This is a genomic window from Pseudoalteromonas sp. GB56, assembly GCF_054923835.1.
On record NZ_JBPCHK010000001.1, the window covers coordinates 2,828,085 to 2,885,755 of the forward strand.

52 protein-coding genes, 1 tRNA gene and 3 pseudogenes (2 of these 56 cut by a window edge) are annotated in these 57,671 nt (G+C 45.5%); 23 read left to right on the top strand and 33 right to left on the bottom strand.

The genetic code is table 11. The annotated features are described in order from the left end of the window. The 10 genes and pseudogenes from ACH19P_RS13140 to ACH19P_RS13185 all read right to left on the bottom strand — a co-directional run. A protein-coding gene (locus ACH19P_RS13140; protein WP_462159357.1) for an FAD:protein FMN transferase crosses the window boundary here: on the bottom strand, positions 1 to 449 show its 5' portion. Its footprint begins 535 nt before the window's first position; 449 of the gene's 984 nt are visible here — the first part of the coding sequence; its start codon is at positions 447 to 449; its stop codon lies off the left edge, out of view. 152 nt (positions 450 to 601) lie between these two features. Beyond that, positions 602 to 1,828 carry an NADH:ubiquinone reductase (Na(+)-transporting) subunit F gene (gene nqrF / locus ACH19P_RS13145; protein WP_462158987.1) on the bottom strand — a complete coding sequence of 409 codons (1,227 nt, stop codon included), beginning with the start codon at positions 1,826 to 1,828 and terminating at the stop codon, positions 602 to 604. 17 nt (positions 1,829 to 1,845) lie between these two features. After that, positions 1,846 to 2,454 (bottom strand): NADH:ubiquinone reductase (Na(+)-transporting) subunit E, encoded by a 609-nt coding sequence (gene nqrE / locus ACH19P_RS13150; protein WP_462158989.1) that lies wholly within the window; start codon positions 2,452 to 2,454, stop codon positions 1,846 to 1,848. Positions 2,455 to 2,464: 10 nt separating this feature from the next. Further along, positions 2,465 to 3,095 (bottom strand): annotated as a pseudogene (locus ACH19P_RS13155) (NADH:ubiquinone reductase (Na(+)-transporting) subunit D). Beyond that, positions 3,095 to 3,862 (bottom strand): Na(+)-translocating NADH-quinone reductase subunit C, encoded by a 768-nt coding sequence (locus tag ACH19P_RS13160; RefSeq protein WP_462158990.1) that lies wholly within the window; start codon positions 3,860 to 3,862, stop codon positions 3,095 to 3,097. The pseudogene ACH19P_RS13155 and the gene ACH19P_RS13160 overlap by 1 nt, the downstream one beginning before the upstream one ends. After that, on the bottom strand, positions 3,855 to 5,054 hold the full coding sequence (locus tag ACH19P_RS13165) for an NADH:ubiquinone reductase (Na(+)-transporting) subunit B (protein WP_462158991.1): 1,200 nt from the start codon (positions 5,052 to 5,054) through the stop codon (positions 3,855 to 3,857). Before ACH19P_RS13165 ends, ACH19P_RS13160 begins: the two co-directional genes overlap by 8 nt. 1 nt (position 5,055) lies before the next feature. Next, a complete protein-coding gene (locus tag ACH19P_RS13170) occupies positions 5,056 to 6,399 on the bottom strand; it encodes a Na(+)-translocating NADH-quinone reductase subunit A (protein WP_462158992.1) in 1,344 nt (447 codons plus the stop codon). Positions 6,400 to 6,827: 428 nt separating this feature from the next. Further along, positions 6,828 to 8,018, bottom strand: a complete 1,191-nt coding sequence (gene fabV, locus ACH19P_RS13175; RefSeq protein ID WP_462158993.1) for an enoyl-ACP reductase FabV — start codon at positions 8,016 to 8,018, stop codon at positions 6,828 to 6,830. A gap of 106 nt (positions 8,019 to 8,124) precedes the next feature. Beyond that, the gene (locus ACH19P_RS13180) at positions 8,125 to 8,439 is read right to left on the bottom strand and encodes a BolA family protein (RefSeq protein ID WP_462158994.1); all 315 of its coding nucleotides are present in this window, start codon (positions 8,437 to 8,439) and stop codon (positions 8,125 to 8,127) included. A gap of 33 nt (positions 8,440 to 8,472) precedes the next feature. Then, a complete protein-coding gene (locus ACH19P_RS13185; RefSeq protein WP_462158995.1) occupies positions 8,473 to 9,093 on the bottom strand; it encodes an alpha-ketoglutarate-dependent dioxygenase AlkB family protein in 621 nt (206 codons plus the stop codon). Between the two features lie 41 nt (positions 9,094 to 9,134). On the opposite strand from ACH19P_RS13185, the gene ACH19P_RS13190 reads away from it, so the two are divergent. From ACH19P_RS13190 to ACH19P_RS13205, 4 genes are read left to right on the top strand one after another with little or no spacing between them, the layout of a single operon-like run. After that, positions 9,135 to 10,262: a methyltransferase gene (locus ACH19P_RS13190; protein WP_462158996.1), complete on the top strand. Its 1,128-nt coding sequence runs from the start codon at positions 9,135 to 9,137 to the stop codon at positions 10,260 to 10,262. Between the two features lie 16 nt (positions 10,263 to 10,278). Continuing rightward, positions 10,279 to 10,845, top strand: coding sequence for a YajG family lipoprotein (locus ACH19P_RS13195; RefSeq protein WP_462158998.1), 567 nt, complete (start codon positions 10,279 to 10,281; stop codon positions 10,843 to 10,845). Continuing rightward, a complete protein-coding gene (locus ACH19P_RS13200; RefSeq protein WP_462159358.1) occupies positions 10,845 to 11,471 on the top strand; it encodes a peptidylprolyl isomerase in 627 nt (208 codons plus the stop codon). Before ACH19P_RS13195 ends, ACH19P_RS13200 begins: the two co-directional genes overlap by 1 nt. Before the next feature lie 53 nt (positions 11,472 to 11,524). After that, positions 11,525 to 12,928 carry an AmpG family muropeptide MFS transporter gene (locus ACH19P_RS13205; RefSeq protein ID WP_462158999.1) on the top strand — a complete coding sequence of 468 codons (1,404 nt, stop codon included), beginning with the start codon at positions 11,525 to 11,527 and terminating at the stop codon, positions 12,926 to 12,928. A gap of 40 nt (positions 12,929 to 12,968) precedes the next feature. Here ACH19P_RS13205 and ACH19P_RS13210 read toward each other — a convergent pair whose 3' ends face one another. Then, positions 12,969 to 13,202: a helix-turn-helix domain-containing protein gene (locus ACH19P_RS13210; protein ID WP_347390631.1), complete on the bottom strand. Its 234-nt coding sequence runs from the start codon at positions 13,200 to 13,202 to the stop codon at positions 12,969 to 12,971. 303 nt (positions 13,203 to 13,505) lie between these two features. Between ACH19P_RS13210 and ACH19P_RS13215 the strand changes: the two genes are divergently transcribed. Then, positions 13,506 to 13,685 (top strand): hypothetical protein, encoded by a 180-nt coding sequence (locus tag ACH19P_RS13215; RefSeq protein ID WP_462159000.1) that lies wholly within the window; start codon positions 13,506 to 13,508, stop codon positions 13,683 to 13,685. Between the two features lie 57 nt (positions 13,686 to 13,742). On the opposite strand, the gene erpA is transcribed toward ACH19P_RS13215, so the two are convergent. Further along, complete coding sequence (gene erpA / locus ACH19P_RS13220; RefSeq protein WP_347390629.1) at positions 13,743 to 14,081, bottom strand: iron-sulfur cluster insertion protein ErpA; 339 nt, start codon at positions 14,079 to 14,081, stop codon at positions 13,743 to 13,745. Positions 14,082 to 14,351: 270 nt separating this feature from the next. Between erpA and ACH19P_RS13225 the strand changes: the two genes are divergently transcribed. The 4 genes from ACH19P_RS13225 (at position 14,352) to hemL (ending at position 18,941) form a co-directional block, all read left to right on the top strand. Beyond that, the gene (locus tag ACH19P_RS13225; RefSeq protein WP_462159002.1) at positions 14,352 to 16,034 is read left to right on the top strand and encodes a chloride channel protein; all 1,683 of its coding nucleotides are present in this window, start codon (positions 14,352 to 14,354) and stop codon (positions 16,032 to 16,034) included. A gap of 12 nt (positions 16,035 to 16,046) precedes the next feature. Continuing rightward, a complete protein-coding gene (locus ACH19P_RS13230) occupies positions 16,047 to 16,481 on the top strand; it encodes a CopD family protein (RefSeq protein WP_462159003.1) in 435 nt (144 codons plus the stop codon). Between the two features lie 137 nt (positions 16,482 to 16,618). Next, a complete protein-coding gene (locus ACH19P_RS13235; RefSeq protein WP_462159004.1) occupies positions 16,619 to 17,635 on the top strand; it encodes an aspartate carbamoyltransferase in 1,017 nt (338 codons plus the stop codon). Positions 17,636 to 17,660: 25 nt separating this feature from the next. Beyond that, entirely contained in the window at positions 17,661 to 18,941 is a 1,281-nt protein-coding gene (hemL, locus tag ACH19P_RS13240; protein ID WP_462159005.1) for a glutamate-1-semialdehyde 2,1-aminomutase, read from the top strand. A 63-nt stretch (positions 18,942 to 19,004) separates the two neighbouring features. On the opposite strand, the gene mrcB is transcribed toward hemL, so the two are convergent. From mrcB to ACH19P_RS13265, 5 genes are all read right to left on the bottom strand, one after another. Next, positions 19,005 to 21,299 (bottom strand): penicillin-binding protein 1B, encoded by a 2,295-nt coding sequence (gene mrcB, locus ACH19P_RS13245; RefSeq protein WP_462159007.1) that lies wholly within the window; start codon positions 21,297 to 21,299, stop codon positions 19,005 to 19,007. 136 nt (positions 21,300 to 21,435) lie between these two features. Further along, a complete protein-coding gene (locus ACH19P_RS13250; protein WP_462159008.1) occupies positions 21,436 to 21,594 on the bottom strand; it encodes a YqaE/Pmp3 family membrane protein in 159 nt (52 codons plus the stop codon). 100 nt (positions 21,595 to 21,694) lie between these two features. Continuing rightward, positions 21,695 to 22,924 (bottom strand): ammonium transporter, encoded by a 1,230-nt coding sequence (locus ACH19P_RS13255; protein ID WP_462159009.1) that lies wholly within the window; start codon positions 22,922 to 22,924, stop codon positions 21,695 to 21,697. An 11-nt stretch (positions 22,925 to 22,935) separates the two neighbouring features. Further along, positions 22,936 to 23,274, bottom strand: a complete 339-nt coding sequence (locus ACH19P_RS13260) for a P-II family nitrogen regulator (RefSeq protein WP_347390622.1) — start codon at positions 23,272 to 23,274, stop codon at positions 22,936 to 22,938. Between the two features lie 165 nt (positions 23,275 to 23,439). Continuing rightward, positions 23,440 to 24,702 carry a response regulator gene (locus ACH19P_RS13265; RefSeq protein ID WP_462159010.1) on the bottom strand — a complete coding sequence of 421 codons (1,263 nt, stop codon included), beginning with the start codon at positions 24,700 to 24,702 and terminating at the stop codon, positions 23,440 to 23,442. Positions 24,703 to 24,841: 139 nt separating this feature from the next. Between ACH19P_RS13265 and ACH19P_RS13270 the strand changes: the two genes are divergently transcribed. The 6 genes and pseudogenes from ACH19P_RS13270 (at position 24,842) to serA (ending at position 30,669) form a co-directional block, all read left to right on the top strand. After that, a complete protein-coding gene (locus ACH19P_RS13270; RefSeq protein WP_462159011.1) occupies positions 24,842 to 25,720 on the top strand; it encodes a dTDP-4-dehydrorhamnose reductase family protein in 879 nt (292 codons plus the stop codon). A gap of 71 nt (positions 25,721 to 25,791) precedes the next feature. Further along, positions 25,792 to 27,330 carry a S10 family peptidase gene (locus tag ACH19P_RS13275; protein ID WP_462159012.1) on the top strand — a complete coding sequence of 513 codons (1,539 nt, stop codon included), beginning with the start codon at positions 25,792 to 25,794 and terminating at the stop codon, positions 27,328 to 27,330. 176 nt (positions 27,331 to 27,506) lie between these two features. Then, positions 27,507 to 28,052: a hypothetical protein gene (locus tag ACH19P_RS13280; RefSeq protein ID WP_462159013.1), complete on the top strand. Its 546-nt coding sequence runs from the start codon at positions 27,507 to 27,509 to the stop codon at positions 28,050 to 28,052. Positions 28,053 to 28,122: 70 nt separating this feature from the next. Beyond that, positions 28,123 to 28,721 (top strand): annotated as a pseudogene (locus tag ACH19P_RS13285) (5-formyltetrahydrofolate cyclo-ligase). A gap of 51 nt (positions 28,722 to 28,772) precedes the next feature. Then, a complete protein-coding gene (rpiA, locus tag ACH19P_RS13290) occupies positions 28,773 to 29,426 on the top strand; it encodes a ribose-5-phosphate isomerase RpiA (RefSeq protein WP_462159014.1) in 654 nt (217 codons plus the stop codon). 13 nt (positions 29,427 to 29,439) lie between these two features. Continuing rightward, entirely contained in the window at positions 29,440 to 30,669 is a 1,230-nt protein-coding gene (gene serA / locus ACH19P_RS13295; protein WP_462159015.1) for a phosphoglycerate dehydrogenase, read from the top strand. A gap of 74 nt (positions 30,670 to 30,743) precedes the next feature. On the opposite strand, the gene yghU is transcribed toward serA, so the two are convergent. The 3 genes from yghU to radA form a co-directional block, all read right to left on the bottom strand. Further along, entirely contained in the window at positions 30,744 to 31,583 is an 840-nt protein-coding gene (gene yghU, locus ACH19P_RS13300; RefSeq protein ID WP_462159016.1) for a glutathione-dependent disulfide-bond oxidoreductase, read from the bottom strand. A 160-nt stretch (positions 31,584 to 31,743) separates the two neighbouring features. Beyond that, complete coding sequence (locus ACH19P_RS13305; protein WP_462159017.1) at positions 31,744 to 32,661, bottom strand: hypothetical protein; 918 nt, start codon at positions 32,659 to 32,661, stop codon at positions 31,744 to 31,746. A 55-nt stretch (positions 32,662 to 32,716) separates the two neighbouring features. Next, positions 32,717 to 34,087 (bottom strand): DNA repair protein RadA, encoded by a 1,371-nt coding sequence (gene radA, locus ACH19P_RS13310; RefSeq protein WP_462159018.1) that lies wholly within the window; start codon positions 34,085 to 34,087, stop codon positions 32,717 to 32,719. A gap of 113 nt (positions 34,088 to 34,200) precedes the next feature. Here radA and ACH19P_RS13315 point away from each other — a divergent pair, with 113 nt between their 5' ends. Beyond that, positions 34,201 to 36,666, top strand: coding sequence for a PilZ domain-containing protein (locus tag ACH19P_RS13315; RefSeq protein ID WP_462159019.1), 2,466 nt, complete (start codon positions 34,201 to 34,203; stop codon positions 36,664 to 36,666). 11 nt (positions 36,667 to 36,677) lie between these two features. Here ACH19P_RS13315 and serB read toward each other — a convergent pair whose 3' ends face one another. Continuing rightward, on the bottom strand, positions 36,678 to 37,691 hold the full coding sequence (serB, locus tag ACH19P_RS13320; RefSeq protein ID WP_462159020.1) for a phosphoserine phosphatase SerB: 1,014 nt from the start codon (positions 37,689 to 37,691) through the stop codon (positions 36,678 to 36,680). Between the two features lie 89 nt (positions 37,692 to 37,780). Between serB and ACH19P_RS13325 the strand changes: the two genes are divergently transcribed. Next, positions 37,781 to 38,428 (top strand): AhpA/YtjB family protein, encoded by a 648-nt coding sequence (locus ACH19P_RS13325; protein ID WP_462159021.1) that lies wholly within the window; start codon positions 37,781 to 37,783, stop codon positions 38,426 to 38,428. Here ACH19P_RS13325 and ACH19P_RS13330 read toward each other — a convergent pair. From ACH19P_RS13330 to prfC, 4 genes and pseudogenes are all read right to left on the bottom strand, one after another. Further along, positions 38,371 to 39,138, bottom strand: a complete 768-nt coding sequence (locus tag ACH19P_RS13330) for a TatD family hydrolase (RefSeq protein ID WP_462159359.1) — start codon at positions 39,136 to 39,138, stop codon at positions 38,371 to 38,373. The genes ACH19P_RS13325 and ACH19P_RS13330 overlap by 58 nt on opposite strands. Then, positions 39,138 to 39,774, bottom strand: a pseudogene (gene pdxH, locus ACH19P_RS13335) (pyridoxamine 5'-phosphate oxidase). The gene ACH19P_RS13330 and the pseudogene pdxH overlap by 1 nt, the downstream one beginning before the upstream one ends. A gap of 195 nt (positions 39,775 to 39,969) precedes the next feature. Beyond that, on the bottom strand, positions 39,970 to 41,712 hold the full coding sequence (argS, locus tag ACH19P_RS13340) for an arginine--tRNA ligase (RefSeq protein ID WP_462159022.1): 1,743 nt from the start codon (positions 41,710 to 41,712) through the stop codon (positions 39,970 to 39,972). Positions 41,713 to 41,778: 66 nt separating this feature from the next. Then, complete coding sequence (gene prfC / locus ACH19P_RS13345; RefSeq protein ID WP_462159024.1) at positions 41,779 to 43,365, bottom strand: peptide chain release factor 3; 1,587 nt, start codon at positions 43,363 to 43,365, stop codon at positions 41,779 to 41,781. 246 nt (positions 43,366 to 43,611) lie between these two features. Between prfC and ACH19P_RS13350 the strand changes: the two genes are divergently transcribed. The 4 genes from ACH19P_RS13350 to ACH19P_RS13365 all read left to right on the top strand — a co-directional run bounded on the left by ACH19P_RS13350 (position 43,612) and on the right by ACH19P_RS13365 (position 48,830). Continuing rightward, positions 43,612 to 46,278: an ATP-binding protein gene (locus ACH19P_RS13350; protein WP_462159025.1), complete on the top strand. Its 2,667-nt coding sequence runs from the start codon at positions 43,612 to 43,614 to the stop codon at positions 46,276 to 46,278. A 71-nt stretch (positions 46,279 to 46,349) separates the two neighbouring features. After that, positions 46,350 to 46,820 (top strand): SPFH domain-containing protein, encoded by a 471-nt coding sequence (locus ACH19P_RS13355; RefSeq protein WP_462159026.1) that lies wholly within the window; start codon positions 46,350 to 46,352, stop codon positions 46,818 to 46,820. A 134-nt stretch (positions 46,821 to 46,954) separates the two neighbouring features. Continuing rightward, a complete protein-coding gene (locus ACH19P_RS13360) occupies positions 46,955 to 47,440 on the top strand; it encodes an N-acetyltransferase family protein (protein ID WP_462159360.1) in 486 nt (161 codons plus the stop codon). 661 nt (positions 47,441 to 48,101) lie between these two features. Continuing rightward, positions 48,102 to 48,830 (top strand): GGDEF domain-containing protein, encoded by a 729-nt coding sequence (locus tag ACH19P_RS13365; RefSeq protein WP_462159027.1) that lies wholly within the window; start codon positions 48,102 to 48,104, stop codon positions 48,828 to 48,830. Between the two features lie 32 nt (positions 48,831 to 48,862). On the opposite strand, the gene rimI is transcribed toward ACH19P_RS13365, so the two are convergent. From rimI to ACH19P_RS13380, 3 genes are all read right to left on the bottom strand, one after another. After that, positions 48,863 to 49,312: a ribosomal protein S18-alanine N-acetyltransferase gene (rimI, locus tag ACH19P_RS13370; RefSeq protein ID WP_462159028.1), complete on the bottom strand. Its 450-nt coding sequence runs from the start codon at positions 49,310 to 49,312 to the stop codon at positions 48,863 to 48,865. Beyond that, positions 49,305 to 49,619, bottom strand: coding sequence for a hypothetical protein (locus ACH19P_RS13375; protein WP_462159029.1), 315 nt, complete (start codon positions 49,617 to 49,619; stop codon positions 49,305 to 49,307). Before ACH19P_RS13375 ends, rimI begins: the two co-directional genes overlap by 8 nt. Positions 49,620 to 49,686: 67 nt before the next feature. Then, positions 49,687 to 49,763 (bottom strand) — tRNA-Trp (locus ACH19P_RS13380). 344 nt (positions 49,764 to 50,107) lie between these two features. Between ACH19P_RS13380 and ACH19P_RS13385 the strand changes: the two genes are divergently transcribed. Beyond that, complete coding sequence (locus ACH19P_RS13385) at positions 50,108 to 51,040, top strand: hypothetical protein (RefSeq protein WP_462159030.1); 933 nt, start codon at positions 50,108 to 50,110, stop codon at positions 51,038 to 51,040. Positions 51,041 to 51,101: 61 nt separating this feature from the next. Here ACH19P_RS13385 and guaA read toward each other — a convergent pair whose 3' ends face one another. Beyond that, positions 51,102 to 52,679, bottom strand: coding sequence for a glutamine-hydrolyzing GMP synthase (gene guaA / locus ACH19P_RS13390; protein ID WP_462159031.1), 1,578 nt, complete (start codon positions 52,677 to 52,679; stop codon positions 51,102 to 51,104). Between the two features lie 110 nt (positions 52,680 to 52,789). Next, positions 52,790 to 54,259 (bottom strand): IMP dehydrogenase, encoded by a 1,470-nt coding sequence (gene guaB / locus ACH19P_RS13395; protein ID WP_462159032.1) that lies wholly within the window; start codon positions 54,257 to 54,259, stop codon positions 52,790 to 52,792. A gap of 134 nt (positions 54,260 to 54,393) precedes the next feature. Between guaB and xseA the strand changes: the two genes are divergently transcribed. Then, positions 54,394 to 55,752 (top strand): exodeoxyribonuclease VII large subunit, encoded by a 1,359-nt coding sequence (gene xseA / locus ACH19P_RS13400; protein ID WP_462159033.1) that lies wholly within the window; start codon positions 54,394 to 54,396, stop codon positions 55,750 to 55,752. Here the strand turns inward: xseA and ACH19P_RS13405 are convergent. The 3 genes from ACH19P_RS13405 to ACH19P_RS13415 form a co-directional block, all read right to left on the bottom strand. Next, positions 55,715 to 56,398 (bottom strand): hypothetical protein, encoded by a 684-nt coding sequence (locus tag ACH19P_RS13405; RefSeq protein ID WP_462159035.1) that lies wholly within the window; start codon positions 56,396 to 56,398, stop codon positions 55,715 to 55,717. The genes xseA and ACH19P_RS13405 overlap by 38 nt on opposite strands. A gap of 21 nt (positions 56,399 to 56,419) precedes the next feature. Continuing rightward, the gene (gene cysE, locus ACH19P_RS13410) at positions 56,420 to 57,235 is read right to left on the bottom strand and encodes a serine O-acetyltransferase (protein ID WP_462159036.1); all 816 of its coding nucleotides are present in this window, start codon (positions 57,233 to 57,235) and stop codon (positions 56,420 to 56,422) included. Between the two features lie 110 nt (positions 57,236 to 57,345). Continuing rightward, positions 57,346 to 57,671: the 3' portion of an AraC family transcriptional regulator gene (locus tag ACH19P_RS13415; RefSeq protein ID WP_462159038.1), read on the bottom strand. 646 nt of this gene lie beyond the right edge of the window; the window shows 326 of its 972 coding nt (coding positions 647–972); the start codon falls outside the window, past its right edge; the stop codon is at positions 57,346 to 57,348.

A 57,671-nucleotide genomic window follows, 5' to 3' on the forward strand; every position in this document is an offset into this window, starting at 1 on the left:
CCCTGTTCGTTAAGGCTTAGCTTATCGACACCAATATTGGCAATCATGCTATCAAGTTCTTGCTGTGATGGACGCTGCGTTGGGCGTTTATCAGGGCCAAAGCCCCATAAATCGATTAACGGTCCCATGGTGACATCCAAGGTTTTGGTCGCAAAACCAAGGCGAATCGACTCGGCAACAACGGTGCGAAAATCAGCACTGATAGGCATCACTTCATTGGCACCTAAGCGGTTAAATTGGTTAATTTCAGAATCTGCAATATAGGTCGACATGGACTGGTTAACAGCTTTTAATGCCGATTCGATGTCGTCGTGTAGCGTCAAGGTGGCAAGCTTGTCAGCTGGTGCATAGAGCTTAATGTTATACGTTGTGCCCATGGTTTTACCATGCAGAAGTAATTCTTGTTCTTGAGTTGCCGATGGTGCGTTGTCGCAACCACTGAGTATCATCACACATGTGAGCAGTACAAAACTTAAAATCGCATTGCCAACGCGGGTCTGCATCATATTGATAACCGTCCAAAAAGTTGAATAAAAAAAGGGCCTTCAGAGTACTCTGAAGGCCCTTAATGTTAACACATTAACGATAAGGTATCGCTAAATTAGCCGCCGAAGTCATCCAGTAGGATGTTCTCGTCTTCAACACCTAAATCTTTTAGCATGTTGATAACGGCTGCGTTCATCATTGGTGGCCCACACATGTAGAACTCACAATCTTCAGGCGCGTCATGGTCCTTCAGATAGTTGTCATACAATACGTTGTGGATGAAGCCTGTGTAACCTTCCCAGTTGTCCTCTGGTTGAGGATCAGAAAGTGCTACGTGCCACACGAAGTTATCATTATCAGATGCTAGGCCATCGAAATCTTCAACGTAGAACATTTCGCGCTTAGAACGCGCACCGTACCAGAAGCTCATCTTACGCTTAGAGTTAAGACGCTTAAGCTGGTCGAAGATGTGTGAACGCATTGGCGCCATACCAGCACCACCACCTACGAATACCATTTCTGCATCAGTGTCTTTCGCGAAGAATTCACCGAATGGACCAGAAATCGTTACTTTATCGCCTTCTTTTAGTGACCAGATGTACGAAGACATCTTACCGCAAGGTAGGCTCAAGTTGTTTGGTGGCGGAGTCGCAATACGTACGTTAAGCATGATGATGCCGTACTCTTCTGGGTAGTTAGCCATTGAGTATGCACGGATTGTTTCTTCATCAACTTTTGACTCTAGTTTAAAGAAGCCAAAACGATCCCAGTCTGCACGATATTCTTCTGGAATATCGAAATCAGCGTATTTAACATGGTGAGCAGGTGCTTCAATCTGAATATAACCACCTGCGCGGAAAGGGACTACCTCACCATCAGGAATAGCTAGTTTCAGCTCTTTAATGAAGGTTGCTTTGTTATCGTTAGAGATAACAGTACATTCCCACTTCTTGATACCGAAGATTGACTCTTCTAGTTCAATTTCCATGTCGCCTTTAACAGCAACCTGACACGCTAGACGACAGCCTTCACGTGCTTCACCTTTTGAGATGTGGTCAAGCTCAGTCGGTAGAATGTCACCACCGCCCGCTTTAACATCTACGCGACACTGGCCACAAGAACCACCGCCACCACAAGCAGACGATACGAAAATGCCCGCTTCTGCTAGTGCACCAAGTAGTTTGCTACCTGGTGAAGTTGTAATTGCCTTATCAGGATCGCCATTGATCCCGATGGTTACGTCACCTGTTGGTACTAGCTTAGATTTAGCTGCAATGATAACTAAAACTAATAGCACAACGATAGCGACGAATACACCTACGCCTAAATATACCTCAAGCATGATTTCTCCTCGCTACCTTATAGTGAAATACCAGAGAATGACATGAAGCCAAGACCCATTAGACCTACAGTGATAAAGGTAATACCTAGACCACGAAGACCATCTGGAACGTCTGAATACTTCATCTTCTCACGGATACCAGCAAGCAATGTGATTGCCAGTGCCCAACCAACGCCAGAACCTAGACCGAATACTACAGACTCACCGAAGTTGTAGTTACGCTCTACCATGAACGACACCGCACCGAAAATCGCACAGTTAACCGTGATCAATGGTAAGAAGATACCCAGCGCGTTGTATAGCGGTGGGAAGAACTTGTCTAGTGCCATCTCTAGAATCTGTACTAGAGCCGCAATAACGCCGATAAACGTTAAGAAGCGTAGGAAGCTAAGGTCAGCTTCAGGGAAGCCTAACCACTCTAGCGCACCTGGAGCTAGTACCGCGTGATAAACCACTTGGTTTACTGGTACTGAGATACCTAATACGAAGATTACCGCTACACCTAGACCCAGTGAAGTTTTAACTTTCTTAGAAACCGCTAAGAAAGTACACATACCCAAGAAGAAGGCAAGCGCAAGGTTTTCAATGAAAACCGCTTTAACAAATAAGTTAAGATACTGTTCCACAACTCGCCCCTTATTTCGCTTCTACTTGGTCTTTCTTGTAAGTACGAAGTACCCAAATGAATAGACCGATGATGAAGAATGCACTTGGTGGAAGGATCAATAGACCCATAGGCTGGTACCAGCCACCGTTTTGCACCAGTGGAATGATTTCCACATCGAATAGTGAACCTTTACCGAATAGCTCACGGATGAAACCAACAGTCAGAAGCACTACTGAGTAGCCTAGACCGTTACCAATACCGTCAAGGAATGACATCACTGGTGGTGACTTCATTGCGTATGCTTCAGCACGACCCATTACGATACAGTTAGTAATGATTAGACCAACGAATACAGAAAGCTCTTTTGCAGTAGCATAAGAGAATGCTTGTAGAACCTGGTCAACTACGATTACCAACGAAGCGATGATTGTCATCTGTACGATGATACGAACGCTTGATGGGATTCTGGTTACGAATCAATGAGATAAATAAGCTTGAGAACGCTGTTACTAGAGTCAATGCGATTGACATGATCAACGCATTTTTCAAGCTTGAAGTAACCGCCAGCGCAGAACAAATACCAAGTACTTGTAGGGCGATTGGGTTATTAGCGAAGACTGGTCCAAATAGAACCGACTTCATTTCTTTAGTATCAGCCATTATTTCAACGCTCCTTCACGTACTTTCGCAAGGAAAGGACCAAAGCCGTTATCACCTGTCCAGTAGTCAACCGTGTTATCAACACCGTTTGACGTTAACGTTGCGCCAGATAGACCGTCAACTTGGTTGTCGTTCTTCGCGCCGTTTTTCACTAGATTTACAGGAAGCTCTTTACCTTGCCACTGAGCCGTCCAAGTTGGGTTTTGAATTTCGCCACCAAGACCTGGAGTTTCATTGTGCTTGTAGAAGATGATATTTTTAACAGTCTCACCGTCGTTTTCTAGTGCTAGGAAACCGTACATAACACCCCAAAGGCCGTAACCTTGAATAGGCAGGATGATTGATTTCACAGAACCGTCTTCAGCGCGGCTGATGTATACAGGCGCCTCAGTTGTACGACGTTGGATACCTGCTTTATCTTGAGCTTTAGTTAGTTTGATACTCATCGCAGCATCGAACTTACTTTTCTCAAAATCATACGCTTTGATCCAATCTACACGAGCTTGCTCTGAATCGAACTGCACTTGTTGACCGTCTTCAACGTTTACAACGATAGTTTCGATGTTCTCGTCAAACGTTGTTTGTACGTTTGTTACACCTTCGAAACCAGCTGCGGCTAGGATATTGCTTTGAATATCTTTAAGCTTGTTTTCTTGCTGTAGTGGACGTAATTGTACTGATGCAAACGATACGATAACCGCACACACCAAACACAATGCTACAACTACACCAAGTGTTTTGCCGATTGATTCGTTTTTACTAGCCACGTGCCAATCTCCTCTTGATGTTTGACTGCGCTACGAAATGGTCGAATAGCGGAGCAAATAAGTTAGCAAATAGGATTGCTAGCATCATGCCTTCTGGGTACGCAGGGTTCACTACGCGGATCATTACCACCATGAAACCGATTAACGCACCGTACGCCCATTTACCTTTATCAGTGAATGACGCTGAAACTGGGTCGGTTGCCATAAAGAACATACCGAATGCGAAGCCACCAAGTACTAGGTGCCAGTGCCAAGGCATGTTGAAAGCAGGGTTAGTTTCAGAACCGATAAAGTTAAGTAGCATTGCAGTTACCACCATACCTAGGAAAGTACCTAGCACGATGCGCCACGAAGCAATACGAACATAAATTAGGAATAAACCACCGATAGCGATAGCGAGCGTAGACGTTTCACCTACAGAGCCTTGAATGAAGCCGTAGAATGCATTCAACCAAAGATCCATGTTAGCGAAATCTAGTGCACCTGTAGCCGCTTGGCCTAGGTAAGTAGCACCAGAGAAACCGTCAACCGCTGTCCACACTGTGTCACCTGAAATCTGCGCAGGGTATGCGAAGAACAGGAAAGCACGGCCAGCTAACGCTGGGTTAAGGAAGTTACGGCCTGTACCACCAAACACTTCTTTCGCAATAACGACACCAAAGGTAATACCTAGGGCTACTTGCCAAAGAGGAATAGTAGCTGGCAGGATTAGTGCGAATAGTACAGATGTTACGAAGAAACCTTCGTTTACTTCGTGCTTACGCACTGATGCAAATAGTACTTCCCAGAAACCACCCACAGCAAACGTGACTGCGTAAATTGGTAGGAAGAAACAGGCACCATAAAACATCTTCGCACCCCAACCTGAGTCAGCAGTTAACTCACCACCGAACAGTTGGAATAGACCTACTTGCCAAGAATCAGCCACTGCAAAGCCGTTCGCAATTGCGTCAGCTGCTTGGTGACCGATGTTAAACATACCAAAGAACATGGCAGGGAACGTCGCCATCCACACTAAAATCATAATACGTTTTAGGTCGATGTTATCGCGAACGTGAGTACCGCCTTTGTTCACGTAACCTGGTGTGTAGAAAATTGTTGCTGCTGCTTCGTACAGTGCATACCATTTTTCATGTTTACCGCCAGGTTCAAAATGCGGTTCGATATCTTCTAAAAATTTCTTCAAGCCCATTTTAGCCTTCCTTCTCGATTGTTGTCAGGCAGTCACGAAGGATTGAACCGTACTCGTATTTACCTGGACAAACGAAGGTACACAACGCTAAATCTTCTTCGTCTAGCTCCAATGCGCCAAGCGTAATTGCGCTGTCTACATCACGTGCGATTAAGTCACGTAATAGTAGCGTTGGCAGAATATCTAGCGGCATTACACGCTCGTAGTTACCGATTGGTACCATCGCGCGCTTAGAACCACCGGTAGAGGTAGTCATGCTAAATAGGCGACTCGGTGCTAAATGTCCTAGGAAGGTACGCGTTACTGAGAACTTGTCACTACCTGGGGCAATCCAACCGAATAGCTCTTTTTCACGGCCTTCAAGCAGTACCGACACTTGCGTGTGGTAACGACCAAGGAACGCGTGAGGACCTGTTGCTGTGGTACCGCTTAGTACTGAGCCTGAAATGATACGGTTGTCACCGTCTTCAAGTTCACCAGCCACTAAATCGTCCAGAGCTGCGCCCATGTGCGTCTTGATTAGACGTGGGTTTTTAACGCGAGGACCGGCTAAAGAAATCACACGATCAGTGTAAATTTCGCCATTTAGAAAAAGTTGACCGTAAGCAATCACATCTTGGTAACCTAGGTGCCAAACCTGCTTAGCAGCAGATACTGGGTCTAAGTGATGAATGTGAGTACCGACTAGACCAGCTGGGTGCTTGCCACCAAACTCATGAACTTCAACAGAAGCCACTGATGAGCTAGGTACCTGCGCGCCCGCTTTCTTACACACGTACACTTTACCTTCAGTTAGGCGTGAAACCACAGCCAAACCCGCTTCAAAAGCGTCAGCATTTTCTGCGATCACAACAGCAGGGTCAGCTGCTAGAGGATTCGTGTCCATTGCAGTGACGAATACTGAGCTAGGCTGAGCATCGATTGCAGGAACTTTGCTGAAAGGACGAGTACGAAGTGCAGTCCACTGACCTGACTTAACAAGCTGGTCGATCACTGTTTCGCGATCGAGACTTGCCAATTGGCCTTGGTCGAACTTTGCAAACGTTTCTTGCTCAGTGCCATTTACTTCAATAACAACTGATTGCAGTACACGTTTTGCACCACGATTGATTTCTTTAACTACCCCGGCGGCCGGTGCAGTGTAGATAACGCCAGGATTCTTTTTATCTTCAAAAAGAACTTGGCCTTTTTTGACTTGGTCATCCACACGAACTCGCATGGTTGGACGCATGCCGATGTATTCTTCACCTAGCACAGCTACTCGTTTGACAGGTTGACCGTCATGAATAACTTGCTGAGGTGCGCCCTCTATCGGTAGATCCAGACCTTTTTTTATGTTGATCATACGCACTTGCATTACATTAAAGGAAAGAAACTTAAAATCTTACCGACCACGCTGCTTAGCATCTGCCGAATCGGCGACTCACCGCACTAATTATGGCGTAAAGCAAATTGTTCGGATGAACAGCCCCGACAATGAGCAAATAACAACCAACCTAATTAATACAAACGGTATAAAAGAGCACCTATTTCGAATAGTGAACTAAGCAACGCAGCGAACTTGTCACATATCTGCCGAATTTTAACATCAATCACGGTGACTATGCGAGTTAAAAAGTAAAAATTATCCAGTGTTCAATGGTCATCCTGAATGAATAAACTTCAATATAGACCAAAGTCTTAATTTCGCGTCATTGAATCACTTTGACTTATAAAAGCACAGCTACAAAAAAGCCAGTCGACGGACTGGCTTTTTGAATTTACGTGTCAATTTTACACGAGGTTGTTGATTTGCACGTCTGGATTGACATCCGCTTCGTAATCAACACCTTCTAAATCAAAACCAAACAGGTGTAAGAACTCTTTGTGGTAACCCACATAGTCTGTTAGCTCATCGATAGTGTCGGTATCCACTGTGTCCCAAATCGTTTGTACGCGTTGTTGTACGTCGTCTTCAAGCTCTTTGTAGTTTTGGAACAGGTGACCACCGTCATCAAAGCGAGGCGTCTCACCGTACAGATTTTCTTTGAATAATGCAGTGATTTGCTCAATCGTTCCTTCGTATGTACCGTCTGCTTTCATCACTTTGAAAAGCGCTGAAATATACAAAGGCATAATTGGAATCGCCGAGCTTGCTTGTGTTACTACTGCGTTCAACGAGCTAACATACGCTTCGCCAGATAACGCAGCCGTCGACGCTTTAATTTCTTGCACTGCACGGTCTAAATCTTCTTTCGCTTTACCGATAGTCGCGTGACCGTAGATTGGCCAAGTAAGCTCTTTGCCGATGTAGGTATAAGCTGTCGTTTTAAAGTTATCAGCCAATACACCCGCGTCGTTTAGTGCATCAATCCAAAGCTGCCAGTCTTCACCGCCCATTACTTTCACAGTGTTAGCAATTTCTTCTTCGCTTGCTGCTTCAACGCTCACTTCATCAATGATGCGCTTTGAGGTATTGAGGTTCTTCGTCGTTACACTATCGCCAATTGGTTTTAGTGTAGACGAGTAAGTTTCACCTGTTTTTGGATCAGTACGACGAGGCGACGCCAATGAATAAATGATTAAATCAACTTGACCTAATTCATTTTTAATCATATCAATAGTTTGCGCTTTGATTTCATCAGAGAACGCATCACCATTAATGTTCTTAGCCCAAATACCAGCTTCGTCAGCAGCTTGTTGAAATGCAGCTGTGTTGTACCAGCCCGCAGATGCTGTTTTCTTTTCAGAACCCGGCTTTTCGAAAAATACACCCAGTGTTTTTGCGCCATGACCGAACGCAGACACGATACGTGATGCTAAGCCGTAGCCCGTTGAAGAGCCAATGACCAAGACATTCTTTGGACCTTGACCCAAATCGCCTTGGCTTTTTACATATTCTATTTGTTGTTGTACGTGTGCTGCACAGCCTGCAGGGTGTGCGTTAGTGCAGATAAATCCACGGATTTTAGGCTTAATAACCATGATAAAATTCCATTCGTTACCGAAAAATTAGCGCTAGTGTAGCGATTATTCATCTCTACACAGGTCTGATGACTCAGGCGCCGTGCTTTATTTTTCCCTATTCGGGTTAGTTATCTAATTTTGAACCACCTAAACAACTTGGCGATTGCGGAGCTTGCCCCTGTTTATCTGCAAACTCGTTTGGCGTGTATGCATGAATAGCAAGAGCATGAATGTGATCTCTTAACTCGTCAGCCAGAATTGCATTGATTGTGCGATGACGCTGCAACAAGCGTTGACCATCAAACTGTTCACTCACTACAACGACTTTGAAATGAGAGTCTTGGCCACGAGCATGCATGTGGCTTTCATTTTCAACACGTAAGTGCTTGCAGGCAATTCCCGCTGTTAGCTTTTCTTCAATCTGAGATTGCATTGACATAGATATATGCGCCTTGTCAGGAGATGAACGCTACTATAACAAAGTCGACTGAATGTGGCGAAACGTTAAATTAATGCGCCCTTGAGAAACACGGCGCTGCTTAGGCAAAGAATGTTCATACAGTTTTTGGCTTTGTCCTTTCATTACCAACAAGCTGCCTGATGCTAAAGCCAAATCAGTGACCACCCCTGAGCTTTTTTCTTTGAGTTTAAATTTACGCAATGCACCCAGTGACACAGAGGCAATAGTAGGTTGCGCCCCCAATTCAGCTTCATCATCAGCATGCCAGCCCATACAATCTAACCCATGGCGATAATAATTGATGAGCACGGCGTTAAATTCTGTGCCCAGCGACTGACATAATCGCTTACGCATATCGTCGATAGGTTTAAGCCAAGGTACTGGGGTGAAAAGTTGCCCTGAGTATGTATAGGCGCTGTCCGAGTCTCCCATATACACCTGTAATCTGGGGATACTATGCCACTTGCCAAAGACTTTGATAGTGGGTTGTTGCCACACCAGCGTGTCACGCAAATGGCAAAATAAACGCTGGGCTTTGAGGGCATTGAGTGCATCTGATTGATAGCTGAACATGTCACGACTGAGATGACTAGGCAATTCTGTGCTGTTTGCGTTGGAGGTGTGAGTGCCCATCGTGATAAACTAACGCTATTGTCAGTTAAACATTAATGCTCATGATAACATCTGCTCAACTCGGCGGTAAAACCTATACTTTACACCGCTTTCCTCTCCAACAAAAAACTCGCAGTCTACAGGCGTGGGATTCATCAGACGAGTACCTAGTTGAGTACGTTCAGGAGCATTATCCCGATGCTAAGCGCATCTTAATTTTGAACGACGATTTTGGTGCACTGGCTTGTGCTTTCAATGAGTTAACGTGTGATTCAGTTACAGACTCGTATATTGCAATGCAGGCATGGCAGCATAATTTGGCTGAAAATGACTTGAATCACACAAATTTGAATCCGTTATCAAGTTTGCAAAGCTGGGCCAGTGATTATGATTTAGTGATTGGCAAAGTGCCCAAAAACAGTGGCTATTTGCAACATCAACTGGCTCTGATATCACAAACTCAAGCCGCTGGTACACCGTTTGTGTTGGCTGGAAAAACTAAAGCCATCCACACCTCAACCATTAATTTGGTCGAGCGTTATATCGGCCCTGCAACAACAACTCTGGCGCAGAAAAAGTCCCGAATTATTACCGCCAATGTAAAAAACAAACCGCAACAAAGCCCTTTCCCAAAGAGATGGCAGCTAGAGGGCAGCGACTTTACTATGGTAAATCATGCCAATGTATTTTCACGTGATTCGCTAGATATTGGCGCACGTTTTTTCAGTAACTATTTACCTGCTTCTAAAAAAGCGGTGCATATTATCGATTTGGGATGTGGCAATGGTGTCATTGGTCTACAAGTATTGGCAAAGTGCCCTCAAGCTCAGGTAACCTTTGTCGATGAGTCTGCAATGGCGGTGGCTTCTGCAAAGCAAAGCGTAGAAGAAAACATGGTAGATGATTTGGCACGGTGCCAATTTAAACACAATGACTGTTTGACTGACTTTGCACCAAACAGCGCTGATCTCATATTGTGCAACCCGCCATTCCATCAACAAAATGCGGTAACAGACCATATCGCTTGGCAGATGTTCAATGATGCAAAGCGTATTTTGCGACCTGGTGGAGAACTCCGTATTGTTGGTAATCGTCATCTTGATTACCATGAGAAATTAAAGCGTTTATTCAGTAGCAGCAAACTACTCGGTTCAAACAAGAAGTTTGTTGTTCTAAGCGCTAAAAAATAATAGGACAAAGTAATTTATGCGTTTGTTTTTATTCGTTGTACTAGCAATGACTACGTTAGTTACAGGATGTACTAACCGATCTTCTCAAGCTATCCTTGATCCCCAATACCAAAGTGGGCAGTTGACGCAATATAATCAAGCAGTAACATTGCAGATTGTGGACCAACGAGCCAAAGCGGCAACGATTTCCATTGCCCATGGTGACAATCGTTTTCTCATGCCAACTCAAAACCTAGACAACAAAATTTATAAGGTGTTTGAGCAAGCACTAAAAGCGAACGGCGCTCAAGTAAATGCGATGGCCACTTCGCATTTTCAAGTGTCAATTCACAGCCTCAATGCCTCAGTCATGCAAAATACAGTCGATCACATGAGTGAAGCACAAATTGCACTGCAAGTGTTTGTAGAGCGCAATGGTAGCCAATTTAATAAAATGTATAATGGACAGAGTCAGTTCCGCGCTCCCTTTGGCTATGATCAAGCCAAGGTAGAAGCACAACTTAATAAACTAATTGAGCAACTGGTCGCTCGTATCATGAACGACCCTGAGCTAAACAATTACATGAAACAGGGAGCATCATGATTTCTCGACTCACTACATTTTTACTCAGTGCACTTATTCTCCTCACCCCCCTTGCCTACAGTGCAGTTCCTGGTGAGTTTGTCCAAAAGAACAACCTTTTTCCACGCGTTGAATTTGCAACTAGCATGGGGAAAATCGTGGTTGAAATGGATCGCTCGCGTGCGCCCATTACCGTGAACAACTTCCTGACTTACGTAAAAGACGGCAGTTACAAAGGCTCTGTGTTCCACCGCGTTGAACGTGATGAAGAAAATGACCGCGACTTCGTAATCCAAGGCGGTGGTTATGACAAAGATTATGACGGCTTGTATGAAAATGACCCTATTTTCAATGAAAGTGGCAGTGGCTTACGAAATGATATGTATACCATTGCTATGGCCTACCAAGATAGAAAACCTCACTCAGCGACACGCCAGTTTTTCTTTAACATGGACAATAATGACCATTTAAACCCGGGCAGCGATTGGGGTTTTGCGGTGTTTGGCTCAGTAGTTGAAGGGTTTGATACGCTTGATAAAATCATGCAAGTAGAAACCGATTTCCAAGAAAAGATTGGTTACTCTTATGTTCCTAAGCAAGCAGTCATCATTTTTGATATAAAGGTGCTTGAAGAAACGCCTTTATAACCGTTTCAGGGGCTAAATACGCCCCTTTTTTGCTCACAATAATAAGAAAGCGCATGGCCAACACCCACACTACCCTCGCTGAATACTTCCAGCATTTTCGCGACCGTCGTCTCGTCACGGTGTTTATTTTTGGAATCAGCAGTGGTTTTCCTTGGGTGCTAATAGGCTCGGTGATGAGTGCTTGGCTCAAGGATGAAGGACTGAGTCGCTCTATGATCGGCTTATTTGGTATGGTATTTGGTGCCTACTCCATCAATTTTTTATGGTCACCCCTTGTCGACCGAGTGCGCATCCCACTACTGACCGACTGGCTAGGACAACGCAAGAGCTGGATTTTCTGCTGCTTATGTATAGTCTTCGTCGCCACATTAAGTATGGCCTTTGTAGATATCAATGAACAAAGCCTTGCAGTCGTCGCCATCTTAGCACTCGTTATCGCCATCGCCTCAGCCACGCAAGATATCGCTATCGACGCCTACCGAATTGACATACTTGCTGAAAATGAAACTCAGAAAATAAGCGCTGCCGCAGCAATGGCAACCAGTGGATGGTGGACAGGCTACGCGTTACTCGGTGCACTGCCCTTCTACGCAGCGGATATTCCAGGTATTGCTTGGCCTGATGTATATCTGTTTTTAGCGGTTGTCGTTGCTTTACTTATCGCTTACGTGTTTTTTGCCAGCGAGCCTGTGTCAAACCGAGAGCATGTTCACGCGCAGCTCGAACAGCAGTACCAAACCCAATTAGCACGCAATGCGTCCTCCCTTCCTGGATTTTTAAGCAAAATTATCGCGTGGTTGGCCGTCACGGTCTTTGAACCTTTGCGCAGCTTCTTTGCCCGCAATGGCGTAAAAACTGCGTTGGCGCTTTTGGCCTTCATCTTCTTATTTAAAATTGGTGAGGCATTTCTTGCCCGCATGTCGATCGTGTTTTATAAGGAAGTAGGGTTTAGTAACTCTGACATTGCCACGTTCTCCAAGCTCGGCACAGCGGTCTTGACTATCGTGTTTGCGTTCTTAGGCAGCCTGTTTAACAGCCGATTTGGCATCGTCAAAGGCCTGTTTATAAGTGGTGTAGCTATGGCGGCGTCAAACCTCATGTTCTCTTGGATTGCAGTGGCTGGCCCTAAGTTATCATTGTATGCGATGGCCATCATTTTAGATGGGTTTACTCAAGCGTGGTCTTTGGTGGCTATGGTTGCCTTTATATCTATGCTGTGTGATCGCGCATTCAGTGCCACGCATTACGCCTTGTTAGCGTCGTTGGGGAATTTAGGACGTACATTACTGTCTGGTTACAGTGGCGTTATAGTGGACGATTGGTTACATGGCGATTGGTCGATGTTTTTCATCCTGACAGCAGTCATGGTGATCCCATCATTGATATTTCTATTTGTAATTCGAAAACGTCTATATGAGCTAGAAGAGCAATTCCATCGGGGAAATCAGGTGGGGTAAAAGCCTAAGAGCCCTCCCTGGGCTCTTGGGTGAGCGCACTTTACTTAAGTAAAGCTAGACCTTCATACGGGTCTACTTCAAGCGCTTCACAATAACGGATAAACTCGATCACGTCTAAGCGGCGTTCTTGGTTCTCAATTTTGCCGATGAACGAGTGAGGCGTACCCAGTACTTGTGCCAAACTACGCATCGTGTGACCTTTCTCGTGGCGTTTATCTTTAAGCCACTTCGTCAGTCTTCCGTTTTCCTCGGAAGAAACAGTTTTACCCATCATAATTACATCTCCTACTAGATGAATTTGTTTTACGTTTTCTGATTCGAACATGATTGAATGAGGTTTTGCCCGTCTCATTCAGCTTGGTATTAAAGCACATGTCCCATTTTAGGTATAGCTTATGTACAAAAGTTTACCTAATTTCGGCGCGAAAAAGTTTACGACTAAATTCGTAAGCCTGAAACGCGACACATCTAATCGATACTAAATAATTTTTTATACAAAATCGACTATTTATTTTTTCTTTAGGGGCGGCTACTTATAAGCTAAGATGAAAAGAAATCACGGCTAATGAGGAAAATAATGTTTCGCTTGCTGTTTTTACTGCCTGTTGTTTTGTGTTTGGGATGGTGGTGGTTTCTAAAAACCAATAATGTCCCCATCAAGCAAGGCCGTAAGGGGTTTATTTATATACTCATTTTTTCCGTATTTGTGCTCGGCTTTTTCACTTTAATGATCTATGTGACGAATAGTAAATTGTAAAAATCAGACACAAAAAATGCCGCAAACTGCGGCATTCTTGTAGAGATTAAGCTGTGATTATACGCTGAAACTAGCGCCACACCCACAAGTCGTTGTTGCATTGGGGTTGTTTACAAAAAAGCGTGAGCCTTCTAACCCTTCTGTGTAGTCAACTTCGCCGTCAACTAAATACTGTAAACTCATTGGGTCAACGACAAGCGTTACGCCATTTTTGACGATTTGCATATCACCCGCATTGGCCTCTTCAGCAAACGTGAAACCGTATTGAAAACCAGAACACCCACCGCCGGTGACATACACACGCAGCATTAATGAAGGATTCTCTTCCTCTTCAATTAATTGCTTAACTCGCGCTGCAGCCGCATCACTGAATTTAATTGGGAATTGCTCTGACATACTGATTCTCTCACTACCTACTGTGGCGCAAATTATCTAATACCCGACTAAGTTAATCAAGTATTGACTGCATTTGTATTCCTACCCTCGCACATCTCCGCTTCAAACACGGAACACTCTACTGACAGTATGAAATCCAAACAAGCTGGTGCAAAAAAGGAACGAATAGCCTAACGCCTCATAAACTCTGATGCTAAACAAGGATTTATAAGGTAAGCTTTGGTAGAATCGCGAAAATAATAATCCTGTCTTTTAATAAGGGAAACCTGTATGCAACTAGGGGCGCTAAGACGACGCCTAGCTCAACCAAAAACTTCCGTACAGCTGTGCCTTTTGGGTATCGCTGCGGGACTCATTGCTGCGGGCTTGATCATTCTCTTTCGTCTTACAATTATCCTGACGCAAAATCTATTCTTGGAAGATTTTGACGACTTCACTACCTTGTCAGAATTACAGCGCTTCCTATTGCCGGTTGGCGCTGCAGGGGTGATTGCCTTCTTTGCATACCTCACTGGGTTTAAGCATTATCGTTTGGGGATACCCTTTGTTATCCACCGCATGAAAATTCATTATGGGCAAATGCCGTTTTACAATACGGTTAACCAATTTTTTGGTGGTGCTATTGCCCTTATTAGCGGCTTTTCTGTGGGTCGAGAAGGTCCTTCTGTACACATGGGTGCTACTGGCGCGAGTATTCTCGCGAACCAATTGCACTTACCTTACAACGCCATGCGGACGCTAAGCGGTTGTGGCGTCGCCGCGGGTATCGCGGCATCCTTCAATACCCCACTTGCTGCGGTCATTTTTGTCATGGAAGTGGTGATCAGGGAATACAAGGTACATATTTTTGTGCCCATTATGCTTGCAGCTGTCACAGGGGCATTAGCAACACAGTTTGTTTTTGGCGCCGATTCAGAACTTGCACTTATCAGCGTTACCCCATTGAGCTTCTGGCATTACCCTTATTTGGTGATCTGCGGAATGACATTGGGCGCTATTGCCTATGCGTTTAACAAAAACTTGATGCTGATTATTCGTACCTTTAAACCTCTTTCAATGCTACCCCGACTTCTGATAGCGGGGTTAATAGCGGGCGGCATTGGTTACTTGGTACCACAAGCTATGGGCTCTGGGATGAGTGCAATCACCATTGCCATGCATTCCCCAGATAACGTACAGCTACTACTGACCATTCTCATCGCAAAATTATTAGCAACACTATTTGCTATCGGTTTAGGTATACCAGGTGGGATCATAGGTCCAGTTATAGGTTTGGGCGTTGTCATGGGCACCTTGATGTCATTCTTCGCTCACCTCGTTGCACCCGGTACTGATGTAGCCGGCACATATGGTGTATTAGGGATGGCGGGGTTGCTTGCAGCAACGCTTCATGCGCCATTAGCAGCACTGACCGCAGTAATGGAACTCACCTCTAGCCCACAAATTATTGTCCCAGCAATGTTAGTAATCGTTACCGCTTACGTGACCGCACTGCAGGTATTCGGTAATCGCTCGATTTTTTTACAGCAATTAGATTTCCAAAACCTGACTTATCAGGTCTCACCCGCTAAAGAGGCCTTGCAAAAGGTGGGGATTATGGCGGAAATGAATGAGAACTTTAAGTTGCTGTATTCCGACGACAAAGACCTTATCAAGGAATCGCTGGATAATCTTGATGGGCAAACGCCACTCATTGTCTACGATGATGAGAACGGCTACCGCCTTGCCGAATATGATTTGACCTTGATGTCGCACGAGAACATAGATATCCGCTATGTTGAACTCGATGGAGTAAGCTCGCAATCGACCCTGTCTCACGCGTTCGATATTCTCAAAGACAAGCGCAGTGGCGCGGTGTATGTGTACGACATGCACGACCCTAAAGAAATCGTCGGCATCCTGCGCTGGGACCAAATCCATCACATTCTAACGATTCGTAATGCCCTACTATAAAAAGGAAATCGCATGACCTTAGTGTTAGTTTACAAAGCCCTACACCTATTTTTTATGGTCGCGTGGTTCGCGGGCATCTTCTATTTACCGCGTCTGTTTGTGTACCACTCTTTGAATGAAGAAAAATCCTGTAGTGCGATGTTAAAAGTGATGGAACGTCGCTTATTGCTTTTCGTGACACCATTTGCCTTGCTTACCGCAGTGTTTGGCGCACTCACCATTGTTGAATATGGCCGTGAATGGTTCCGTGCCAGCATGTGGTTGCACTATAAGTTAGTGCTGGTCATCATTTTATACATCTACCACGGATACTGCTTTAAATTGCTAGCCGATTTCAAACATGACCGCAACACCCGTTCGGACCGTTTTTATCGTATTTTTAACGAATTCCCCGTCCTCATTCTCTTAGCAATAATCTTTTTAGCAGTATTGAAACCAGCGCTGTAAAAAATGTACAAAAATCTGCTATAGTGCGCTCCCAAACGCAGTGACGTTTTTTATCTTAGGCCGGTCAGTTTACTATGTACGTAGAGCGGCCTAAGGTGAGTATTCGATTATTTACTTCAACGTTTGGGACGACCTCAATGCTACGCTTTCAAGGTGAACACATTCTCTCTGTAAATCAGCTCAATAGAGACAGTATCGAGCATATATTTGCGGTGGCAAAACGGATGGAACCTTATGCCAAAAAACAAAAACGTACTAAAGTGCTCGAGGGCGCAATTCTTGCGAACTTGTTTTTTGAACCCAGTACACGTACTCGGGTAAGCTTTGGTACTGCTTTTAATCTGCTTGGTGGCCTTGTTCGCGAAACGACGGGCATGCAAAGCTCAGCGTTGGCAAAGGGTGAATCACTCTACGATACCGCACGCGTTATCTCAGCCTACGCTGATGCAGTGGCTATGCGCCACCCAGATGCAGGCTCTGTGGCCGAATTCGCAACGGGCTGTAGCGTCCCTGTTCTAAACGGTGGTGATGGCCCCAACGAACACCCAACCCAAGCATTATTAGATTTACTAACCATTGACCGTGAGCTTGGACGTTTCAACCAAAGTATTGATGGTATGCATATCGCTCTGGTTGGTGATTTAAAATACGGTCGTACCGTACACTCACTGTCTAAACTGCTGTGCCATTACAAAGATGTGCGCTTTAGCATGGTGGCGCCTGACGGTTTACAAATGCCGCAATACATCCTTGATAGCGTCAGTGATGCCGGTCACAAAATTGAGTTAGTAAATAAAATGGAAGGCAATTTGGCGGCGGATATCGTGTATCAGACACGTATTCAAGAAGAACGTTTCCCAAGCCAAGAAGAAGCGAACAAATATCGCGGTGGCTTCCGTATCAGCCAAGCGATTTACAACGCCCACTGCAAGCCAAGTTCAGTATTGATGCATCCACTACCTCGCGACAGCCGAAGTGATGCCAATGAACTAGATAATGATTTAAACAGCAATGACAATTTAGCTATCTTCCGCCAAGTTCAAAACGGTGTGTTAATCCGTATGGCCTTGTTTGCATTAACACTTGGTGTAGAAAACCAAGTGGAAAAATATGAAACAACGGTGCCATGGTTCAGCCGTAAACGTGAAGATTAATTTGCCAACCCAAGTAGGAAGCAACATGAGCAAAAGCCAAGATTTATTTAACCGTGCCCAAGCCTCTATCCCAGGTGGCGTAAACTCTCCAGTTCGCGCTTTCAATGGTGTAGGCGGTACGCCATTGTTCATCACCCATGCCGAAGGTGCTCACACCTTTGACGCTGATGGCAATAAATACATCGACTACGTGGGTTCATGGGGTCCAATGATCCTAGGTCACAACCACCCTGAAATTAAACAAGCTGTGCATGAAGCAGTGGAACGCGGGTTGAGCTACGGCGCACCGACAGAAGCCGAAATCGACATGGCAGAAAAAGTGAAGGAACTGGTTCCTTCAATTGATTCTGTGCGCATGGTGAATTCGGGTACCGAAGCAACCATGAGTGCCATTCGTTTAGCACGTGGTTACACGGGTCGCGATAAGATTTTAAAATTCGAGGGTTGTTACCACGGCCACGCTGATTCTTTGCTTGTAAAAGCAGGCTCAGGCGCGCTTACACTGGGTGTTCCAAACTCTCCAGGGATCCCAGAAGATTTTGCTAAGCATACACTGACAGTATCATTCAACAACTTGGATGAAGTAAAAGCAGTCTTTGAAAAATACCCAGAAGATATCGCGTGTATCATCATTGAGCCTGTCGCCGGAAACATGAACTGTATTCCACCAGTTGAAGGCTTCTTAGAAGGCCTGCGCGACATTTGTGATCAGTACAAGAGCGTGTTGATCTTCGACGAAGTAATGACCGGCTTTCGTGTAGCATTAGGCGGAGCGCAAGCGTATTACAACATCACACCAGACTTAACCTGCCTAGGTAAAGTGATCGGTGGTGGTATGCCTGTGGGCGCATTCGGTGGTAAAAAAGAGATCATGGATTTCGTGGCGCCCGTAGGCCCTGTTTACCAAGCAGGCACACTGTCAGGCAACCCAATCGCTATGGCTGCAGGCCTAAAGGCACTAGAGCTATTGTGTCAACCGGGTCTACACGACGAGCTTGAAGCCAAGAGTAAAGCGATTTGTGAAGGCTTCCAAGCTGCTGCTGACAAAGCGGGTATTCCTTTGACGACAAACTATGCCGGTGGCATGTACGGTTTCTTCTTTACGGACGCTGACAAGGTAACCAGTTACCAACAAGCGACGCAGTGTGACCTAGAGCGCTTTAAGCGTTTCTTCCACCTGATGCTTGAAGAAGGTGTCTACCTTGCTCCTTCAGCGTTTGAAGCGGGCTTTGTGTGTGCTGCACATGATGATGAAGCCATTGCGCAAACCGTCAAAGCCGCAGAGCGTGCGTTCGCTAAGCTGTAAGCGATTATTACTGCAATAAAAAACCGCCTTCTGGCGGTTTTTTATATCTTGTTAATGCGCAAATTAGCGCACACAACGCGGACGAGGGTCAAACTCACTGGCGCGAATAGGCAATTGAATCACCTTGCCACAGCCAGGAGGTGCCTGTAGGCCAGTTTGTTCATTGATAAATGCCCAACGAACTCCCTCAGGACGCTCATCCGCCAACGACTGCGGATTCAGCTGACGTAGATAACGGATATACAACTCCAACGCCCCCACAGCCCCAGTTAAACCTGTGCTTTGGTTATCATCACGCCCAACCCACGCAATGGTTACGGTATTTTGATCAAAACCACCATACCAACTATCACGCAAGTTATTACTTGTGCCTGTTTTCCCTGCCAATTGAATAGTTGGGAAGTGCTTATTCAATCGTTTACCAGTGCCATCTTTGGTTACGCGCTTCATGCCATATTTAGTCATGTACACCGCTTCTTGTGGGAAACGTTGCTGCCATTGAGGCTTATGCTGGTACAACAACTTACCGCTATTGTCAGTTAATGCTGAAATACTCGTAAGGCGTGTATATGCGCCATCATTGGCGAGCGTCGTGTACGCTTGTGCCATTTCATAACTCGATAGTTCAAGCGCTCCTAGGAGTAATGAAGGATACTGATTGATATGACTTTCTACGCCTAGGCCTTCAAGTGTGTTGGCTACTTTGTCCACGCCAATATCCAAACCAAGGTTAACCGCTGGGATATTAATGCTATTACTAAATGCTTGATACAAAGGTAAGTCACCACGGAACACATGGTCAAAGTTGTCAGGCCTCCATACATTACCTTGCTCATCTTTAACTTCTACAGGCTCATCTTTAAGTACCGTACCCAAGTGGTATTGCTTCAGTTGCAAAGCACTGAGGTATACCGCAGGTTTTACGAGAGAACCAATATTACGTTTGGTATCTAACACACGGTTAAAACCTGAATAACGCATATCTCGGCCCGCAACCAGTGCCGACACTCCCCCCAATTGACGATTTACCGACACCATTGCCGCTTCTAATTGTTCAGTGTTAGGGCGCTTTTCTAGATAAGGTAAAGATTGGGCAATGGACTCCTCCATCGCCTCCTGCTTTTGTAAGTCTAGATACGTGAATACGCGAACCCCAGCATCCAAAGTTTCTTTGTCCGTCAGCAACTCTTTAAGTTGACGATTCACCAGCTCTAAGTAACCTGGATAGGTTTTGTCGATATCACGTCGCATCGGTGCGATATCAAGCGGACGCTTCAGCGCTACGCGGTATTCAGGGGTGGTAATTAGCCCATCTTCTACCATTAAACGTAGCACCAGATCACGACGCTCTTGTGCACGCTCTTCATAACGGCGTGGATTGTAATACGACGGTCCTTTAACAAGGGCAACCAGCATCGCAATCTGGTCGAACTCCAGCTCATCAATCGGTTTAGAGAAATAAAACTCAGCCGCAAGGCCCATTCCATGGACTCCTTTGGTATAAGACTGGCCTAAATAAACCTCGTTTAGGTAAGCTTCTAAAATCGCATCTTTGGAATAACGGTAATCCAAAATTAGGGCTATCAAAGCTTCGTTGATTTTTCGCGTTAGTGAGCGCTCACGGGTAAGGTAGAAGTTCTTCGCTAATTGCTGCGTCAGCGTACTGCCACCTTGTACCGTGCGACCAGCACGGATATTAGCGTACAGTGCACGCATAATGGACCAAACAGATACACCGTGGTGGTCATAGAAGTTTCTATCTTCAACCACCAGCAAGGTTTCTTTAAGAATGCTCGGAAATTTATCTAAGGGCACAAATTCGCGGTCTTGGGTTTCATCATTGCCAATTCGAGCAATTTGCACCGGCTCTAAACGAGCACTGTCCAAGCGCTGACCGATGTTGTTTTTGACTGTAGCGAGTTTATTGCCATTAAAGCGTAACTCAATGATGTGAGAATTTTCCTGTCCATCGGCAAATTCAAACGCGCGACGGTAAATACGTAAACGTGTTGCGCTTTGCTCGTACTGCCCTGTATGCGTCAACTTAGTGACTTGAGTGTAATTGAGTCGTTTAAGCTCCCACTCAACCTCATCCATTGAGAGGTATTGACCTGGGTAAAAGGTTAATGCTCGCGCATACACTTGCGCAGGCAGTTGCCACTTATTGCCCTCAAACTGCCTTGTCACTTTGGCATCGAGGTAAATCATGTACAACGCGATACAGATAACGGTTACCAGCGACACTTTCCAAAACAGCGAAAACAACCGCTTGGCAACGCGCTTCATGAATGATGGAGATGTTGAAGTAGGCTTCTTACTACTTTTGGTTTTTTTTACTGGTGCTTTTTTTGACGCCATAAGGTTGCTAATGCGTGGCTAATTGAAAATTTTTGGAAGCTTAGCATACTCATGAGCAAAATTAATTGCCCACGAGTACACCAAGACAGGGTGCTCGTAAATAGTAAGCGGCGTTAACTTAACTGATACTGACTCTCTAGCGAGTAGATACCCACAATGCGTGAATAACGGCTGGGATAAAGAACAAGAAACACAAAATAATATTAATGACTAAATCCTTACCTGCGCCCGATTTCAAAAACACAGCAACTGGCGGTAAGAAGATAGAAAGGATAATCAACAATAGTTTATTCATAGCACGAACCTATTTGAGGGACTTTAGGTTTTGATTATAGTCACAAAAAACGGCGAGTTAAATGCTCGCCGTTATTTAATTTGAATAATCCAATTAGATGTTAGCTTGAGCGCACTGATACAAACTCAGGGTAAGCATCAATTCCACAGTCATGCTGATCCATACCGGTAAGCTCTTCTTCCTCTCCAACACGGATACCCATGGTTTTCTTCAGAATAGCCCATACGATGAATGAAGTTACAAACACGAAGCCATAGATACACACTAAACCGATTAGCTGCGTCAAGTAGTTAGCATCACCGTTTGATAGCGGCACAAGCATTAAGCCAATCGCACCACACACACCGTGTACAGAGATAGCACCTACAGGGTCATCGATACGCGCTTTATCAAGCGCTACGATACTGAACACAACAGCGATACCGCCGATTGCACCTAGGCCTACAGCCAGAAGCGGTGAAGGTGAAGCAGGCTCTGCGGTGATAACGACTAGGCCAGCCAGTGCACCATTTAGCACCATAGTAAGATCAGCTTTACCCCAGTAAGTTTTGCACACAAGCAGTGACGAAATGGCACCGGCTGCCGCTGCTGCATTGGTGTTGAGCATGATTTGACCAACAGCAGTAGCGTTCTCAGCATCGCTGATTAACAACTGCGAACCGCCATTAAAGCCGAACCAACCCATCCACAAAATAAACGTACCGAGTGTTGCCAACGGTAAGTTTGAGCCAGGGATTGGGTAGATTTCACCGTTTTTGCCGTACTTACCGCGGCGAGCGCCCAATAACAATACGCCCGCGAGTGCCGCCGCTGCACCTGCACCGTGCACAATACCTGAACCTGCGAAGTCAACGAAGCCCATTTCAGATAAGAAACCGCCGCCCCATGTCCAATAACCTTCGATAGGGTAAAGTAGGCCAGTCATCACGACACAGAATACGAGGAAAGCCCAAAGCTTCATGCGTTCAGCTACCGCACCTGACACGATAGACATTGCTGTTGCAACAAACACAACTTGGAAGAAAAAGTCAGACTGTAGTGCATGGTCTGCATCGCTAGCTTGTGTGCCAATAAGGGCACCAAAGCTCGGGATAAAACCGCCTTCAGCATTATCTACATACATGATGTTGTATCCGATAAACAAATACATAGTACAGGCAATCGCATACAGCGCGACGTTTTTAGTCAGGATCTCAGTGGTGTTTTTAGAACGAACCAGACCCGCTTCTAGCATGGCGAAACCGGCTGCCATCCACATAACTAACACGCCCGAAATGAGGAAGTAGAACGTGTTCAATGAAAATTGTAATTCAACTACTGTGTTTTCCATGATGGCGCCCCTTAAATAGCTTCTTCATCAAGCTCACCCGTTCGGATGCGCACAATTTGATCGAGATCGTAAACAAAGATTTTACCGTCACCGATTTTTCCGGTTGAGGCGATGCGGGTGATAAGTTCCACCACACGGTCTACGTTCTCGCTTAAGGTCGCAATTTCTAGTTTGATTTTAGGAATGAAATCAACTTGATACTCGGCGCCACGATAAAGTTCGGTGTGTCCACGCTGACGACCAAAGCCTTTCACGTCAACAACAGTCATCCCCTCTATTCCCAGCTCCGCTAGAGCTTCACGCACTTCATCAAGCTTAAATGGCTTAATGATGGCACTGATCATTTTCATATGGCCCCCTTCAGGCAACACTGATTATTATTGTCGAAAGGGTAAATCCAACCTTTGTGCCATAATTATTTTTTCTTATTTAACAGAAAGTTAACTATATTAGCGCACAAAAAACGCACCATAATGGTGCGTTGTTTTATCGTTTTTTCCAAATGTGTGCAAAAACTAGACGTTCTCTATGGTCTCAACAAGTAGCTGTTTTTTGCCACTGGCTTTGGCTTTGTACAGTGCCTGATCGGCTCTTTGCAAACAGGCGTCCATATTGAGATGACCGAGCTGGGCTAAACCGATACTGACGGACATTGCATAAGGCTCATCCGCAACCAGAATTGGGTTTTGCACCAAGTGCTCATTCAAACTCACCAAGCTGCCTTTGAATTTTTCAAACTCTTCACTATCGCACTGCGACAAAACTGCAAACTCTTCTCCACCAAAGCGCGCAACAATACGCCCTTCGAGATGTTGCTTCAGCCTACTCGCCAGTTGCTGCAGTGCCGAATCGCCCGCCTGATGTCCGAATTCATCATTAATCAGCTTAAAGTTATCCGCATCAATTAAAGCGACGGTCACATCCCCAGCTCCCTTTGAGAAGAGTTTTAAGCCTTGCTCTTGCAGGTAACGACGATTGTACAATCCTGTTAAATGATCACGCTCAGCGGTGGCGCGAATTTGGCTAATGAGGTGCAATTGTTCAACGGTTTGTAACACACGACAATGAAACTCTTCATTAGCGAAAGGTTTAGTTAAAAAATCATTAGCGCCATATTTAATGAATTTAGCAGACAACCCATTTTTGCCAGCGCCAGAAATACCGACTATTGCTAAGTCATCACGACCACGATAGTTACGAATAGCACGCACAAGTTCAAAACCATCCATAACCGGCATCGCGTAGTCACAAAGCAGTAATTTGATTGATGGATCATCCCTCAGTAATTGCAACGCCTGTTCTCCATCGGGCGCTTCAATGACTTCGTAGAGTTGGCGCTCAAGCATTTGCCTGAGAACTTGTCGGCTGATTCGCGAGTCATCCGCAACTAACACTCGCAACCCTTTGTTGCGCAACAATTGCGTTAGCAACCGCACTGCATATAAATAAGAATCGCGATTGTCTTTAATGACATAATCCACCACTCCGAGCTCTAACATTTGCTGACGCTGAGATTCATCAAGACTGGAAGTAAGCACAACAGTCGCAATCTCTTGGTCCACAGTTAACCTTACTGCGTCCCCTGTATCACAATCTGGTAACGTCATATCGACCAACGCAATATCGTAGGAATGTTGCTGAATTAACTCTTGGGCCTGATGATAATCCCAAGCGAAGTCAACGTGATCAATGAACTCTTTTGCGAATTTTTGACTCAGTAAATGGCGCAAAACCTGCTGCACAACTTTACTGTCTTCAATGATCAAAACGCGGGCCATGACATAAACTCCAACATGGTATTTTTTTATTAGTATTTGCTTTCGGGCCAAATTTAAACACATTTTAGGCACAATAGACACTTTGACTTTAAAGTAAGTGCTCGCTAGGCTGCCAAAGTTGAATTTTAGGAGTATGAAAATGGCAAAAGTGATGATTTCTGGTGCAACGGGTTTACTCGGACGCGCATTAATGAATGAGTTTAGCAAAGAGCACGATGCAATTGGTTTGGGCTATTCGAGAGCACAGCCACCTATTTTAAAAGTGGACTTGTTTGACAAAGAAGCGCTACACAAAGTATTCGCTGAACATACTCCTGACTTTTTCATCCACAGCGCTGCCGAGCGAAACCCTGATAGGTTCGATAACGATCCTGAAAATAGCATTAAGCTCAATTGTGCCGTCACCGAAGAGATAGCGCGTTGTTGCCAGCAGTTTGGTTGCAAACTTATTTTCATCAGTACTGATTATGTATTTGATGGGCGCACCCCTCCTTATCGAGAAGACGCTGCAACTAACCCGCTTAATTTGTATGGTGAGTCAAAGGCACGTAGCGAGCAATTGCTGCAAAAAGATTACCCTAATGCCGCAATTGCTCGCATCCCCGTTTTATATGGTGAGGTCACTGCACTCAAGGAATCTGCAGTCACTATTATCGCAGAACAGTTAATGAAAGGTGTTCGTGCCTTTGATCACGACTCGTTGCGCTTTCCAACCAATACCGCAGATATAGCTCGTGTATTACGACAAGCGATAGAAGTAGTAGGTAGTAATCTCAAAGGCGTGTATCACATTAGTGCAAAAGAGATGATGACGAAGCTCGATATGGCAAAGGCCATGGCGCCGATGCTTGATATTGATAGGGCAACCTTAATAGCCGCCCCTGTGGATGAAAATGCAGCGCCACGACCGAAAGATTGTGCGTTACACGATACCCGCCTCGCAGCGGTGGGAATAGAGATTGACGCACAATTTAGTGACGCCATCAGCACGATACTAGGCCCCCATTTATCGCAATAACTTGTAGTTTGGTTAGCAAGCTTTTTTAATTAACTCAATTAAGCCCTTCGATAACAATAAAAGGTAACTCAATGTTAGCAACCCATCTAAAAGCTGTGGCGTTGTCGCTTGCAGTCGTGATTGCACCTTCGGTACTTGCCGAGACCAATCAATTCGACGCGTCACAGCACAGCCGTCAAATTGAAATTGACAGCTCAGTCACCACAGAGCACAAAGCACGTATTAATGGCGAGCGTATCTCATATACCGCTGAGACAGGCACTCAACCAGTGTGGAACGACACGGGTGATGCAGTTGCAACACTGCATTACACCTATTACAAGCGTGGTGGCGTGGATGACGATACAAAGCGCCCTTTGCTGATTTCATTTAATGGTGGCCCAGGTTCCGCGTCAGTATGGATGCACCTTGCTTACACAGGCCCTAAAGTACTGAAGATTGATGACGAAGGTTACCCAGTGCAACCTTACGGGGTAAAAGAAAATCCATACTCAGTGTTGGATGTCGCTGATATCGTTTATGTTAACCCTGTCAACACGGGCTACTCGCGTGTACTGCCAGGTAAAGATGGCAAAATGCCAAGCCGCGACCAACAAAAAGACATGTTCTTTGGCGTCAACGCAGACATCAAATACCTTGCAGAGTGGCTAAACACATTTGTCAACCGCCACAATCGCTGGCGCTCACCCAAATTCCTTATTGGTGAAAGCTATGGAACAACGCGTGTATCGGGTCTAGCGTTGGAGCTTCAAAACAGCCAATGGATGTACCTAAACGGTGTGGTATTAGTATCACCTACCGAGATTGGTATCAAACGTGAGGGCCCAGTAGAGGCGGCAAACCGCTTACCTTACTTTGCCGCTACCGCGTGGTATCACAAAGCCCTCGACAGCGAACTACAAGCATTAGATTTAGACGAACTATTACCCAAAGTGGAAGATTTCACTGTCAATGAGTTGATCCCCGCTATCGCAAAAGGCGGCTTTATTAGTGCTGATGAGAAACGTCGCATCGTCACGCAAATGGCGCGCTATGCTGGCGTATCGCAAACATTCGTCGAAGGGAATAACCTCGACATTCCTAATGCCTCGTTCTGGAAAGAGCTACTTCGCGAGCGCGGGCAAACGGTCGGCCGTTTAGACTCTCGCTACTTAGGTATCGATAAGCGCAATGAAGGCGATCGTCCTGACTATTGGGCTGAGCTGACTTCTTGGCTGCACTCGTTCACACCTGCTATCAATTACTACCTTCGCGAAGAGCTACAGTACAAAACAGATGTAAAATACAACATGTTCGGTTCAGTGCACCCGTGGGATAGAAACAACAACAACACAGGTGAAAACCTACGTTTAGCAATGGCGCAAAACCCATACCTAAACGTAATGATTCAATCAGGTTACTTCGATGGTGCAACGAATTACTTTGATGCTAAATACACTATGTGGCAATTGGACCCAAGCGGAAAAATGAAAGAACGCTTGAGCTTCAAAGGCTATCGCAGTGGTCACATGATGTACTTGCGCCGTGCTGACTTAGAGAGCTCGAATAACGACTTGCGTGACTTCATCATCAACGCTCTACCACAAGAAGGCAAAGCAGCTAAGTACTAAGCGGATATTTTAGATAAAACACCACGGCTTAGGCTGTGGTGTTTTTGTTTGTAAAGGCAACGCAATAGCCTTTTTTCTTTTTAAACAAAAGGATTTATACTCACAACTAGGGTTTGTTGACCCTTGATGTAAATGAGCCAATTCTTTGCGCTCTTCGCGACCATTACGGGGCTCTTATGAGTGAACAGTACAAGCTGGTGTTTGCCCACCTTGATGAAGATAAAACCCAAGATCAGGCAATCGTAGCACTACAACAAAAATTAAAACTAAACGAAAAACAAACTCAGGCCTTTTTTGATGGTCAGCCTATCTTTCCTGCCAGTGACCAAAACAAAGCACTCAAACAAGCCAAGGTGCTCGCAACGTTGGGGATTCGCTGCCGCCTTAAGCGCGTAACCACAGGCGCAGCTGCAACAACTGAGCACAGTAGTAAACGTGACGAGCAGATCCTTGCTGCGCTGGATTACGTTACCAGCAGTCTTATTCGCATTGAAGAGCGCTTAGACGATATGGACCATCGCTTTAGCGAGCGCTTACAGCGCGATGAAGATACAGGTGTGATTGACGACCTAGGCTTGGATCTAAGCTTGGGGGAAGACCTCGATATCGACCCTATCTCTAAACCCAAACGCTGGCCAATTGTCCTACTCGTGGTGTTGATTGTCTTATTGCTCACCATCTTGGGGCTTCATTACCTGTACCCTGATATTATCGAGTTTTAATTTCAGCCAGAACCCGCACAGTGACATAAATTGCTCACTCCAGTTATCAGATTTTATGTGAATCGGTGTTATGCAGCTTAACGAACAACGTATTGACATTCGCAAGAGAATGCGAAATTTACGAAAAAATCTTTCCAAAGAAGTGCAAGAACAGGCCACTAAGTCGCTATATATTAATATTTCTCAAGTGGCAATCATCACTAAAAACACCCGGATGGGGGGTATTTAAGCAACGATGGAGAACCAGACTTAAGCCTCGTATTTAAAGAGATGTGGAGCAAAAATGCCAAGCCACACCTACCCATTATCCACCCTTTCACAAGGACTCATTTGCTCTTTCAAGAGTATGAGAAAAACTCACCCATGAAGGCGAATCGCTATGGTATCTTTGAGCCCGAGTTGAATTGCAGTCATATTTGCCCCGTAGCTGAGTTGGATTTTATCCTCACACCGCTGGTGGCATTTGATAGCCAAGGGAACCGATTAGGCATGGGTGGCGGTTATTACGATCGCACACTTGCACAGATACCCGACAACGCGGTGAAAAAGCCGGTGTTAATTGGCATCGCACACCAGTGTCAGGAGGTAGATGCGCTCCCCATTGCCAGTTGGGATGTGCCATTAGATTACATTGTCACCCCCGAGAGAATTTATTGCCCCGAAAGGTAGTGGTACAATGAATTCCTAACCCCAAGCTATCAACTCATTTACGAGCGCAACATGACTCAAGACGAAATGAAAAAAGCGGCCGCATGGGCTGCACTGGAATACGTAAAGAAAGACACCATTGTTGGTGTAGGTACCGGTTCAACGGTTAATCACTTTATTGATGCACTTGCCACGGTAAAGGACGATATTCGCGGTGCGGTATCAAGTTCGCAAGCATCCACTGAGCGCTTAAAAGCGTTGGGTATTGAAGTATTCGAATTGAATGATGTGGATGCGCTAGACATTTATGTCGACGGTGCTGATGAAATCAACACCCACAACGAAATGATTAAAGGTGGCGGAGCGGCACTCACTCGAGAGAAGATTGTTGCGGCGGTTGCCAAGCAGTTTATCTGCATCGTGGATAACACCAAGTTGGTTGATACCATGGGTGAGTTTCCACTCCCTGTCGAAGTAATTCCGATGGCGCGCAGCTATGTAGCACGTGAAATCGTAAAACTCGGTGGCGACCCAGTGTATCGTCAAGGTGTAGTGACAGATAATGGCAACGTTATTTTAGATGTTCACAACCTACATATTGTTGATGCCAAGTCACTGGAACAAACATTAAATCAGGTGGTTGGTGTTGTAACCAACGGCCTATTCGCTCACCGCGGCGCTGATACTGTGATCATCGGCACGCCGGAGGGCCCAACTACACGTTAGAGGAATGAGGAACATGAGTAAGGTATCGTTAGCAAAAGATAAAATTAAAATTCTCTTGCTGGAAGGCGTACACCAAAGCGCAGTAGAAACACTAAAACGCAATGGTTACAGCAATATAGACTACGTGAAAACGTCTTTACCTGAAAATGAACTCATCGAGCGCATTAGCGATGCTCACTTTGTGGGTCTTCGCTCGCGCACTCAGATCACTGACGCTGTTCTCGAAGCCGCACAAAAATTAGTGGCGGTTGGTTGCTTCTGTATTGGTACTAACCAAGTTGATTTAGATGCAGCTAAGCGTCGCGGCATTGCTGTATTCAATGCACCATTTTCAAACACCCGCTCAGTAGCAGAGCTGGTTCTTGGCGAAATTCTGCTGTTACTTCGTGGCATTCCACTGCGTAATGCGATGGCGCACCGTGGTCAATGGTTGAAAACCGCGGAAGGGTCATTTGAAGCACGTGGTAAAACGCTGGGAATTATCGGTTACGGCCACATTGGTACACAGTTGGGTATCATGGCTGAAAACATCGGTATGAAGGTTCAATACTTTGATATTGAAGACAAACTTTCTCTAGGTAATGCGCAACAAGTACAGAACTTAACACACCTGCTGCAAAGTTCAGATGTTGTTAGCCTACACGTACCAGAAACACCACAAACCAAAAATCTTATTGGTACAGCTGAGCTTTCTGTGATGAAAAAAGGCAGTATCTTGATTAACGCGTCTCGTGGCACCGTGGTTGATATCGATGCGTTAGCAGAAGCGTTAGAAGAAAAAACACTTTCTGGTGCTGCGATTGACGTATTCCCTGTGGAGCCAAAATCAAACGATGAAGAGTTTATCTCGCCACTGCGTAACTTCGACAACGTGATTCTTACACCGCATGTAGGTGGCTCAACGCAAGAAGCACAAGAAAGCATTGGTGTGGAAGTAGCAGGTAAGCTGGCTAAATACTCAGACAATGGTTCAACTATGACTGCAGTAAACTTCCCTGAGGTGGCGTTGCCTGAGCTAGCTAATCGCAGCCGCTTGTTACACGTTCACCAAAACCGTCCGGGTGTGCTAACACAGATTAACCAAGCGTTTGCGCAACACGGTATCAACATCGCCGCGCAATACTTACAAACTGACGAAAGCATTGGTTACGTGGTTATCGATGTGGACAGTGACCACTCAGAAGTCGCACTAAAAGAACTGAGTGCGGTAGACGGTACAATTCGTGCGCGTATCCTGCACTAAGAAAATCATTTAACAGTAAAAAGCTCAGCAAATGCTGAGCTTTTTTATGTCTGCTTCAAAATGAGTGCTTGATACTACTCAAAATCTGCAGCACTGTGACGCTCTTTGAGCTGCTCACTTTCATCTCCCCAAGTGCGATTAACGCGACGGCCGCGCTGCACCGCTGGGCGTTCATCAATCTTCTGTGCCCATGCAATCACGTGCTTATATTCATGCACGGATAAAAACTCTGCGGCATCGTATGCTCGCCCTAGCACTAACGCCCCATACCAAGGCCAAATAGCAATATCGGCGATAGAATATTCTTCCCCTGCCATGTATTCATTTTGTGCTAGGTGCTTATCCAATAAATCCAATTGGCGCTTTACTTCCATAGTAAAACGATTGATCGGGTATTCCATTGACTCTGGCGCATACGCGTAAAAGTGGCCAAAGCCCCCGCCCAAATACGGCGCGGCACCCATCTGCCAAAACAGCCAGTTCATGCACTGAGTCTTCGCGTAATGATCTGTGGGAATAAGGGCCGAAAATTTATCGGCCAGATAGAGCAAAATAGAACCTGACTCGAATACTCTCGTCGCAGGAGATGTGCTGGTATCGAGAAGCGCAGGAATTTTTGAATTGGGGTTGATAGCAACGAAGTCAGAACCAAATTGACCACCTTCGCTGATATCAATTAAAAACGCATCGTATTCAGCATCATCTATCCCTTGCTCCAATAACTCTTCGAACATGATGGTGGCCTTTTGCCCGTTCGGCGTTGCCATTGAATACAGTTGAAATGGGTGCTGGCCCCTAGGCAGTTGCTGTTCGAACGTTGCCCCAGCGGTCGGCTTATTTAGACTCGCCCATTTACCGCCGTTTTCACTATCAAATGTCCACACTTTAGGTGGTGTATACGCCGCTTTGCTCATCTGTGCTCCTTTGCATTTTTGTGCATCACTGAAGTATAGACCTATGGTCAAAGGCTTTAATTGCAAGATGAGCAATTTATATTTATGTGTATTGATGTTTATCGTAGCGACAAAAAAGCCGGATAAATATCCGGCTCTCACACTCCTTAACGCGCAGGGATTAGTTACCTGACGCCTCAAGATTGAAGTAATTTGCTAGCTCTTCAGGATCACCCATCATGGTCATCATTTTTTGATTGATTTGAGCCACACTCGTCCCTTCAGGAAGCGATACAGATACTTTAAATTGCTCAGTACCGTCGATAAAACCAAGCGCAGCATCACGTAAACGAGCTGGTGCAGGTGACATGCTTAATTGCTGCTGAGCCTGCATTTGGAACTGCTCAAATGTCATGCCTTGTTCTGCAACCAAACGCTCTAAAATGCCTTTAAGCTTACCGTTATTAATAAGCTCAAAACTCATGCTCTTTGGCACAATTGTCGTCATCGCTGTCATTAGCTGGCTTTGTAACGCCAATTGCTGTTGTAAGTTAGCTTGACCACTGTCTGCCTGCTGCGCCATTTTATTTAGTTGCTCAGATAAGGCCATCAATTGCTGAGAGTTTGTCATTGCGAAATCAAATTTGATGTTCGCAATTTTACCGGCATTAATAACGGTTTTTGCATCCGCATCACCATTCGATTCACTGTACTTAAACTCAGTCACTAAATCGATTTTTTCACCATCGAGTTCTTTCATCCCTTCAAGTGCAGCACCTTTGAAGGTTAAGTCGTTTATGGCAAAGCGTGAATAATCTGACACTTTTTCTGGGTTAAAACCCTGCATTTCGATACTTGCCACATCTGCAATGTGGTTACCTTCAGGATCGTTTACTGTGACCGAACCCAAAGAAATAGACTGATTGAACAAGTCTGTGGTCAGTTCATCGTAACGCACATCCACTCCGGTTTGTGCGTGAAATTGCAGTAACTGCTTATCAACGTCCTTGCGAGCCTCTTTGCTCACATAATAATTAGCGTAGCTATAACCACCCACTGCGAGTGCGCCTAGTGCTACAACAAAAAGTAATTTTTTCATGCTAAGTTCCTTTTGGAGCTACCCTCGCCCCTGCTGATTGTTATTGGGTTTACCCCTAAAATAATGCTTCCAATGCGTCGCTGAGACTTGCAACAGCTTGCACTTGCATTCCTTCAATTGGCTCTTTTGGTTTATTATCAACGGGCACAATTGCGCGTTTAAAACCATGTTTTGCCGCTTCTCGTAGTCGCTCTTGACCGCTCGGCACAGGGCGAATTTCTCCCCCTAAACCAACCTCACCAAACACTACGAGCTCTCGCTCCAAGCTGTAATTCTTGAAGCTAGAAACTAAGGCTACAATCAGTGCTAAGTCAGCACTGGTTTCGGATACTTTCACGCCGCCTACAACGTTTACAAACACGTCTTGATCAGCCACTTGTAAGCCTCCGTGACGATGCAGCACCGCGAGCAACATGGCTAGGCGATTTTGCTCCAACCCGACTGTGACGCGGCGCGGATTTGAAAGCTGAGAATAGTCGACCAATGCTTGCACTTCCACCAGCAATGGCCGTGTACCTTCCCAAACCACCATGACTAAGGAGCCAGGTGTTTGTTCTTGGGAGCGATTCAAGAAAATAGCAGAGGGGTTTTTGACCTCTTTGAGGCCTTGTCCCGTCATGGCAAATACACCTAATTCGTTCACAGCACCGAAACGGTTCTTATGACCACGAAGTGTTCTAAAGCGACTATCACTGCTGCCCTCAAGTAGAATTGAACAGTCGATGCAATGCTCAAGTACTTTGGGTCCAGCCAAAGAGCCATCTTTTGTGACGTGACCGACCATGATCATAGCAATCTGATTTTGCTTCGCAAAGCGGGTCAAATACGCAGCACTTTCACGCACCTGAGACACACTCCCTGGTGCTGATTGAATATCGGTCATGTGCATAACTTGAATTGAGTCGATAACCATAATGCTCGGCTTCTCATGCAATGCTAACTGGCAAATAGTTTCCACATTGGTTTCAGCAAGCGTTTGCAACTTATCGGTGGGCAGGCCCAAACGCTTCGCGCGCATTGCAACTTGCTGCAACGATTCCTCACCGGTTACGTAAAGAGTTTTCATGTGCTCAGCCAGACCACACATTGTTTGCAACAAGATAGTACTTTTTCCCGCGCCGGGTTCACCACCGATCAAAATTGCACTTCCAGGCACGACGCCCCCGCCAAGCACACGATCGAACTCCAGAAAACCTGTAGAAAAACGCGGTAATCCCTCAAGATTCACTTCATCCAACGTTTGAATCTTGGCTTCTACAAGTCCAGCATAACCACTCGTCGCACCGCTACTAGTGGTCGACTTAACAGAAGGGACACGAAATTCAGTGACAGTGTTCCACGCCTTACATTCGCTACACTGACCTTGCCAGCGAGCAAACTCCGCTCCACACTCATTACATACAAAGGCTGTTTTCTTTTTTACCATAGTAAAGGCATAAATTTTGCTTTATTAAACGCTTAAGGTTGCTTAATTAAAGAATAAACAATAATTTGACACTCAGTATAACGGTTTTTCAATGCTGGGTAATGGTTTAATACATGGCTGAAGACATTCTTACAAAACATCAACCTCTGATTGAGGAGCTTAAAGGTTCATTAGGCGAAAAAGGCTTTAATAGCGAATTCGCTGAAAAAACGGCTGAGCTCTCAAAAGGAGATCAGTTCATCATTAAGATGGAACTGAACCGTCTTCGTCAGCCTTGCAGCCGAGCATTAGACTTACGCGGATTAAGCTCTGGGGAAATCCAAAGCTACGCCTATAAAAACCAAAACCATTTTTTAGATCACGATGCCATCACCGTATTCGAGCAAGGCGTAAAGCGTTTTGGTGAATACACCTTGTCAGTTTATGAAATGGTGATGGACCATGTTAATGCTCGTCGCCAGCAGCGTCAGCAAAATATTCAAGCAGCCCAAGAAGAAGAAACGGGTGAGAAGTTAATACGTTTTGCATCGTATGAATCACGCCAGCAAGAGCGTATGAACTACGCTATAAAAGTGCGTGTTTTGGTGAACGACAAACGTATCGAAGGTAAAACGAGTGATATATCACTCGGCGGATGCAAGCTTCGCTTACCAAGCCATAGCATGTTGGAAAGCCAGCAGTTGGTGCGAGTGCGCTTTACAGGCCTTGAAGAGGACTTTGAATTGGGCCTTAAAGATGGCGTCGAATATGAAGTCGTCGCCATCGAACCAACCAGCGACATGGATTTTTACTACGCACGAATGAAACGCACGCATTCAAAACCTACACCGGGATTTGATGAGTTTCTAGCGCGTTTTATCGATGGTAACAAACGCCGCTATAAAGTGAATCTAGACAATACGTTAGATGCTGTAGTGACGAAGGGATACGAGCAATTTTACATTCCCCGTATCAATTCCTTATTTGCGTTTATTTGCGAAAAAGAAGGTAAACTTCACCCCAGAGTACTGCTGACTACCGAGAACAATTTGGACTCTCATTATTACTTTAATGATGAGCAGCGCCATTCAATGGTCCCAAACATCTTAGGTCCACAGCGCTTACACAGTGTGCTATCTCGTAAGGGGCAGGTAAAACACACCCTGCTCTACAGCTTCACCCATACTCAGAATGATCGTTTATTTTTTTACAGCGCCACTGACATTGAGCTTGCTACTTACCCCGAACTCCGCGCCTTATTTTTTGCATACGGCAGCCGCAAGCCAAGTTGGCGTGTGCACAAGTTACAACTCGTCCCCGTGCAAAGTGGTGATACCCATATTTTACTGAGCTTACCTGACACTGCTGGTGATGCCATTGCTAAACTCAATAAGCCGCCCAGCGCGCGCGTAATGAGTTACTTGCGTGGCTTAAAGTACTTGTGTTTACTCACGCCAATACAGAGTCCATTGCTGACGCAACGGTTGCAGCGCTATAAATTAGATAAAAGTTTGGTAAATCAGCTCAAGGTCTTCGGCCATCGTCGCACCGTTACTCCTGAGTTAGAAATTGTGGCTCTTGAATATGCCAATTTGCGCTCTCATAAGCGTTATTTGTACCAAACCGAGGTGGAAGTCACAGGTGGACTCAATCAATCGCAAGTAGCACAATCCCGCGACTTTAGCGTGCTAGGAATGCAAATAGAGTTACCCGCACCCACAAATGCGAAAAAAGGTGATGTCATCGAAGTGGGCTTGCCGCAATTGCAAGCAATCACCAAAAAGTACAAGCTGCAAAGCATTCCCTATGAAGTCATGGCCGTGAGTAAGTCTGGCACAATTTTGAATCTCAAAGCCTACCAAAAAAGTAAGCAACCTCATGTTGGCGTGTTGTTCTTCTCGCAGTTGATAGAGAACAACAAAGACAAACTTCAAGTATGTGAAGAAGAAGCAAAAGTTCCGGGCCTATCAAAAGCACTGCGCAATATTGTCATTAAAAATGTGTGCCAAACCCCCTTATATTTCACCAAAGATGATACTCATATTGGCTTAGGCGCTCTGGGGGAAGGTCGTTATCAAAGCGCTATCCATGCAATTTGGAGGCAATACGGTTTGTTAACTGAGCAGCCCAATTTACAGCCTCTTCTCAAAGACAACAGTCTACGTGTTTTGACAAACGCACTGCGCGATGGCCAACGCCAAGATAAAGCCAAGGCGTTTGATTTATTCATCCATCTCAACCCAAAGCATGAAGACCTCAATAAAGCGCTCACTTCACGCTGTGTTGCGGTGGATGGCGACTATGCCCCCATCAATGCCTTCATTAATGAAGCATTGAAATCTGGCATGTTATTTACCTTTAGATTATTCCTGTCAAAAACTGGACGTCCAGATACTAAATACCTTATCAGCGAACTAAAATACATTAGCCACTATGCTCTTCACAAAGCCAAAGAGTTGGAAAAGAGCTTGTGGGAAGTAGAAGGGGTGATGGACGCAATAGCGATTGACGAATTACTGCCACGCCTTTTTGCTATTGACGTTAAAGCATTTCATGCCATGGTTGAGCGCCGCAGTAAATGGCTGCAGCGCGTCAGTTAGGCCACAATAACTTAGTCGATAGTTGGAATGGTTAAGAAATAAAGCAGCTGTGCTAGACTGCCGGCAGTAATAGCCGCAGGCGCTTGGGCAACAACTTTTTCCTTGCCGTGTACGGCAACACCCAACCCCGCTTCTTGCATCATTAATAGATCATTCGCGCCATCGCCGATGGCCATCGTTTGCGAATTAGGCAATTGCAGTTGCTCGCGGTATTGGGCCAAAAAGCGAGCTTTTTCTTGCGCATCAACGATTTGCCCACTAACCGTACCCACAAGCGCCTCACCGTTATCATCTAGTTGATTTGCATGAATTTTATCGAGGTTAAGTAATGTCTGAACCTGCTGAGCAAAAGGAATAAAACCACCACTTGCAATGGCTAAATACCAATTGTTTTCGCGCAGCACCGCACACAATTGCTCAACGCCGGGCATTAGAGGCAATTGGCTTTTAAGCTCGTCGACTAAATCCAGTTTAATGCCCGCTAGTTTGGCAACTCGTTGGCGTAAGCTGTCGCTGAAGTCCAACTGTCCTGCCATCGCTTGTGCAGTAACTGCAGCCACTTCGTCATACACGCCGCCTAAACGCGCGATTTCATCAATACACTCAATAGTGATAGCCGTTGAGTCCATATCCATCACCAAAAGACCCGCTTGAGATAACTTGGGAGGATTTACCAAGGCTGCACATTGCACACCATTTTCGGCACTATAGGCCTTTACTTGGTCATTTAATTGCGCATTTGCATCTGTAATAGCGAACGCAAAAGCAGGTGGTAAATCAGCATGCGCTTCATAGCGACAAACACCCACAAGCTCACCTGCCCACGCTTGTAACTGTGTCGCAAAGTTCGCGACATGCATGCCTAATTGGAAGCTGAACAAAACCACGTAGGTGGTATTGCTGTTCGCGTTTGCCACCAAAGACGCATGGTCAAAGTCATACCAAGTGTTTAAATTAAGGTGATTACTTAGGGACAGATCGTCTTGCTGTGCTACAGTAGAAAAAGCAATGCTGTGCTTTGGCATTGAGTGCTCCAACGCAAATTAAATAAAGTGATAAGGCTGTGCCAATTTAATCATTGATGGCGAGGAAAGTCAGTAACCACATGAGTGATATGAAAAATAAACAAGTAAAAAATCCGGTGCGCACATCTCGTTGGCAACGCCTAACGCGACTGGTGTTTGCCGCTTTGTGCTTCGTATTGCTTACATGGATGGCATTTAACACCAGTTTCCAAGGGCACCAAATGCTCTATCAACAAAGCTATCAATACGCCAAAAGCTTATCGCAGCAATTGGCGCTCACAGCAGCTTTGCCATTGGAGCAAAACAACAAGCCACGGCTCACCGAGTTAGCTAATCAATTGAGTATGGATGACGTCATTCAAAGCGCGGTAATCTATGATATTAGCGGCAGTACGCAGGCCCAAAGCAATGTGTACTCCCCCTATGACTCGCAATACGGCATAACCTTAGGCACACCGGGGATCAGCAAGCTAACTCAACCCATCGTCATCCCCATCACCTCGTCGCAAGAGCAAAAGCCAATAGGCTTTGCGCGGGTGAATTACCTACCGCAAACAGCCATTGATACCAGCCACAGATACATCCATGAGGTTGGTCGGCAGGTGCTGCTGATGCTCATTATTTGCTGTATTTTTACATGGCAACTAGGGCGTGGATTAAAACGTTGGCAGCTCAAACGCTATTTTCGTAAAAAAGCTAAACAATTCAGATACAACAACTCAGACAAGGCGTCATGATCAGCCTCTTCTAGTAACTCAGCCAATGCCATAAACACTGTGGGGATGTGCTCTGGCGTGTTGATCTGCCCCTGGTGGCCAAACAGTGGCATGCTCGGCGCGTCAGTTTCCAACAGTAAATGTTCTGCACCTACACTGCGCAACGCTTCTTTGGTTTTCTGTGCGCGTGCATACGTAATAGTGCCGCCCACACCCAATTTAAAACCCGCTTTTGTATAATTTTTCGCCACCTGCGTGGAGCCTGAAAACGCGTGAATAACCCCACCAAATATAGGAGGGCACCGCTTAAAGCTCGCCGCAATCAAATCATGACTTTGTCGGTGATGCACAATTAAAGGCAGCTCATATTCATTGGCTATAGCGATTTGCGCTTCAAACAAGTTCTGCTGGATGGCTAAATCTTCCACATACCTATCGATACCACACTCCCCCACGGCAATAAAAGTATCACGATGCGTTGCTATTAAATCGGCAAGTTGAGCGATATGCGATTCATGATGCTGGCCTAAAAAGTAAGGATGCATACCCGCACTGACAAATGTATTGGGGGTGTGTTGGGCGAATTGAATGAGGTTATGTGATTGTGCCAAGCTGATACCTGGCACCACGAAATGTGTGACTCCCTGCGCATGGGCATTGGCAATACGCTGCGCTCTGTCACCATCGAATTCACTAAAATCAAGATGACAGTGGGAGTCGATAAAGCGCATCACGGGTTGAGGCGCCCTACCTGCCAAGAATCATCTGCTTGGCGTGTATACATAAAGCGATCATGAAGGCGATGGGCACCACCTTGCCAAAATTCGACTTTGGTTGGTTTCACACAATACCCCCCAGAAGTCCGGCAATGGAATTTCGCCTTTGGCAAATTTATTCTTCATTTGCGCAAATTTTTCCATCAGCACTTGGCGTGATGAAACTGGGCGACTTTGGCTTGATGCCCAGGCTGCCAATTGGCTTTCTTTAGGCCGAGAGAGGAAATATTTGGCCACATCGCTCACAGGTAATGGCTGCGCTTCCCCATAAACGATCACCTGGCGTTCAAACATGTGCCAAGGAAAATGCAGGCTAATCTTGTTGTTCTTCGCCAGCTCACTGGCTTTACGCGAGCCTGTGTTAGTGAAAAACACAAAGCCTTTCTCATCCAAGCTTTTCAGTAGCACGATACGTTGTGATGGCTGCCCGTGTTCATCCACCGTCGCTACCACCATGGCCGTTGGATCTGGGATCTGCGCAGCAATCGCCTGCTCCAGCCACTTTTCAAATTGCGCAATGGGGCTTGCCTCGAGCATGCTCTCGTCTAACCCACCTTGTAAATATTCGCGACGAATATCATCAAGTTTCATAGCAAATCCTTCTTAATATGCTCAGGTGAGCAACGCAATTGCTTAAAGCCATCATTTTCGATTTTCGAAAGCATCAGCAAGTGTAGGAGTGCTGACAAGGCGGTACTCTTTTTTATACCTAGGAGCATACGTGACGTATGTGACTAGTGTTAAAAAAGAGCACCAACGCAGTCAAAGCGAACTACACGCCGCTGATTACATTTGCTCCATGACGTCGATACCTAAAAGGTCTAACCCTTTTTGCAACGTCTTCGCCACCAACGAGCACAACACCAAACGACTGTTCTTATCTTCTTCGCTCACACCCTCTTTGAGTACTGGGCATGCTTCGTAGAAGCTCATGTACAAGCTCGCAAGCTCATACAAGTAACCACACAATACGTGTGGCGTCGCATCGTTGATCATCTGATCCAACACTTCTTCAAACTGCATCAGTTTGATAGCGAGCGCTTTTTCTTGAGGTTGCGCAACCACAACAGCTGCTTGGTGTGCAGCACTGTCGATGCCCGCTTTGCGGAAAATACTCTTAACACGGGTATACGCATATTGCAGATAAGGCGCTGTGGCACCTTCAAAGCTCAACATCGTATCCCAATTGAAGATGTAATCGCTGGTGCGGTGCTTAGACAGGTCAGCGTATTTCACTGCACCAATACCAACTTTGCTGGCAATCTCTTCTTGCTCTTGGTCACTCAGTGGTGATTCACGCTCAGATAATTTCGCCTTTGCACGAGTGACTGCTTCATCTAGTAAATCAGCTAGTTTTACCGTGCCGCCCGTACGGGTTTTAAATGGCTTACCATCTTCACCCATCATGGTGCCAAATGGGCAGAATTCATAGCTCGTTTCATCGCGCAAGAAGCCGGCTTTACGCGCTGTGATCTCTACTTGACTGAAGTGCAAACTTTGACGTGCATCTACGAAGATCATAATGCGGTCAGCGCCAAGCGTGTGTGAACGGTATTCACACGCTGCTAAGTCGGTGGTTGCATATAAGAAGCCGCCACCCGATTTTTGCACGATGAACACTGACGGCTCACCATCTTTGTTCGCAAGCTCATCGATGAATACAACTTGTGCGCCCTGGTCTTCTTTAGCAATGCCCTTCTCACGAAGCACATCAATCATGCGTTGCAGTTCACTGTTGTACGCACTTTCTGCGTAAATGTCTTCACGCTTAAGTGTCACGTTTAGCTTGGCGTATACTTCTTCTGAGTGTTTCACCGAGGTATCGATAAACATCTGCCATAGCTTGTCACAGTGTGCATCACCTTGTTGTAGTTTTACTACGTATTCACGCGCGCGATCGGCAAAGCCTTCTTCGTCATCAAAACGCTTTTTCGCATCACGGTAGAAGCTTTCAAGGTCCGCAAGAGCAACTTTTTCAAGATCAACTCCGTCGTTAAGTAAGTCTTCAAGGTGCGCAATCAACATACCAAATTGCGTGCCCCAATCGCCCATGTGGTTTTGACGAATGACTTTGTCACCACGGAACTCTAATGTACGCGCGACCGCATCACCTATGATGGTTGAGCGCAGGTGACCGACGTGCATTTCTTTGGCGAGGTTTGGCGATGAGTAATCCACCACCACAGTATGTGGGTTTGCATGCTCTGCAACACCTAACTTGGCGTCTTGGTTTGCGTTCGCAACTGACTGAGCGAGGAATTCAGGTTTAAGGTGAATATTGATAAAACCAGGTCCTGCGATTTCAACTTTGTCTGCTAAATCAGATACATCAAGCGCATCAATGATTTTTTGCGCCAACTCTCGAGGATTAGTTTTTAGTTTTTTCGCCGCGCCCATTGCGCCATTGATCTGGTAGTCACCAAATTGCGGACGCGTGCTTTGCGTGACCGCTGGATTAGTGCCTTCTTCAAGCCCCGCAGCAAGCATGGCGGCATTGGCTTTGTCGATTAAAATTTGTTTAATGTTCATCGTTGCAGTTACCTTGCAATTGGGCCAGCGCTTTGCTGGCCGAGATAAATTAGGGAGCTTGGAGTCTTAGTGTTCACGCGTTTCGCTGAATTTCACTTCAGGGTAGCGCTCCATCGACAAATTCAAGTTTACACGTGTTGGCGCGATGTAGGTCAGGTTGTCGCCGCCATCAAGCGCTAAGTTGGCTTCGCACTTACGTTTGAATTCTTCGAACTTCTTCGTGTCTTCGCATGAAACCCAACGTGCCGTGTTCACGTTCACGCTTTCGTAAATTGCGTCCACCTTGTATTCCGCTTTCAAGCGCGCCACAACCACATCAAACTGCAGCACACCTACCGCGCCTACAATGAGATCGTTATTGATAAGCGGGCGGAACACCTGCACCGCGCCTTCTTCCGAAAGCTGTACTAAGCCTTTAAGCAATTGCTTTTGCTTCAATGGATCTTTCAAACGAATACGACGGAATAATTCCGGTGCGAAGTTTGGAATACCGCTAAACTTAAGCCGTTCACCATCAGTGAAAGTATCACCGATTTGAATCGTGCCATGGTTATGCAATCCAATAATATCGCCGGCATAAGCGTCTTGTGCGCGCTCGCGGTCACCTGCCATAAAGGTCACGGCATCGGAAATACTGACTTGCTTACCAATACGCACATGGTTCATCTTCATACCTTGCGTGTATTTGCCTGACACAATACGCATAAAGGCAATACGGTCACGGTGTTTCGGGTCCATGTTCGCTTGAATTTTAAAGACGAAACCAGAGAACTTTTCATCTTCGGCTGTCACTTCGAGCTCATCATCGGTTTTGCGCGGCATAGGCGCAGGTGCCCACTCAGTGAGGCCATCCAGCATGTGGTCAACACCAAAGTTACCGAGTGCGGTACCAAAATAAACAGGCGTTAACTCACCGCTTAGAAACATTTCTAAATCGAATTCATTTGATGCGCCTTGCACTAATTCGATTTCTTCACGTAATTGTTCAGCCAGGCTTTCGCCCACAGCTTCATTTAGCTCAGCGTTATCTAACCCTTTGATTATACGTACATCTTGAATCGTATGACCATGACCAGTTTGGTATAAGATAGTTTCATCACGGTGTAAGTGGTACACACCTTTGAACTCTTTACCACAGCCAATCGGCCATGTGATGGGCGCACACATGATGTTGAGTTCGGTTTCGACTTCATCGAGGAGTTCCATCGGGTCGCGAATATCACGGTCCAATTTGTTCATAAAGGTCACGATTGGTGTATCACGAAGACGCGTTACTTCCATGAGCTTACGAGTTCGATCCTCAACACCTTTCGCCGCATCAATGACCATTAAGCAAGAGTCAACTGCGGTCAATGTGCGATACGTATCCTCAGAGAAATCTTCGTGTCCCGGGGTATCCAATAAGTTAACTAGGCGCTCGTTGTAAGGAAACTGCATCACAGAGGTTGTTACCGAGATACCACGCTCCTTTTCCATTTCCATCCAGTCTGACTTTGCATGCTGGTTTGAGCCACGGCCCTTTACCGTCCCTGCTTTTTGGATAGCTTGGCCGAACAAGAGTACCTTTTCGGTAATCGTGGTTTTACCCGCATCCGGGTGGGAAATGATTGCGAACGTGCGTCGCTTATTAATTTGCTGTATTAGTTCTGACATGCGGTCACTTTTGCGCTAACGACCTAACTCAATGATACAGTTAAGTCGTAAATAAGTTATAAAGACAATAATGCGCGTGATTATACCGATTTTCAGGTGCGCACAAAAGCGCCGAATACAAGTTAAAGTGACTTCTGGGCCAACCTATGTGTATTATTACTAGGCATTGGGTATAATTTTAATCACGTTCCCATTTTTATAACGCGCTGAAGACATATTAAGACGTTGCAAGGAGGCGCTACGGCCATGAAAACAAGCAAGCTGAGTATTCGCTTACTCTGGTACATCACACCCGTTGTGATACTGCCGCTATTGTTTTTAGGAGGCTTCACCCTCACCAACGTCACTAGCTCATCAGAACAGCAATCGCAGTTGATTGTGAGTCGCTTTGTGCAACAACAACAAAACAAAGTGTTCCACTCACTGAATGTGTATCACTCGACTACAGAATTGTTAAGTTCTTCTCCAGTATTACAAAATTTTCTCCATGAAATTGATGGCAGCAGTGGTAATTACCGTCAAAACCTCGCTGCATTGCTGGACGTATTTAGCAGCTACACAGAAGCCTATCCTGATATTTTGAGTATTAACTTTGTTTCTGCGACGCAAGACAGTTACGCGTATTTTTCCACGACATTGCAGTCGCCACCTGATACCTATCCATTTTTTGAACAATTGGTCGCCAGCTCGTTGCGCCGCCAACAATTTATGGTGCAGGCGGATAACGGTGAGACCTCGCTGTACTTTGCGCAAAAGGTATTTGCCCCTGACTTTCAATTAGAGCGCCCTGTGTTACTGGGCTATATCATTCTAAAAGTGCAACCGACTGTACTCAACACCGCCATTTTAGAAGCACCGTATAACAATACCTTGAACCTTCTGCTTTCGGAGCAAGGTAAAGTATTGTTTAGCTCTAACCATGCTCTTTTAGGCACCACCTTGAACAAAGAAGACTTACGAAGAATCAATCTTTGGGCTGACAATGGGCAATTAAATGAGGTGATATTAAAGAGCGTCGACGACACACCGCGAATGATGTACGCAGTACAAATGTCAGATGGCCACTATTTTGCGACCAGCATTCCAAAAACCATGCTTTATCAGGCAGGGAAACTCATTAGCCTCATCACGGCGCTGATTGTATTCATATCGGTAATAACACTCCCTATTCTTATTTTTATCGTGGTTCGAAACCTGCTTCTCAATCCTATAGAAAAACTCGGAGAAGCCAGTCATCGTGTGGGTGAAAATGACTTGTCGGTGCGCCTTGAGCAGAACCGCTCAGATGAAGTTGGACAACTGTTCAGCGACTTTAATCACATGGTAGATAAAATTCATCACAGCCAAAGTGAATTAAAAGAGTACAAAGACACGTTAGAGCAACGGGTTGAAGAGCGCACCATTGAGCTTGAGAAAACCAACAAAGCCCTTGAACGCGCCATTGAGCAAGCCGAGCAAGCAAACCAATTAAAAAGTCGCTTTCTAGCTAATATGAGTCATGAAATTCGTACACCATTGACTGCGATCATGGGCTTTACAGAGCAGCTACTTGAGAATAATGAGATCGAAGACGACCGAGTACACCAACAACTATCGACTGTGCTTCGCAACTCTCGCCACTTGTTGGAACTCATCAACAACATCCTCGATCTCTCTAAGATAGAGGCTGAAAAACTTGCGGTAAACCGCGAGCCAGTGTCTCTCTATGAACTGTTCGATGACTTGTCCTCAATCATTACTGCACAAGCACAACAAAAAGAGTTAGCGTTTAAAATTAGTTATGACTTTCCAATACCTCGGTATTTGAACAGTGACCAAACACGCCTGAAGCAGATATTACTCAATATTCTTACCAATGCCGTAAAATTTACCGCCAACGGCTTCGTGCACCTCAACGTGGGCTACCAACATGGTGTGTTGAAGTGCGTGGTTACGGACTCGGGTATTGGAATATCTGACCAGGAACTTAGCCGTATTTTCAAACCTTTCGAACAAGCTGACTCAACCACAACTCGTCGTTTCGGTGGCAGTGGCTTGGGGTTGTGCATAGCAAAGAATTTGTCGCAACTACTCGGTGGCGATATCTGGGCGCAGAGCGAGCAAGGTAAGGGCAGCCAATTCACCATTCACATTGATTGTAACCAAGTCTATGACGACAGCGAATTCTATACCGCGCTCGAGCAAATGCAGCCACCAAAAGTGGCTATACCGACACTCAGCTGGAAGCAATTTGACGGTGAAATTCTCGTTGCCGAAGACAACAAAGATAACCAAGCCCTGATCTCATTGCTATTAGAACGTTGGGGCATTACCCCTGACTTCGCTGACAATGGCGCGGAAGCCGTGGAGAAGGCGCTAGTAAAAGACTACCAGCTGATCTTAATGGATATGCAAATGCCGGTGATGGGTGGTGAAGAAGCAACACAAATGCTGCGCCACGCTGCGTATGATGGACCAATCATTGCGCTAACCGCGAATGTAATGAAACATGACATCGACCGCTATTTGCAAGCGGGATGTAACAAAGCCCTTGCTAAACCCATAGATAAAGAACAGCTCGAACACACATTAGCGACTTACTTAAGCTTGCAACAAGAGGCTAATTCACGGTGGGATGATATTCTCCAAAGTGAGCGCTTCTTACAAATTAATGAAAACTACAAACAGAAGCTGCCTGACTATTTAATGCAAGTCCAAGCTCATCAGCAAGCCGCCGAATGGGAGCAACTGCAAGCAGTCGCGCACAGTATTAAAGGTAGCGCTAGCTGCTTTGGCTTCAATGGTGTTGCCGATGCCGCTGATGAACTAGAAAAATCAATTCGAGAAGGCGGCCATGAAGACCATGACTACCCGATACTCAAACTAGAGCACGCGATCCGCTTTGCGCTGGAAAAGGATTTAGCGTCTAGTTAGAAAGTTAATGTGGATGCCACAAAAAAGCTTGCCGCTGTAGAGGCAGCTTGGACAAAAAATAAGGAGAAATTGTGCACCCAAATAGAAACGCCATCGCATTTGGTGGGCTCTTTGCCACCGTTTTATTCTTTATCGTATTAATCATTCTTGCCCTTTGGGCATGGCCACAATATAAAGTTTACAAACTTGAAATGAATGGTATTGCTGCTTTAAAAGAAGCGGAATGGAGTAAGCAAATCCTGATTGAAGAGGCCAAAGCGCGTGAACAGGCGGCGTTAATGCAAGCGAAGGCCCGCGTCACCCTAGCGCAAGCCGAAGGTGAAGCCAAAATAGTGCAAGCCAAAGCTGAGGGGCAAGCAGATATCGAGCGAGCGAAAGCTGCCGCCGAGGCCAATAAAATAATCGGGGAATCACTCAAAGGAAATGAAGCATATTTGCGTTACGTTTGGATAAAAGGCCTTCAAGAAGGCAATGGAGAACGAATCTATATTCCTACCGAGGCGGGGCTTCCGATCCTAGAGGCGGGTAAAGCTGGGCAATAAGCGTTAGGGTCCGTTTATTTTTGATGAATGAATTTTATTCAAATCAAAATTCAATAGACCCGAATCTCAAAATAGGCAATCAAAGTGCAAGGTGCCATAGGGCGAATCATTAAAAGGGAACAGCGGTGAGTGCGATTATTAGAGAAATAACCCAAGCAGACTTTGCGTCTTTTTGGCCCACTTTTAGTGCAGTGATTAAGGCACAACAAAGCTACGCCTTTGACCCAGATATGACGCAAGAGCAAGCCTTTGCGCTGTGGTGTGAGATGCCGATAAAAACATTTGTGTATGTACACAATAACGCCGTGCTTGGTAGTTATTATCTCAAAGCCAATGCGCTTGGGCCAAGCAATCACATCTGCAATTGCGGCTACATGTTAGCAAGCGCTGCAAGAGGCCAAGGGATTGCGCAAACACTGTGTGAGCATTCGCAACTAATTGCTCAGCAGCTTGGTTTTCAAGCGATGCAATTCAACAATGTGGTATCGACCAACGAGGGGGCAATTAGGCTCTGGCACAAGCTCGGCTTTGAAACCATTGGCCGCATTCCCAATGCCTACCGTCATGGTGATTTGGGTTATGTAGATAGCCTAATTATGTACAAATGGTTAGCGCCGTAGGGCATACATACTGTGCCATGAGAATTGCTGTATCTTGCAGATGAATAATCGGTCTTACGCTTAAAGCCTTCATCTAGCGCACTGTTTTTTAGTGAAACTTTAACAGCTAGCCAGTAAATCGAAGCATCACAAGCACATAATACTCTCCCTTGGCAGCACCTTCATTTAAATACACCCGTCTGCATCAAAAGCGCCACACTCGTCCCCATTTCTGGTAAACTATAACAGGGACAAAAAGTTATAAATATTTTGTTTGACGTGTCGTTTCGTGCAACAAGATATGGAATGAACTGTGCGACCCTATGCAATTGCAATAACTACAAAGGCGTTCAAAAAGCCACGAATCAGGATAGAAATAAGGCCACTTAGGTTACTATGTTTAAAAGAGTTAACCTTACATGGCTAAGGATAAATTGAGCGACCTTTATCATAAAAAATAACCACCTAGGCCCCTGACTAGCTGAGTTGACATTGAAGGTTGCTAAATGAAAACGTCAATTGATACTGACAACAGTTTTTTCAAAAAACTTAGCTTTGATGAACTAATGGAACTTGTTCCTGACCTCTTTTTGCACTAGACAGCGACGGTAAAATTCTTGAGTACCGAGCTGGGAATAGCTCGGATTTATATGTATCACCCCAAGAGTTTCTCAATAAATCAATGTTCGAGGTGCTGCCTTCTGAACCCGCACAGTTACTGCGAATCACATTTGAGCGCGTGAAGTTTTCTGGACAGTTAAACACCGTCCATTACCAACTGCATGTGAATGGCGATTTTAAATGGTTTGAGGCAAGAATTGCACAGTCGAGTGAAGACCGTTTTATTATGCTTGTGCGTGATATTACTATAGATAAAACTAAAGAATTGAGTATCTTACATCAAATTCATCATGACCATTTAACTGGCTTGTATAACCGCAGCTATGCATTTGAGTTTATTCACAGAGAATTAAGCCAAGCGCTTAAAGACAAAACCGAAGTGGCGCTATTTTATATCGATATCGACGATTTTAAAGCGATTAATGATAGGTTTGGGCATATTATTGGGGACAGTGTACTTAAAGAAGTCGCTAATGCTATTCAACGCTCGGTGCGCAAAGAAGACATTGCGTGTCGCATTGGTGGCGACGAGTTCTTGGTAATAGCAAGTGGCGATTTTTCTCACAAAACGCTGGACAATACAGCCAAACAAATTTTGCAAGCTATTGATAAGGCATCACAAAAATTAGCATTAGGCCTCAACTTTTCTGTCAGTATTGGAATTTCAATCAGTGTGCAGGGCAATACAGAGCCAACCTCACTTATTGAGCAGGCAGACTCAGCCATGTACGAGGCAAAACATTGTGGTAAGCATGGCTACGCCATTTATGGAGACTCTAATGAAAGTTAAGATATAACTACCCAGCGCGAGTGCTAAGTACGTTAAATCTCTGCGTCATCCAACACAGTTTTCATCATCAAGAGCGCATCTTCGCCATCAGGATAATATCCTTTGCGACGCCCATTGAAGTCAAAACCGCAGTTTTGATATAGGTTGAAGGCAGCCGTGTTACTCTCACGCACTTCTAAAAACATCAACTCAGTGTTGCGTTGTTGAGCGTTAGTCTCTGAATCACGCATGAGTTTTTTACCGAGCCCTTGACCTTGATACTCAGGCGATACACAAATATCGATAAGCGTGATATCTGGGCCTGCTTGTTCAGCCACATAAAAGGCAACAAGCAGGTTATTTGCAAACAATCCTCGGGCAAAGTAACGACCAGATAAACACGACAACATTAACTTTTCATTCCAAGGATGTGTATGACACGCATTCTCTATCACCATAATCTCGGCAATATGGTCGTTATTCAAAGGCAAGATTTCAAACATCAATAAACACCAGATCTCGTTGAGATAGTTGCTGCCACAACCGTTGCTTTTGGGTGGCACTGAGTTGTGATGCAGGTAGATAAACAGTGTTACCTTGCAGCGTAGGCTCATCCACAGAGGCTACAAAAACCTCTGCGCCATCGGGCAGCAAACGACAAATATCATCAGACAATGGGCTGCTTAATGGAGACATTGATTCATCATTAAAAACCAGACTCTCGTCCTGTGTGCCCTGCTCTTTAGACAGTGAACGCGAACGCAATTGAACAGGCTGGATAGCAAAAATTTTCGCAAACTGAGAATGCATACTAATTCGTTATAATGATGATTTTTCGGCGGTTGCCAGTGTAGCTTAAAGAAGCAAAAGAGAGAAGTGGCAGGGGCGGAGAGATTCGAACTCCCAACCGTCGGTTTTGGAGACCGCTGTTCTACCAATTGGAACTACGCCCCTGCAATGACGACGCATTATAATGAGCTTTTCTTAAAGGTAAAGAAAAAATATCGTTCACATCGTTCAACTGCCTTTAAATTAAACAAAGCGGAGAATTTACACACAAAAGTCCGATATTTATCTCGCTTTTTACCATCTTACGGGCGTTTAGATAAATCGTTGAGAACTCGCTCGCAGTCTTAGCTGTCGACCCGCTAGCACAACACGTACCTTAATTGACAGAATCACTAACCATTGTTAAATTCATGGCCGAATTCGTCAAATTGATGAAATTCAACGCACAATGGAATGCGCGTTAAACGTGAAGACTTTAGCGCGTTTGTAAGGATAATAAGGAAATTATAATGAATCTCTCCAAGAGCAAAATACTCCTACTCATCTCGCTATTAATGCTACTTACTAGCAACAAAGCGTTTGCCAAAAACTATCTTAATATTGAAATTGCCGATGAAATATTGGCGCTCAACGAGCAATACACGGTCACACTCAATGAAGGTATCAGCTCTGATGTTAAACATAGTTTAGACAAAAAGCTGCTGACCTTTATGCCTCAAGAAGACAATGTCTTCTACGAGTTTACGGTGGCAATTGAGGGGGAAGAGAAGCAGTGGTACGTCGACTTATTTGTCTTTAGTAATCAAAAGAACTTCCTCGACTTTAACACCTTGTTGTTCTCGGCCTTGCTAAACCCGATGGATTTCTACCACTTAGATCATCGTGCTGGATATCACTTCTTTAAGTCCTATGCACAATACATTGATGGCGATTATGAAAAGTTAAAAAGTGAATACAACAAAGGCCCAACGCATTACTTTAGCTATATGGACGCACTGGGCGATTATCAAAACTACATGGCCAATGTGTATCCAGTGCAAACTAAGTTGCAAACTGCAGCAAAAGAAGCACAAGGTAGCAAAGTCATGGCGCACGACAAAGTGATTAGCAACTTTATAAGGGCTGTTAACAAGAAACGCTCTGTTCCTTTGTTAAAATACCGAGACCCAAATGCACCGCAAGATCACCAAGAGATATACGAGCGCGGCCTACAAACGCTGTACGCCTACTTCGACAAAATTGGTAACCCAACTAAGTTTAACGTGCTGCAAAAACGCAAATACGAAAACATTAATCAACCGAGCGTGGATTACTACCTAGTGGAAATTCTTGAGCACAATGGTCAGCTGGACAACAAAATAGAGATGGAGTTCTTTTTTAGTGATGTACATGGCAAGCGTTATATCAAAGAGTACGATATAACAGGCATTCATTTTCAATAACAAAAAAGGGCTGATTTCAGCCCTTTTTAGTGTCTTTATCTCATCAAAAGATAATTAGGTCTTATTCCCACTCAATAGTCGCAGGCGGCTTGCCTGAGATATCGTAAACTACGCGAGAAATACCGTCGATTTCATTGATGATACGGTTTGAAACCTTACCTAGGAAGTCGTACGGTAGATGTGACCAGCGCGCCGTCATGAAATCAATTGTTTCAACGCAACGTAGGCTGACAACCCAATCATATTTACGTGCATCGCCCATAACACCTACAGAGCGTACCGGTAGGAAAACAGTAAACGCTTGGCTAACTTTGTGGTATAGATCAGCATTGTGTAGCTCTTCGATGAAAATTGCGTCAGCACGGCGAAGTAGATCACAGTACTCTTTCTTAATTTCACCTAATACACGTACACCTAGGCCTGGACCTGGGAACGGGTGACGATAAAGCATGTCGTAAGGCAGACCAAGCTCTAGACCAATCTTACGCACTTCGTCTTTGAATAGCTCACGCAGTGGCTCAACAAGACCCAGCTCCATATCTTCAGGTAGGCCACCCACGTTGTGGTGTGACTTGATCACGTGCGCCTTACCTGTCGCTGATGCAGCTGACTCGATAACGTCTGGGTAAATCGTACCCTGAGCAAGCCATTTCGCGTTTACGCGCTTACTTGCTTCTTCATCGAATACTTCAATGAAAGTGTGACCGATTGCTTTACGCTTCGCTTCTGGCTCATCAATGCCTTCTAATGCATTAAGGAAACGCTCTTCAGCATCAACTTTAACAATATTCAGACCGAAATGGTCGCCAAACATGTCCATCACTTGCTGGCCTTCATTCAATCGAAGTAGACCATTGTCAACGAATACACATGTTAGTTTGTCGCCAATCGCGCGGTTAATAAGCATCGCTACTACTGATGAATCTACGCCACCAGAAAGACCAAGGATAACCTCGTCGTCACCGACTTTCTCTTTGATGCGAGCAATCGCGTCTTCGATGATTTGTGCAGGTGTCCAAAGCTTTTCGCAGCCACAGATATCAACAACAAAACGCTCAAGGATACGCTGACCTTGCAACGTGTGCGTTACTTCTGGGTGGAATTGTACACCGTAAAAACGTTTCTCTTCCCATGACATTGCAGCATGCGGACAGGTGTCTGTTTTCGCCGTTGTTGCGAACTGAGGTGGAATCGCTTCAACCTTGTCGCCATGGCTCATCCATACGTCTAGTAGACCTGCACCGTTTTCACCTAGGTGATCTTCGATCGCTTCAAATAACGGGCAATCACCCACTTTTTCAACTTTCGCATAGCCAAACTCTTTCTTGTCAGAGCCGTGTACTTTACCGCCAAGTTGCATGGCCATTGTTTGCATGCCGTAACATACGCCCAATACTGGTACACCCGCTTCGAATACGTAATCTGGCGCACGCGGGCTGCCATCTTCTACTGTTGACTCAGGGCCACCAGATAGGATGATACCTTGTGGGTTGAATTCACGGATTTGCTCTTCCGTTACATCCCAAGCCCACAGCTCACAATAAACACCAATTTCACGCACACGACGGGCGATTAATTGCGTGTACTGCGAACCAAAGTCTAGGATCAATATACGGGAGTCATGGATATCTTTGCTCATTGCAATCTCATCTAAATTAAATGAAATTGGACTGATAAATGATGTAATTCACCAGTCGAAAATTAGTAAGGGCTAGCAACTGCTAGCCCTAATCTCGTCTGATTTGGCTATTAGCCTAGACGGTAGTTTGGTGCTTCTTTGGTGATTTGCACGTCATGAACGTGAGACTCACCCATACCCGCAGCTGTAACACGTACAAATTGCGGCTTAGTATTGAGTTCTTCAATAGTAGCACAGCCAGTTAAACCCATCGCACTGCGGATACCACCCACTTGCTGGTGAATAATGTTCGCAATTGGGCCCTTGTATGCAACGCGGCCTTCAATGCCTTCTGGTACCAGCTTTTCTTCTGATTTTGCATCTTGGAAGTAACGATCTGATGAACCTTCTTTCTGGTTCATAGCACCTAAGCTGCCCATACCACGGTATGATTTGTAGTAACGGCCTTGGTAAAGTTCAACTTCACCCGGCGCTTCTTCCGTACCCGCTAGCATTGAGCCCACCATTACCAATGATGCACCAGCAACAAGTGCTTTAGCGATGTCACCAGAGAAACGGATGCCACCATCAGCGATCACTGGAATTTCACGGCCTTTTAAGCCATCTACTGCATCTGAAATTGCGGTAATTTGTGGCACACCGCAACCTGTTACGATACGAGTTGTACAGATAGAACCTGGGCCAATACCTACTTTAACGGCATTTGCACCTGCATCAGCAAGTGCTATTGCACCTTCTGCTGTTGCAACGTTACCTGCGACGATTTGTAAGTCTGGATATGCTTCACGCGTTGCTTTAACACGGTCGATAACACCTTGTGAGTGACCATGTGACGTATCGATAAGTAAAATATCAACGCCCGCTTCAACCAATGCTGCGATACGCTCATCAGTGCCTGCACCAACACCAACAGCAGCACCCACACGTAAACGACCTTGATCGTCTTTACATGCGTTTGGCTTATCTTGTGCTTTTTGGTAATCCTTCACTGTGATCATGCCTTTAAGTTTAAAGTCATCATTCACAACTAAGATTTTTTCAATACGGTGTTCGTGCATGAGACCTAGAATAGTGTCACGGTCTGCACCTTCTTTTACCGTTACTAGCTGGTCTTTTTTCGTCATTACTGTCGAAATTGGCTGGTCTAGCTTGGTTTCAAAACGCATATCACGGCTTGTTACGATGCCCACTAAGTTGTTATCAGTATCAACAACTGGGAAACCTGAGAAACCTTTATCGTGTGCTAGCTGCAGTGCACCTGCAATCGTTAGATCAGCAGTTACAGTAACAGGGTGAGAAACGATGCCCGCTTCGTAAGTTTTTACCTTACGAACATTCGCTGCTTGCTCAGCGATGGTCATATTTTTGTGGATAAAGCCAAGACCACCTTCTTGTGCTAACGCAATAGCTAAACGCGCTTCAGTTACTGTATCCATAGATGCAGAAACGATTGGCAAATTCAGTTCGATTGTTTTTGTTAGACGAGTTTTAAGGTTTGCTGTATGTGGTAATACAGTTGAATGACCTGGTACTAATAGTACGTCATCAAAGGTTAGAGCTTCTTTAGCGATCCTAAGCATTGGCAACTTCTCACGAATTGGTGATTGGATGGAGTTGCGGCGGCATTTTATCAGCGATGTCGGGGTGAGTAAAATAAAATTTTCGCTTTATTTGTGATAAAGTGCATTTAGTTTTTCAAAAGTGCGATATCGCGATGTATTCACAGACAAATTCCCCTACAAATCAAAGCATCTATACCGTCTCGCGACTTAATCGTGAAATACGCACAATTTTAGAACGTGGCTTTGCCTCCATCGTTCTCACCGGTGAAATATCTAACTTTGTCGCCCCCTCATCAGGGCACTGGTACTTTTCCCTCAAAGATGACAAATCGCAAGTGCGTGCCGCCATGTGGCGTGGCAACAATCGCTATGCCAAATTTCGCCCCAAAGATGGCGACCAAGTGCAAGTGCAAGCGCGTGTATCCTTATATGAACCCCGCGGTGACTATCAAGTTATTGTGGAGCATATGGAAGCGGCTGGTGAAGGCCAGTTAAAGCAGCAATTTGACGCGCTGAAAATGCAACTGGCTGCACAAGGCTTATTCAGTTCTGCACATAAAAAGCCATTGCCAAGCACTATTAACAAAGTGGGTGTCATCACCTCTTCTACTGGTGCTGCCATTAAAGATATCTTAACTGTGTTGCAGCGCCGTGCCCCCCAACTGGAAGTGGTCATTTACCCCTGCCAAGTACAAGGTGACCAAGCCCATGTGGGTATCATTGAAAAACTAGAAATCGCCAACGCTCGTAACGAAGTAGATGTGCTGATAGTGGGTCGTGGCGGTGGTAGCTTAGAAGACTTATGGTGTTTTAACCACGAACAATTGGCGCACGCAATTTTCCAATCAAATTTGCCCGTGATAAGCGCAGTAGGCCATGAAATTGATACTACTATCAGTGACTTTGTAGCGGATATACGTGCAGCGACGCCATCAGCTGCGGCGGAATTAGTAAGCCCTGACAGCAACCAATTGCGAGACGCTATCTCTCATAAGCGCCACCAGTTGCACAGTGCGTGGCGCCACCAGCTGCATGCGCGCCAGCAGCAATTACACATATTACAAAGCAGACTCGCGCAACAACATCCGGCAAATCAGCTGATGCAGCAGCAACAGCGTTTGGATGAATTACAAATGCGTTTGCATCACGCTATGGAAGCGCGTCTGAGCCACCAACAACGCAATTTGAGTCAGTTAGGTATGCGCATGCAGCGTGCCAATCCGAGCCATCAACTAGCCAGTGCTAAATACCAGTTACAGCAACTCTCCAGTCGTTTAGTAGCGGCGCAAAAAGACAGCGTATATGCTGCGCAATCGCAACTAGCACAGCTGGCGGCGCGACTCGATAGCATCAGTCCGCTGGCTGTATTAGCTCGTGGCTATAGCATTACCAAAGGTGAACAAGGCATCATCAAATCAGTGCAACAAGTGCAACCACAGCAGCTATTAACCACTGTGGTCGCCGATGGCGAGATTAAGACTCAGGTGGTTGGCGTTCAACCCAAAGGCTAAGACCTTCATCAGTGCTGCGGGCATTGCTGCGCATAAACTGTTGCCACCAAGGTTGGCTCTGCAAATGTGTTTGCATAGTTGACCAATCAGTTCGCGGGTCGAGTTCCACGCCCTCTTGTGGGGTGAAGCGCATGCGACAAATGGTGCTTTTACATTCAATGGCGTCGAGTTGCATCACATCAGCAAGCCCTGCACTGTAGAGGAAGTCGCTGACTTGCGTTTCCGTGACGTAAGCCCACTTTTCATCTCTGTCTTGCTCAGCGAAACGCGCTTGTAGCTCCTCAAGCATAGCTTCTGGTTTTTGTAGCGCCGATTGCAGCTGTTTCACGTGTTGTTTAGCTGCGTTAAGCTCACGTCGTAGTTGTATAACTTCATCTTGATGCTGAGCGACATCATGTAGTTGAGCATCATCGTGTACGGCTGGATTTTGGCTGTCTACGAACACCTCTTTTACAACTACTTGGGGCAGAGGTTTAGCGTGCACTGGTACAGCTGTTTGCCGTTGTGACGCCAACACAGGGAGCGCAGATTGCGCCTGTTCAACTGTTTCTTTGGGTATTGTTGGCGTTGTGAATAACCAATATCCCGATGTAAGCCCCACAAAAAAGGCCGCAATCGCGGCCAGAATTATTGGTTTAGTTACCATACTATTCCTTGCTAATAAGCCTCAAAGCATGGCACTAGTATGCGACTGATTTTCTTGCTCGTCATTTAAAAAGTTTTGATTCATTGATTCCGCCGGACAAGGACAATCCGGACGGCCCACGATTTTAGCAGGTACGCCAACTGCTGTAGTGTGCGCCGGCACAGGGCTTAATACGACAGAGCCAGCACCGATACGCGCCCCCTCACCCACCTCAATGTTGCCCAGCACTTTGGCGCCAGCACCAATTAATACGCCAGCACGAATTTTAGGGTGACGATTGCCCGACTCATTACCTGTACCACCTAAAGTAACTGACTGCAAAATGGATACATTGTCTTCAATCACGGCTGTTTCACCGACAACAATCCCCGTTGCGTGGTCGAACATGATGCCATGGCCAACCTTACAGGCTGGGTGAATATCCACACCAAAGACTTCTGAGGTGCGACTTTGAATAAACCGCGCGAGCTCTTTGCGCCCTTGTAACCACAAGCAGTTCGCCAAGCGGTGAGCTTGTATGGCATGGAAACCCTTCAAATTAAGAATAACGGTTAGGTAGCTGTCAGCCGCTGGGTCACGATCTCTGACCGCTTTGATGTCATGTGCAACATGGGTAAGCATTGCGTCACATTTTACAAAAGCTTGGTCAAAAAGTTCTCTAATGGTAAACGCGGAGACCACAGCATCTGCCAGTTTATTGGCAACAATGAAGCTAAGTGCTGAGCCCAAGCAATCATGATTTAGCACACACGAATATACGTGCGATGCGAGCAGTGGCTCTTTGGTTACGACTTGATTTGCTTCTTCTCTTAATTGCTGCCAAATTTCATGACGCATGGGGTACCTACAAAAACATCTCTAAATATCATACTAAGTGTAACGGATTCTAGACAGAACGCGCTATCCCCCTTCACTAGCACACTCGTTATTAGATATAACTAAATTATTTAAACAGCAGAATCAACACCTCGCTGGGTACGATATTGACTCGGGGACATTGCGTACCAACGTGTAAACGCGTGATGAAATGCACTGATTTCACTATAACCACACAAATAAGCAATTTCTGAAATGCTTAATTGCGTGTCGCACAGCAGCATATGACTCTTTTTTTGCCGAATGCCATCCAACTCAGCTCTAAAGGTGGTTCCCTCAGCACTGAGGCGACGTTGCAATGTCTTTTCACTCATACCAAATTGGGCAGCAATACCTTTACTACTGACTTTACCCGTTGCCAGATGTTGTTCCATTAACAATGCCATCACTTGAGTAA

What these genes read in the sequence shown, in the direction of transcription:
- nqrF (WP_462158987.1), bottom strand. Translation starts at nt 1,828, where the DNA reads ATGCTTGAGGTATATTTAGGCGTAGGTGTATTCGTCGCTATCGTTGTG.
- ACH19P_RS13165 (WP_462158991.1), bottom strand. Translation starts at nt 5,054, where the DNA reads ATGGGCTTGAAGAAATTTTTAGAAGATATCGAACCGCATTTTGAACCT.
- ACH19P_RS13170 (WP_462158992.1), bottom strand. Translation starts at nt 6,399, where the DNA reads ATGATCAACATAAAAAAAGGTCTGGATCTACCGATAGAGGGCGCACCT.
- fabV (WP_462158993.1), bottom strand. Translation starts at nt 8,018, where the DNA reads ATGGTTATTAAGCCTAAAATCCGTGGATTTATCTGCACTAACGCACAC.
- ACH19P_RS13180 (WP_462158994.1), bottom strand. Translation starts at nt 8,439, where the DNA reads ATGTCAATGCAATCTCAGATTGAAGAAAAGCTAACAGCGGGAATTGCC.
- ACH19P_RS13185 (WP_462158995.1), bottom strand. Translation starts at nt 9,093, where the DNA reads ATGGGCACTCACACCTCCAACGCAAACAGCACAGAATTGCCTAGTCAT.
- ACH19P_RS13190 (WP_462158996.1), top strand. Translation starts at nt 9,135, where the DNA reads ATGATAACATCTGCTCAACTCGGCGGTAAAACCTATACTTTACACCGC.
- ACH19P_RS13195 (WP_462158998.1), top strand. Translation starts at nt 10,279, where the DNA reads ATGCGTTTGTTTTTATTCGTTGTACTAGCAATGACTACGTTAGTTACA.
- ACH19P_RS13205 (WP_462158999.1), top strand. Translation starts at nt 11,525, where the DNA reads ATGGCCAACACCCACACTACCCTCGCTGAATACTTCCAGCATTTTCGC.
- ACH19P_RS13210 (WP_347390631.1), bottom strand. Translation starts at nt 13,202, where the DNA reads ATGATGGGTAAAACTGTTTCTTCCGAGGAAAACGGAAGACTGACGAAG.
- ACH19P_RS13215 (WP_462159000.1), top strand. Translation starts at nt 13,506, where the DNA reads ATGTTTCGCTTGCTGTTTTTACTGCCTGTTGTTTTGTGTTTGGGATGG.
- erpA (WP_347390629.1), bottom strand. Translation starts at nt 14,081, where the DNA reads ATGTCAGAGCAATTCCCAATTAAATTCAGTGATGCGGCTGCAGCGCGA.
- ACH19P_RS13225 (WP_462159002.1), top strand. Translation starts at nt 14,352, where the DNA reads ATGCAACTAGGGGCGCTAAGACGACGCCTAGCTCAACCAAAAACTTCC.
- ACH19P_RS13230 (WP_462159003.1), top strand. Translation starts at nt 16,047, where the DNA reads ATGACCTTAGTGTTAGTTTACAAAGCCCTACACCTATTTTTTATGGTC.
- ACH19P_RS13235 (WP_462159004.1), top strand. Translation starts at nt 16,619, where the DNA reads ATGCTACGCTTTCAAGGTGAACACATTCTCTCTGTAAATCAGCTCAAT.
- hemL (WP_462159005.1), top strand. Translation starts at nt 17,661, where the DNA reads ATGAGCAAAAGCCAAGATTTATTTAACCGTGCCCAAGCCTCTATCCCA.
- mrcB (WP_462159007.1), bottom strand. Translation starts at nt 21,299, where the DNA reads ATGGCGTCAAAAAAAGCACCAGTAAAAAAAACCAAAAGTAGTAAGAAG.
- ACH19P_RS13250 (WP_462159008.1), bottom strand. Translation starts at nt 21,594, where the DNA reads ATGAATAAACTATTGTTGATTATCCTTTCTATCTTCTTACCGCCAGTT.
- ACH19P_RS13255 (WP_462159009.1), bottom strand. Translation starts at nt 22,924, where the DNA reads ATGGAAAACACAGTAGTTGAATTACAATTTTCATTGAACACGTTCTAC.
- ACH19P_RS13260 (WP_347390622.1), bottom strand. Translation starts at nt 23,274, where the DNA reads ATGAAAATGATCAGTGCCATCATTAAGCCATTTAAGCTTGATGAAGTG.
- ACH19P_RS13265 (WP_462159010.1), bottom strand. Translation starts at nt 24,702, where the DNA reads ATGGCCCGCGTTTTGATCATTGAAGACAGTAAAGTTGTGCAGCAGGTT.
- ACH19P_RS13270 (WP_462159011.1), top strand. Translation starts at nt 24,842, where the DNA reads ATGGCAAAAGTGATGATTTCTGGTGCAACGGGTTTACTCGGACGCGCA.
- ACH19P_RS13275 (WP_462159012.1), top strand. Translation starts at nt 25,792, where the DNA reads ATGTTAGCAACCCATCTAAAAGCTGTGGCGTTGTCGCTTGCAGTCGTG.
- ACH19P_RS13280 (WP_462159013.1), top strand. Translation starts at nt 27,507, where the DNA reads ATGAGTGAACAGTACAAGCTGGTGTTTGCCCACCTTGATGAAGATAAA.
- rpiA (WP_462159014.1), top strand. Translation starts at nt 28,773, where the DNA reads ATGACTCAAGACGAAATGAAAAAAGCGGCCGCATGGGCTGCACTGGAA.
- serA (WP_462159015.1), top strand. Translation starts at nt 29,440, where the DNA reads ATGAGTAAGGTATCGTTAGCAAAAGATAAAATTAAAATTCTCTTGCTG.
- yghU (WP_462159016.1), bottom strand. Translation starts at nt 31,583, where the DNA reads ATGAGCAAAGCGGCGTATACACCACCTAAAGTGTGGACATTTGATAGT.
- ACH19P_RS13305 (WP_462159017.1), bottom strand. Translation starts at nt 32,661, where the DNA reads ATGAAAAAATTACTTTTTGTTGTAGCACTAGGCGCACTCGCAGTGGGT.
- radA (WP_462159018.1), bottom strand. Translation starts at nt 34,087, where the DNA reads ATGGTAAAAAAGAAAACAGCCTTTGTATGTAATGAGTGTGGAGCGGAG.
- ACH19P_RS13315 (WP_462159019.1), top strand. Translation starts at nt 34,201, where the DNA reads ATGGCTGAAGACATTCTTACAAAACATCAACCTCTGATTGAGGAGCTT.
- serB (WP_462159020.1), bottom strand. Translation starts at nt 37,691, where the DNA reads ATGCCAAAGCACAGCATTGCTTTTTCTACTGTAGCACAGCAAGACGAT.
- ACH19P_RS13325 (WP_462159021.1), top strand. Translation starts at nt 37,781, where the DNA reads ATGAAAAATAAACAAGTAAAAAATCCGGTGCGCACATCTCGTTGGCAA.
- ACH19P_RS13330 (WP_462159359.1), bottom strand. Translation starts at nt 39,138, where the DNA reads ATGCGCTTTATCGACTCCCACTGTCATCTTGATTTTAGTGAATTCGAT.
- argS (WP_462159022.1), bottom strand. Translation starts at nt 41,712, where the DNA reads ATGAACATTAAACAAATTTTAATCGACAAAGCCAATGCCGCCATGCTT.
- prfC (WP_462159024.1), bottom strand. Translation starts at nt 43,365, where the DNA reads ATGTCAGAACTAATACAGCAAATTAATAAGCGACGCACGTTCGCAATC.
- ACH19P_RS13350 (WP_462159025.1), top strand. Translation starts at nt 43,612, where the DNA reads ATGAAAACAAGCAAGCTGAGTATTCGCTTACTCTGGTACATCACACCC.
- ACH19P_RS13365 (WP_462159027.1), top strand. Translation starts at nt 48,102, where the DNA reads ATGTTCGAGGTGCTGCCTTCTGAACCCGCACAGTTACTGCGAATCACA.
- rimI (WP_462159028.1), bottom strand. Translation starts at nt 49,312, where the DNA reads ATGTTTGAAATCTTGCCTTTGAATAACGACCATATTGCCGAGATTATG.
- ACH19P_RS13375 (WP_462159029.1), bottom strand. Translation starts at nt 49,619, where the DNA reads ATGCATTCTCAGTTTGCGAAAATTTTTGCTATCCAGCCTGTTCAATTG.
- ACH19P_RS13385 (WP_462159030.1), top strand. Translation starts at nt 50,108, where the DNA reads ATGAATCTCTCCAAGAGCAAAATACTCCTACTCATCTCGCTATTAATG.
- guaA (WP_462159031.1), bottom strand. Translation starts at nt 52,679, where the DNA reads ATGAGCAAAGATATCCATGACTCCCGTATATTGATCCTAGACTTTGGT.
- guaB (WP_462159032.1), bottom strand. Translation starts at nt 54,259, where the DNA reads ATGCTTAGGATCGCTAAAGAAGCTCTAACCTTTGATGACGTACTATTA.
- xseA (WP_462159033.1), top strand. Translation starts at nt 54,394, where the DNA reads ATGTATTCACAGACAAATTCCCCTACAAATCAAAGCATCTATACCGTC.
- ACH19P_RS13405 (WP_462159035.1), bottom strand. Translation starts at nt 56,398, where the DNA reads ATGGTAACTAAACCAATAATTCTGGCCGCGATTGCGGCCTTTTTTGTG.
- cysE (WP_462159036.1), bottom strand. Translation starts at nt 57,235, where the DNA reads ATGCGTCATGAAATTTGGCAGCAATTAAGAGAAGAAGCAAATCAAGTC.